Annotated in this window: 44 protein-coding genes and 1 other annotated feature (1 of these 45 running past the window's edge); of the genes, 14 read left to right on the top strand and 30 right to left on the bottom strand. The window is 41.9% G+C overall.

Annotated features, from left to right (window positions below; translation table 11 throughout):
- Window positions 1-219: 219 nt before the first annotated feature.
- The 5 genes from C9J12_RS19650 to rppH all read right to left on the bottom strand — a co-directional run bounded on the left by C9J12_RS19650 (window position 220) and on the right by rppH (window position 5,764).
- Window positions 220-1,071 carry a thymidylate synthase gene (locus C9J12_RS19650; protein WP_107244257.1) on the bottom strand — a complete coding sequence of 284 codons (852 nt, stop codon included), beginning with the start codon at window positions 1,069-1,071 and terminating at the stop codon, window positions 220-222.
- A gap of 159 nt (window positions 1,072-1,230) precedes the next feature.
- Window positions 1,231-2,031: a prolipoprotein diacylglyceryl transferase gene (lgt, locus tag C9J12_RS19655; RefSeq protein WP_011217354.1), complete on the bottom strand. Its 801-nt coding sequence runs from the start codon at window positions 2,029-2,031 to the stop codon at window positions 1,231-1,233.
- Between the two features lie 74 nt (window positions 2,032-2,105).
- Entirely contained in the window at window positions 2,106-2,909 is an 804-nt protein-coding gene (locus C9J12_RS19660; protein ID WP_107244258.1) for a sulfite exporter TauE/SafE family protein, read from the bottom strand.
- Window positions 2,910-2,940: 31 nt separating this feature from the next.
- Window positions 2,941-5,196 (bottom strand): phosphoenolpyruvate--protein phosphotransferase, encoded by a 2,256-nt coding sequence (gene ptsP / locus C9J12_RS19665; protein ID WP_107244259.1) that lies wholly within the window; start codon window positions 5,194-5,196, stop codon window positions 2,941-2,943.
- Between the two features lie 43 nt (window positions 5,197-5,239).
- Window positions 5,240-5,764, bottom strand: a complete 525-nt coding sequence (gene rppH, locus C9J12_RS19670) for an RNA pyrophosphohydrolase (protein ID WP_011217351.1) — start codon at window positions 5,762-5,764, stop codon at window positions 5,240-5,242.
- Window positions 5,765-6,777: 1,013 nt separating this feature from the next.
- Between rppH and mutH the strand changes: the two genes are divergently transcribed.
- Window positions 6,778-7,446 (top strand): DNA mismatch repair endonuclease MutH, encoded by a 669-nt coding sequence (gene mutH, locus C9J12_RS19675; protein WP_107244260.1) that lies wholly within the window; start codon window positions 6,778-6,780, stop codon window positions 7,444-7,446.
- Between the two features lie 56 nt (window positions 7,447-7,502).
- On the opposite strand, the gene C9J12_RS19680 is transcribed toward mutH, so the two are convergent.
- Entirely contained in the window at window positions 7,503-7,805 is a 303-nt protein-coding gene (locus tag C9J12_RS19680; protein WP_107244261.1) for a DUF6482 family protein, read from the bottom strand.
- Between the two features lie 174 nt (window positions 7,806-7,979).
- Between C9J12_RS19680 and C9J12_RS19685 the strand changes: the two genes are divergently transcribed.
- Complete coding sequence (locus tag C9J12_RS19685) at window positions 7,980-9,014, top strand: NADP(H)-dependent aldo-keto reductase (RefSeq protein ID WP_011217348.1); 1,035 nt, start codon at window positions 7,980-7,982, stop codon at window positions 9,012-9,014.
- A gap of 284 nt (window positions 9,015-9,298) precedes the next feature.
- On the opposite strand, the gene C9J12_RS19690 is transcribed toward C9J12_RS19685, so the two are convergent.
- The 8 genes from C9J12_RS19690 to xerD form a co-directional block, all read right to left on the bottom strand.
- Window positions 9,299-9,544: a hypothetical protein gene (locus C9J12_RS19690; RefSeq protein ID WP_107244262.1), complete on the bottom strand. Its 246-nt coding sequence runs from the start codon at window positions 9,542-9,544 to the stop codon at window positions 9,299-9,301.
- A gap of 496 nt (window positions 9,545-10,040) precedes the next feature.
- Window positions 10,041-11,393 carry a VpsR-related response regulator gene (locus tag C9J12_RS19695; protein ID WP_170111828.1) on the bottom strand — a complete coding sequence of 451 codons (1,353 nt, stop codon included), beginning with the start codon at window positions 11,391-11,393 and terminating at the stop codon, window positions 10,041-10,043.
- A 378-nt stretch (window positions 11,394-11,771) separates the two neighbouring features.
- Window positions 11,772-13,046, bottom strand: a complete 1,275-nt coding sequence (locus C9J12_RS19700) for a dicarboxylate/amino acid:cation symporter (RefSeq protein ID WP_107244263.1) — start codon at window positions 13,044-13,046, stop codon at window positions 11,772-11,774.
- A 535-nt stretch (window positions 13,047-13,581) separates the two neighbouring features.
- Window positions 13,582-15,090, bottom strand: coding sequence for a lysine--tRNA ligase (gene lysS, locus C9J12_RS19705; protein ID WP_107244264.1), 1,509 nt, complete (start codon window positions 15,088-15,090; stop codon window positions 13,582-13,584).
- Window positions 15,091-15,122: 32 nt separating this feature from the next.
- Window positions 15,123-16,221 (bottom strand): peptide chain release factor 2 gene (gene prfB, locus C9J12_RS19710; RefSeq protein WP_107244265.1). Its coding sequence is split into 2 segments (ribosomal slippage): window positions 15,123-16,145 and window positions 16,147-16,221, totalling 1,098 coding nucleotides; the frame shifts between segments, so codons are not numbered across the junction.
- Window positions 16,222-16,426: 205 nt separating this feature from the next.
- The gene (recJ, locus tag C9J12_RS19715; protein ID WP_107244313.1) at window positions 16,427-18,151 is read right to left on the bottom strand and encodes a single-stranded-DNA-specific exonuclease RecJ; all 1,725 of its coding nucleotides are present in this window, start codon (window positions 18,149-18,151) and stop codon (window positions 16,427-16,429) included.
- 169 nt (window positions 18,152-18,320) lie between these two features.
- Window positions 18,321-19,043 (bottom strand): bifunctional protein-disulfide isomerase/oxidoreductase DsbC, encoded by a 723-nt coding sequence (gene dsbC / locus C9J12_RS19720; RefSeq protein ID WP_107244266.1) that lies wholly within the window; start codon window positions 19,041-19,043, stop codon window positions 18,321-18,323.
- A 153-nt stretch (window positions 19,044-19,196) separates the two neighbouring features.
- A complete protein-coding gene (gene xerD, locus C9J12_RS19725; protein WP_170111829.1) occupies window positions 19,197-20,093 on the bottom strand; it encodes a site-specific tyrosine recombinase XerD in 897 nt (298 codons plus the stop codon).
- 213 nt (window positions 20,094-20,306) lie between these two features.
- Between xerD and fldB the strand changes: the two genes are divergently transcribed.
- Complete coding sequence (gene fldB / locus C9J12_RS19730) at window positions 20,307-20,828, top strand: flavodoxin FldB (protein ID WP_107244267.1); 522 nt, start codon at window positions 20,307-20,309, stop codon at window positions 20,826-20,828.
- A 113-nt stretch (window positions 20,829-20,941) separates the two neighbouring features.
- Here the strand turns inward: fldB and brnQ are convergent, their stop codons facing one another.
- Window positions 20,942-22,249, bottom strand: coding sequence for a branched-chain amino acid transport system II carrier protein (brnQ, locus tag C9J12_RS19735; RefSeq protein WP_107244268.1), 1,308 nt, complete (start codon window positions 22,247-22,249; stop codon window positions 20,942-20,944).
- Window positions 22,250-22,683: 434 nt separating this feature from the next.
- On the opposite strand from brnQ, the gene C9J12_RS19740 reads away from it, so the two are divergent.
- Both C9J12_RS19740 and srmB read left to right on the top strand, forming a co-directional pair.
- A complete protein-coding gene (locus C9J12_RS19740; protein WP_107244269.1) occupies window positions 22,684-23,406 on the top strand; it encodes a tRNA1(Val) (adenine(37)-N6)-methyltransferase in 723 nt (240 codons plus the stop codon).
- A 194-nt stretch (window positions 23,407-23,600) separates the two neighbouring features.
- A complete protein-coding gene (gene srmB / locus C9J12_RS19745) occupies window positions 23,601-24,860 on the top strand; it encodes an ATP-dependent RNA helicase SrmB (RefSeq protein ID WP_107244270.1) in 1,260 nt (419 codons plus the stop codon).
- A gap of 137 nt (window positions 24,861-24,997) precedes the next feature.
- Here srmB and yaaA read toward each other — a convergent pair whose 3' ends face one another.
- Complete coding sequence (gene yaaA / locus C9J12_RS19750; protein WP_107244271.1) at window positions 24,998-25,777, bottom strand: peroxide stress protein YaaA; 780 nt, start codon at window positions 25,775-25,777, stop codon at window positions 24,998-25,000.
- 112 nt (window positions 25,778-25,889) lie between these two features.
- On the bottom strand, window positions 25,890-27,323 hold the full coding sequence (locus tag C9J12_RS19755; protein WP_107244272.1) for an alanine/glycine:cation symporter family protein: 1,434 nt from the start codon (window positions 27,321-27,323) through the stop codon (window positions 25,890-25,892).
- Window positions 27,324-27,966: 643 nt separating this feature from the next.
- On the opposite strand from C9J12_RS19755, the gene C9J12_RS19760 reads away from it, so the two are divergent.
- A complete protein-coding gene (locus C9J12_RS19760) occupies window positions 27,967-28,149 on the top strand; it encodes a DUF3545 family protein (protein WP_041393877.1) in 183 nt (60 codons plus the stop codon).
- A gap of 101 nt (window positions 28,150-28,250) precedes the next feature.
- Here the strand turns inward: C9J12_RS19760 and C9J12_RS19765 are convergent, their stop codons facing one another.
- The 4 genes from C9J12_RS19765 to nfo all read right to left on the bottom strand — a co-directional run bounded on the left by C9J12_RS19765 (window position 28,251) and on the right by nfo (window position 30,867).
- On the bottom strand, window positions 28,251-28,784 hold the full coding sequence (locus C9J12_RS19765) for a hemerythrin domain-containing protein (RefSeq protein ID WP_107244273.1): 534 nt from the start codon (window positions 28,782-28,784) through the stop codon (window positions 28,251-28,253).
- Window positions 28,785-28,931: 147 nt separating this feature from the next.
- On the bottom strand, window positions 28,932-29,615 hold the full coding sequence (gene ung, locus C9J12_RS19770; protein WP_107244274.1) for a uracil-DNA glycosylase: 684 nt from the start codon (window positions 29,613-29,615) through the stop codon (window positions 28,932-28,934).
- Between the two features lie 95 nt (window positions 29,616-29,710).
- On the bottom strand, window positions 29,711-29,845 hold the full coding sequence (locus C9J12_RS31450) for a hypothetical protein (protein WP_265416158.1): 135 nt from the start codon (window positions 29,843-29,845) through the stop codon (window positions 29,711-29,713).
- Between the two features lie 173 nt (window positions 29,846-30,018).
- Complete coding sequence (nfo, locus tag C9J12_RS19775) at window positions 30,019-30,867, bottom strand: deoxyribonuclease IV (RefSeq protein ID WP_107244275.1); 849 nt, start codon at window positions 30,865-30,867, stop codon at window positions 30,019-30,021.
- A gap of 340 nt (window positions 30,868-31,207) precedes the next feature.
- On the opposite strand from nfo, the gene grcA reads away from it, so the two are divergent.
- Window positions 31,208-31,585: an autonomous glycyl radical cofactor GrcA gene (gene grcA / locus C9J12_RS19780; RefSeq protein ID WP_107244276.1), complete on the top strand. Its 378-nt coding sequence runs from the start codon at window positions 31,208-31,210 to the stop codon at window positions 31,583-31,585.
- Window positions 31,586-31,889: 304 nt separating this feature from the next.
- Window positions 31,890-33,071, top strand: coding sequence for a dicarboxylate/amino acid:cation symporter (locus tag C9J12_RS19785; RefSeq protein ID WP_107244277.1), 1,182 nt, complete (start codon window positions 31,890-31,892; stop codon window positions 33,069-33,071).
- 65 nt (window positions 33,072-33,136) lie between these two features.
- Here C9J12_RS19785 and thrC read toward each other — a convergent pair whose 3' ends face one another.
- From thrC to thrA, 3 genes are read right to left on the bottom strand one after another with little or no spacing between them, the layout of a single operon-like run.
- Window positions 33,137-34,423, bottom strand: coding sequence for a threonine synthase (gene thrC, locus C9J12_RS19790; protein ID WP_107244278.1), 1,287 nt, complete (start codon window positions 34,421-34,423; stop codon window positions 33,137-33,139).
- A 2-nt stretch (window positions 34,424-34,425) separates the two neighbouring features.
- Window positions 34,426-35,382 carry a homoserine kinase gene (gene thrB / locus C9J12_RS19795; RefSeq protein ID WP_107244279.1) on the bottom strand — a complete coding sequence of 319 codons (957 nt, stop codon included), beginning with the start codon at window positions 35,380-35,382 and terminating at the stop codon, window positions 34,426-34,428.
- Window positions 35,383-35,384: 2 nt separating this feature from the next.
- Window positions 35,385-37,844, bottom strand: a complete 2,460-nt coding sequence (thrA, locus tag C9J12_RS19800) for a bifunctional aspartate kinase/homoserine dehydrogenase I (RefSeq protein WP_107244280.1) — start codon at window positions 37,842-37,844, stop codon at window positions 35,385-35,387.
- Between the two features lie 86 nt (window positions 37,845-37,930).
- Window positions 37,931-38,050, bottom strand: a sequence feature (Thr leader region).
- Window positions 38,051-38,294: 244 nt separating this feature from the next.
- Between thrA and aceK the strand changes: the two genes are divergently transcribed.
- On the top strand, window positions 38,295-40,022 hold the full coding sequence (gene aceK, locus C9J12_RS19805; protein WP_107244281.1) for a bifunctional isocitrate dehydrogenase kinase/phosphatase: 1,728 nt from the start codon (window positions 38,295-38,297) through the stop codon (window positions 40,020-40,022).
- A 158-nt stretch (window positions 40,023-40,180) separates the two neighbouring features.
- Window positions 40,181-40,645 carry a hypothetical protein gene (locus C9J12_RS19810; RefSeq protein ID WP_107244282.1) on the top strand — a complete coding sequence of 155 codons (465 nt, stop codon included), beginning with the start codon at window positions 40,181-40,183 and terminating at the stop codon, window positions 40,643-40,645.
- A gap of 92 nt (window positions 40,646-40,737) precedes the next feature.
- Here C9J12_RS19810 and C9J12_RS19815 read toward each other — a convergent pair whose 3' ends face one another.
- Both C9J12_RS19815 and C9J12_RS19820 read right to left on the bottom strand, forming a co-directional pair.
- A complete protein-coding gene (locus C9J12_RS19815; RefSeq protein WP_107244283.1) occupies window positions 40,738-41,229 on the bottom strand; it encodes a putative 4-hydroxy-4-methyl-2-oxoglutarate aldolase in 492 nt (163 codons plus the stop codon).
- Window positions 41,230-41,303: 74 nt separating this feature from the next.
- A complete protein-coding gene (locus C9J12_RS19820; protein ID WP_011217323.1) occupies window positions 41,304-41,717 on the bottom strand; it encodes a DUF3293 domain-containing protein in 414 nt (137 codons plus the stop codon).
- 382 nt (window positions 41,718-42,099) lie between these two features.
- Here C9J12_RS19820 and arcA point away from each other — a divergent pair, with 382 nt between their 5' ends.
- Window positions 42,100-42,819: a two-component system response regulator ArcA gene (gene arcA / locus C9J12_RS19825; RefSeq protein WP_006230624.1), complete on the top strand. Its 720-nt coding sequence runs from the start codon at window positions 42,100-42,102 to the stop codon at window positions 42,817-42,819.
- Window positions 42,820-42,950: 131 nt separating this feature from the next.
- Here arcA and C9J12_RS19830 read toward each other — a convergent pair whose 3' ends face one another.
- From C9J12_RS19830 to C9J12_RS19845, 4 genes are all read right to left on the bottom strand, one after another.
- The gene (locus C9J12_RS19830) at window positions 42,951-43,529 is read right to left on the bottom strand and encodes a hypothetical protein (protein ID WP_107244284.1); all 579 of its coding nucleotides are present in this window, start codon (window positions 43,527-43,529) and stop codon (window positions 42,951-42,953) included.
- Entirely contained in the window at window positions 43,526-45,922 is a 2,397-nt protein-coding gene (gene arcB / locus C9J12_RS19835) for an aerobic respiration two-component sensor histidine kinase ArcB (protein WP_107244285.1), read from the bottom strand. The genes C9J12_RS19830 and arcB overlap by 4 nt, the downstream gene beginning before the upstream one ends.
- A gap of 149 nt (window positions 45,923-46,071) precedes the next feature.
- Window positions 46,072-47,898 carry a GGDEF domain-containing protein gene (locus C9J12_RS19840; RefSeq protein WP_107244286.1) on the bottom strand — a complete coding sequence of 609 codons (1,827 nt, stop codon included), beginning with the start codon at window positions 47,896-47,898 and terminating at the stop codon, window positions 46,072-46,074.
- A gap of 118 nt (window positions 47,899-48,016) precedes the next feature.
- Window positions 48,017-48,961 carry a TIGR01212 family radical SAM protein gene (locus C9J12_RS19845; protein WP_107244287.1) on the bottom strand — a complete coding sequence of 315 codons (945 nt, stop codon included), beginning with the start codon at window positions 48,959-48,961 and terminating at the stop codon, window positions 48,017-48,019.
- Window positions 48,962-49,608: 647 nt separating this feature from the next.
- Here C9J12_RS19845 and gltB (C9J12_RS19850) point away from each other — a divergent pair.
- From gltB (C9J12_RS19850) to gltB (C9J12_RS19860), 3 genes are all read left to right on the top strand, one after another.
- Entirely contained in the window at window positions 49,609-54,156 is a 4,548-nt protein-coding gene (gltB, locus tag C9J12_RS19850) for a glutamate synthase large subunit (RefSeq protein WP_107244288.1), read from the top strand.
- Window positions 54,149-55,621, top strand: a complete 1,473-nt coding sequence (locus tag C9J12_RS19855; RefSeq protein ID WP_107244289.1) for a glutamate synthase subunit beta — start codon at window positions 54,149-54,151, stop codon at window positions 55,619-55,621. The genes gltB (C9J12_RS19850) and C9J12_RS19855 overlap by 8 nt, the downstream gene beginning before the upstream one ends.
- 508 nt (window positions 55,622-56,129) lie before the next feature.
- Window positions 56,130-57,671, top strand: partial view of a glutamate synthase large subunit gene (gltB, locus tag C9J12_RS19860; RefSeq protein ID WP_107244290.1) — the start only. It continues 2,922 nt past the right edge of the window; the window shows 1,542 of its 4,464 coding nt (coding positions 1-1,542); the start codon lies at window positions 56,130-56,132; its stop codon lies off the right edge, out of view.

Genomic DNA, 57,671 nt, shown 5'->3' on the forward strand with positions numbered 1-57,671 from the left:
TTCAACGGCGGCTACAACCTGCAATTTAAAGCCCAAAGTATAATCGCGTTGAGTACGTTTAACGGAGGGGGTGATTGATGTAGTCATAATAAGTCCTAAATGTGTAAACACATTTCAGGACGGGACAACCAACATAAAAAAGCCCCGCATTGATTATCAATGCGGGGCTTTTTTATGATCTTTACATCACAATTTATCGTGAAGAATACGCCTACACTTTTACACCGAAAATGGGTATTTTATCGCTTCATGATGCTCGTAGCCAAGCACTTCAAAATCATCCATTGTTACCCAAGTTTCCAAGTCTTCAAGACTTTTAATTTTTGGGTTAATGATGAGTTTAGGTGAAGCAAAAGGGGTACGCGTTAATTGCACATCACGTAGCAAAGACAACTGATCTTCATAGATATGTGCATTGATAATCTTGTGATAAGCCAGTCCTGGCTTCTTACCTGTAATCTGAGCCATTAGTGCCAGCAGTGTATAAACCTGAACTTGGTTAAAATTGAGCCCTAGAGGCACGTCACATGAACGCTGGTAGCTTGTTAGATACAATGTATCACCAAGCAATGAAAACGTGTGTGTGTGCATACAAGGACGTAAACACCCCATATCAAACTCACCTGGATTATAAAAAGTCAGGATTTCACCACGGTCATCAATACCTTCAGACAGGTTATCGACAATTTTTCGCAACTGATCGATGGTACTACCATCTGATTTCTGCCAGCTACGGCCTTGAACGCCGTACACCCGCCCCATATCATCTTCACCTTTACGGTGCGGATTATTCAGCCAAGCCAAATTGTCATTCGCATTCATGTCCCACGTTTTTGTTCCCAAGGCACGAAAATCAGCGGCATTATCATAACCACGGATGTAACCAAGTAACTCAGCAATAGCAGATTTCCAGAAGCTTTTACGAGTGGTTATAAGCGGAAACTGATTATTAGCCACATCAAACGTTAAATCGGCATTAACAACGGTAAGGCACCGCTTATTGGTTCGTTTATTTTCAATCCAAACGCCGTCGTCAACAATACGCTGACAGAGTTCTAAATACTGTTTCATCGTTTTACTCGCTATTAGCCCGCTTCATTCACACGTGCTCTTGTGTTCGATGGTAAGAAGTTTACCAGTTACCCATAACTCGCGACAGGGAATGAAATCAAAAAAAAGACAGCACCGTAAGATGCTGCCTCTGTTTGTATGTTTTAAAACGGGCGTCGTTTATGCCGTTTTAGGCTGTGCCTTGTAAGCCCATAGCATCAGTAATGCACCAAAAATAATCATTGGAGAAGACAATATTTGCCCCATACTGATCCAATCACCAAACAAACCTAACTGAGCATCAGGTTCACGGAAGTATTCAATAATAAAACGGAAACTACCGTAACCAATCAGGAATAGGCCCGATACTGCCCCGGCTGGGCGTGGCTTACGAATAAAGATATTCAAGATAATAAGTAGCACAAACCCTTCAAGGAACGCTTCATAGAGTTGCGATGGGTGACGAGGAAAAGGACCACCAGTAGGGAATACCATTGCCCATGGCATGTCGGTTACTCGTCCCCACAATTCGCCATTCATAAAGTTACCCATGCGCCCCATACCTAAACCAAATGGTACAAGCGGTGCAATAAAGTCGGCAACAGAAAAGAAAGTACGTTTATTACGATGGCCATACCAAAGCATCGCAGTCATTACACCAAGTAAACCGCCATGGAACGACATGCCGCCAGTCCATACTTGGAATAAATACAATGGATTATCGAGGAATAGTCCAAAGTTATAGAACAACACGTAACCAATACGACCGCCTAGCACGACACCTAGAAAGCCCGCGAATAACAAGTCACTCACTTGATCGCGTGTCCATCCACTGTTTGGTTTGTCTGCTCGGCGGTTCGCTAACCACATAGCAAAAAGGAAACCCACTAAATACATCAAGCCATACCAGCGAATCGCCAGAGGACCAAGTTGAATTAAAACTGGATCAATTGTCGGAAAGGTTAAAAAGCCTTGGCTCATTAAAATAATCTCTTAAAAGGGTAACAATCTAAATAGGAAGACAGGTTAAAACGCGTGTTTCTCGTTCTTTCCATTTATCCCAAAAACATTTTACTGCCAATAAATAACAGAAAAACGGCAAATATTTTCTTTAATGTCATCGTTGGTAAACGACTGACTAATGCTGCACCGTAACGAGTGGTAATTACAGAGGTCGATACAATACCAATCAATGCTGGTAGATAGACATAACCAATACTCATCGGTGGTAAGGCTGTTTCATTTAAGCCTGAAAAAATAAAACCAACCATACCTGCAACCGCAATAATTGCACCAGATAATGATGCACAGCCAATTGCTCGCCGCATCTCAACACCATGCCAGCTTAAGTACGGTACCGTTAACGAACCACCACCAATACCTGCAAGGCTTGAAATTACCCCAATCACCCCACCACTACAAGCACAAGCAATAGAGCTAGGTATAGGGCGTTGACTTGTCATTCGCATCGATAACAACATTTGTAATGCTAACAATAAAACGATAGTGGCAAAAATTTTGGGTAATAACTCGGTCGGCACCATTTCAGCAATAACGCTTCCGCCTAACCCACCAAGCACAATCCCCGGAGCCATTGATTTTACGATTGAAAAATCAATATTACCCAGTTTAAGGTGATTACGTGCTGAAGCGCCAGACGTCAAAACAATACTGGCTAATGAGGTTGCCAGTGCCATGTGCATCACTAAACTGTTGTCTATACCCGCAAGCGGCAATAACCAAACTAATGCAGGCACAACTAACAATCCCCCACCAATACCTAATAAGCCCGCAAACAGCCCAACAACAGACCCCAACAACAAACACATGGCAAATAACCATAACGTGCCTTCTAACATCTAGTAACCTCTTTTATGCCTAGCACGCTTATTATTTACCCGCACGGATAAAGCCACCTAATCCACGATCTTCAACAAATTTTGTTGTCATCGTTCGTACATCAACAGATAACACTGAGCCTAAAGCAAACTGCGCTAACGACTCCATTTCTGGTACTGTTATATGACGTAATATGTACTTTATTTTCGCTACATTGCGGGTATTCATACTCAATGAACGGTATCCCATTCCTACCAGCAACAATGCCCCCACAGGGTCACCAGCCAGTTCTCCACATAAGCAAACAGGAATATCCATTTGCTTTCCCGCATCAATAATATGCTTTAACGCATTTAAAACTGCAGGGTGTAATGCATCATAGACATTCGCAACCCGTGCATTGTTCCGATCAACGGCTAATAAATATTGTGTTAGATCGTTACTGCCGACTGAAATAAAGTCGACTCGCCCTTTCAATATCGGTAATTGATACAAAATAGAAGGCACTTCAATCATGATACCAATGCGTGGTCGTTGTAGTTCAAACCCTTGCTCTTTCGCTTGCAGAGACACTTCATCAAATGCACGATCAATCAACACTTTCGCATCGTCTAGCTCGGCAATCCCAGAAATCATCGGCAACAATATATCCATGTTATTCAAACCAATACTGGCTTTTAACATGGCACGTACTTGAATAAGAAAGATTTCAGGATGATCCAATGTGAAGCGAATTCCTCGCCATCCCAAAAAAGGATTATCTTCTTCAATCGTCAGATAAGGCAACGGCTTATCACCACCAATATCCAGTGTACGCATGACGACAGATTTATCAGGATACGTGGCTAAAATAGAATGATATTGCGATGTTTGTTCTTCTTCTGATGGGAAGCTTCGTTGCAGTAGAAAAGGGACTTCCGTTCGGTATAAGCCAACACCATCCACTCCTCGATTGACGGCAATATTGGTATCGGCACTCAAGCCTGCATTCAAATGAATGTAAATTCGCTCATTATCTTTCGTGTATGACGCTTTGCCTAGCTCTCCCTCAACGGTCTTAGTGAGCTCATTTTCTTCATCAAGTAGACGTCGATATTCAGCCAATACATGTACGTTAGGGTTAATAAGAAGGTCGCCGCTATAGCCATCAACGATCACTTCACACTGATGTACCTTTTCTGGAATAAAGTCGACACCCATAATTGCAGGAATGCCCAAGGCGCGAGATAAAATAGCGGCATGTGAGTTTGATGCGCCTTCCTGTGCAACGACGCCAGCTAACATACCAGGCGGAATCGCTGCTAACATTGCCGCCGTTAATTCTCTCGTTAATAGAACGACGGGATTATCCCATTGATACTCGGTTGATTCTTTATTGTGGAGAAAAAATAATAATCGCTGACCTAACTCGCGAATATCTTGAGCTCGCTCTTTTAAGTATTCATCTTTCATGTTGGCAAAGCGCGATGAATACGCTTCAACTACCTGCCGGATTGCCCACTCGGCTTTATCGCCACTTGCTACCTTGGCAAACAGATCTTTACGTAGCATAGGGTCATTTAATAAGTGATTAAACAAATCAAAAATCGCTAAGGTTTCTTTTTGTAGTTCACTATCAAACCGTTTTCTTAAGCGGCGGAACTCTGTACTCGCCAAGTCAATGGCAATACTTAATCGCTCTTGTTCTTCATTACGATCTAAACACGATGCAGGGAGTACATGCTCCAGCAAGGGTTGGGTGTCATCCCACCATGCTGTCGCCACAGCCACACCAGGCGAAGCTGGCGCCCCCACTAAATGCATTCCATCATGTTGATCTGGCCACATACCTTGGGCTTTTGCATGTGCAAAAACAACCGCTAGCTGTGCAGCCAATGTGACCATAAAAGATTCTTCGCTTTCATCAAATTCACGTCGTTGACGCTGCTGAATAACCAACACGCCCAAAACCTTACGCTGATGAATAATCGGTGTACCGAAGAAAGAGCCAAATGACTCTTCTCCGATATCAGGAAGGTGCTTGAAATGTGGGTGGGTACTTGCATCGGCGACATTTATTGGCTCAGCTCTGCTGCCAACTAAACCCACTAATCCCTCGTTAAAGCCTAAGCCAACTTGATGATGAGGTTTCGTTAAACCCTGAGTCGCCATCAAGGTATATTCTTGCTTGTCGTCATCAGCAATATACACAGAGCAACACTCAGTATTCATTGCTTTACATGTATTAATAACAAGCTGATCAAGCGCTTCAATTAAGCTTTGAGCGCTTGCGACTTTCTCAACGATCTCTCTAAGCTGTATCAGCATAGTTAGTAGCCTTACCTGCTATACCATTAAGGATGGTTCCGATTTACCCTCGTTTGCTTTTGTAACGTTTTAATTTTCTTTCTTTCCGTTCTTTAAACGGCATCGCTATTGCGGCAAACTCTTTTAACGCTCGACGGTAAACATCGCGCTTAAAAGAAACAACTTGTCTCACCGGATACCAATAACTGACCCAACGCCAACCATCAAATTCCGGTGTACTACCGCGCTGCATATTAACCCTTGACTCATCGCATTCCAGACTGAGCAAAAACCACTTTTGTTTTTGCCCGATACAAACAGGTTTGGAATCCCACCTTACAAGACGCTTCGGTAACTTATACCGTAGCCAATGACGGCTAGAAGCTAAAATCCTGACATCTTTCTTGGTAAGTCCCACTTCCTCATACAATTCCCGGTACATCGCTTGTTCAGGCGTTTCTCCCTCATCGATGCCACCTTGTGGAAACTGCCAAGAATGTTGTCCATATCGTCGAGCCCAGAAAACTTGGCCATGGCTATTACAGATAACTATCCCTACATTAGGGCGGTATCCATCGCCATCTATCACTGGACGACCTCAAGTATAAATATCTATTAACAGTGATTTTTTCACAGATCGAGGGGAAGGGTAAACAAACATTCCCGTTTATGAACGTTTTTTACTACTCAGCCCCCACTTTATGGATAACTTTTCGACCGTGACCACTTTATAAACAGGCTAATGAGACCTACCCCACATTTATTCACTCTTTCTGTGGATAGATTTGTGTAGAAGCGTTAATAAACGCTTGTTTCATCACTTAACCAACGAATGCACATATAATGAAATGACAAAAAAACAAAAAATAAACACTTATTTATCATTAAGATAAATAGTTTATATTATTAATAAAAACTTTGAATCTGCGTTCGTTATAACGTAAAAAACAAGATCGGTTAAAGATCCACCGATCCCAACTTTATCCACACTATAAATGCATACAAGCTAAAAAAATAATTAAAAACCGTCCAAATAACCAACAAACACCTGTTTACTTATACAGTCTCAATAAAATGAAAATATTTGCTCCATTTGCCTGTGGATATCTTTCTGAAAGATCATTACATTTATCTTTCACTCGATAAAATGTAACTAAAACAAACCGCTGACAATAATGAAAAGCAAAATAAAAACAAACAAATTCAAATGGTTAATAGAAAGTAATCATTTGATAGCTTTACCGTTTCGTCACTAATTTCACAAGATCATGTAAATATCCTACATTTTCCTAAGAATAATCACTTATTCTCAATCAGCAGATGCTTTTCACTCACTATATGAGTGTATACCCATGTTACCTCAAGGTGCTTTGTCAGGCGCAAAGCAACTCGCACCAATCTGCGTTGTTATAAAATCTCTATGTAGAATAACTATACTTCAATTTTATGCCTAGCATCTTGGCACGATTTGCCTTGCTGACTTTGCATCTTGAAGTATCATGGGTATATTCTTACATCACTTTACCAATTCGTATATTTTGGTATTTGGCAACAACCTAGCTATTAATCCGATTTTTCATCAAAACTCATTATTAAAATGTTATGCAACCAACACCTAAATCAGAATCAGAACTGTTATTACGCGCCCAAGATCTAGCAGGATCGACATTAGGAGAACTTGCTGAACAGGCTGGAATAATCACACCACCCGATCTTAAGCGCGATAAAGGTTGGATTGGTCAATTACTTGAGTGGCATCTTGGTGCAATGGCGGGCAGCAAGCCGATTCCTGATTTTCCTGAATTAGGGATTGAGCTAAAAACCATCCCAATCGGATACAGCGGAAAGCCACTTGAAACCACATTTGTATGTGTTGCTCCGTTGATTGGCTTACATGGTTTACGTTGGGGAAATAGTCATATTCGCCATAAATTGGCTCGAGTATTATGGGTTCCTGTTGAAGGTGAACGCGACATCCCGCTAGCCGATCGCCATGTTGGCTCTCCCTTACTTTGGAGTCCATCGATCGAAGAAGAGCAACAGCTTCGCCAAGATTGGGAAGAGTTGATGGATATGATCGTATTAGGTCGAGTGGAACATATCACTGCTCGGCATGGCGAGGTACTCCAACTTCGCCCTAAAGCCGCTAACAGCCGAGCATTAACTGAAGCATATGGCGCAAATGGTCAACCAATCAAAACCTTACCTCGTGGATTTTATTTAAAAACCCACTTCACAGCTGCCATCTTAGCGCGTCATTTCATTCTCTAATTCATCAGCAGCAAACCAATATTCATTGTGCTATCAGATCTATATCGTCAACATAATCAAAGCGAGATAATCATATCTTCACGGCATGTTGATAACTGACCGTCGGGTGAAAACTCATCGTACGGATCAATAACACGCAATACGATCGATGTAATACCTAGCGGGCGTAATAAGCTTTTAACGTGTTCAATTGATTGAAAATTAAGCATTTCATCTTGATCATCTTTTAGTGGAACCAATTGATGCTTGTATTCTATTTCCATTAAATAACCAGATTGCCCAGCGTAACTGGTTAATACACATTTAGGTATTTGACCTTCGCTCGACTTTAACCAATGTTTCAGTTGAGATAGCTTCATCGCTATTCCTTAGCTTCGTTTTTAAAGCCTGAGTAATATTTCAGTCAATATAACTATGTGTCATGTTTTGGCTGTCGGCAAGTTAGGATCTGCCCAAAACAACAAATACTTACTTCTCAAGATCTTACTGCCTTGATATATTGAAGTAACAGCACATCAGTCCAAGGAAGGCTTATGGAATACCATAAAATCCCCCATTCATCATTAGAAGTCAGTAAAATTTGTTTAGGAACAATGACTTTTGGTGAACAAAACACAGAGTCAGAAGCTCATGACCAACTCGATTTTGCTTTTGAGCGTGGTGTGAATTTCATTGATACCGCAGAAATGTACCCTGTTCCCCCTAAGCAAGAAACGCAGGGGCTCACAGAAACCTACATTGGTAACTGGCTCAAGAAATCGGGGAAACGCGATAAAGTCATTTTAGCGACGAAAGTAGCAGGACCTCGCTCGCTCCCTTATATTCGTGATGATATGGCACTTGATCGTCGTCATATCCACGATGCGGTAGAAACCAGCTTAAACCGCTTACAAACAGATTATATCGATTTGTACCAATTGCACTGGCCACAGCGTGAAACAAACTGCTTTGGTCAATTGAATTACACGTACAGTGAAGATGCAACAGGCGTCACGATCACCGATACACTCGAAGCATTAGCGGAATTAGTCAATGCAGGGAAAATTCGTCACATCGGCTTATCGAATGAAACACCATGGGGAGTAATGTCATTTCTGAAATTAGCAGAAAAGCACAACCTTCCTCGTGTTATTTCAATCCAAAACCCGTACAACTTATTAAATCGTAGTTTTGAAGTTGGGCTATCAGAAATAAGCCATCATGAAGGGGTTGAGTTACTGGCTTATTCACCTTTAGCTTTTGGTGCATTAAGCGGAAAATATTTGAACGGAGCACGCCCTGATGGTGCGCGATGTACACTGTTCGAACGATTCTCTCGTTACTTCAATCCACAAGGTATCGCAGCCACACAAGCTTATATTGATATCGCAAATAAACATGGTCTTGACCCAGCACAAATGGCACTCGCTTTTATTAATCAGCGTCCGTTTGTCGCTTCCAATATTATTGGTGCCACCAACCTAGATCAGCTTGAATCCAATATTTCAAGTCTAGATGTAACACTGAGTAATGATGTACTTAAAGACCTTGAATTAGTTGGTGTGACTTATTCAAACCCTTGCCCTTAGACAAAAAAATGCCCCTGGTTTTTAAAACAGGGGCCAATAACATTAGCTCAACCAGCATGTATCTAGCTATAGTGATACGTAGATACATGGCTATATTGATACAGATAACTTTATCGAATTAACCTTTCGATCTCGAGACAGTTTTCGTAGCAAAGCTACGTAAACTGTTACAACTCATGTCATTCGATTAACACGCATTGCCCTTCCGATAAAGCCAAACAATGTATACATGCAGGCTGAGTTACGGCGCCCTATTCTTAGGAAAGTAGAATAAGGCGCTAACATTACGTTATAAGTCTAGATTTAAACCTTCGTCTAAGATTATAAACTTTACGTTCTGCTGGAGTAGTACTTAAGCCTACCTTCATACGACCATCTCTCTCGACACCAATATCTTTTAATACATGCTGAGATAGATGAGGTAAATTAGCTAAAATACGACAGCGCTCACGACGAAATACTTCGTGCTCACGATGAATATCTAGACGAATAAGTAGAACCGCAAGGTGTAAATAAACTGATTGGCGCATAAGAATGCTCTCCATTTAATGAGATTAAAGGAGGGATACAGATATGCTGACGAGAATTTGCTTACAACTGCTCACCGCGACAGATACCCGCGGCCCATAGACACAGCGGATGCTGTTAGTTTTTTGAAAATTGCTTAGTGGCATCAACAGCAAGACGCGTACAATTCATCATAGTGATAGTGTTCATGTGTACCTCCTGAAGTGACGTTATAGTGTTGAAATGAGTGTTAATTTTAACCACTTACAATTATTTAACAAGCATATATTTCAGCTAGAATGCATAACAATGTTATATGCTATAACTGTTTTTTGTACATTATAAATATATTGTAAAATATCTTAATTTCGATAAGCCAACAGCATGAGTGACCATTTTTCAATCACATTGAATTCATGACCGCCAGTATGTTATCAACTTATACTCGCGAGTATGACCACGTAATTAGCCTTCATAAAAAAACGCTACATAAGCGTTTTTTTGCATCGATAAATTCAATTACGGGTTATCACGAAAATTCCGTGGAGCAGGCACTAAATCATGTTTATTCAACAATCTATACATAGTTGCACGAGAAACCCCTAGTTCACGGGCTGCAGCTGAAATTTGACCTTTATTATTCTCTAATACCGTTAGCAGTGCCCCACGCTCCGATTCTTCTCTGATCGTTTTTAAGCTTTGCTTATCGTCATTTAGCCGCGGTATATCAAGATGATCCGCTTCAATACTTTTATCTTCAGCCAACAGTACAGCACGTTTTACTTGGCTAATTAATTCTCGTACATTCCCCGGCCAAGGGTATGTGATTAACATTTTTTGGGCTTCATCAGAAAAGTGCTTTGCAACGCTGTTATATTGTCTGGCAAATTTCAGCAATAAAAACTCTGCAAGTAAGCTGATATCGCAGCCTCGCTCCCGCAATGCAGGCACGACAAGCGTAACAACATTTAAACGATATAGAAGGTCTTGCCTTAATTTACCCTCAGCGACGAGCTGCTCTACAGGGTAGCTGGTTGAAACAATAACCCTAATATCTGATGTTACCTTTTCACCAGCAGCTGTCGTGAATGTGTCATCTTGAATAAACTGTAAGAGCTCTTGTTGTCTCTGATCTGACAACGCTGATATTTCATCGAGATATAAGATGCCTTTATCAGCTAAAGCAAAGCAACAAGGGGAAGAATTCATATCACAATGCTGTTCATCGTTACTATCACTGAACCAGTCTGCTGTAACCGTTTCACAGCTAACCCGAACAAATGCATTATTGGCACGGGTTGATGCTTGATGAACTGCCCGAGCAACCAACTCTTTTCCTGTGCCCATTTCACCTTCAATAAAGACAGACACATCATTTGCTGCAATACGTTGTACTTGATGGCGAAGCCTCTTCATGACTTCAGTGGTTCCTTGCAAACCTTGTTGGCCAAATCGCCCTAAATCAGGCCATACTTTGCGCTCTAACTGTAACATTCCCAGTTGATGACCAATGGTTTCTTGTAACTGAGCAGCAGGCGTCGGTGAAGTGAAGTAATCAATACAGAAGCTAGCAATAAATTGGCAAATGGCGTCTGAAGCAAGCTGCTCTTCTCGCACAACAGCTAACCAACGCACTTGTTTATTACGGTTAACCAGCGTCGCTATACCATTGATGCTGAAGTCATCTTTACTCAGGTCGACAACACCAATACAAGGACCTATATCCAATAATAAAGACTCAGCGGCTCTTAGGTCATAACAGCGATGGCATACCCAGCCTGCTTGCTCTAAAGAGGGCAACCATGATTGAGAACTACCACCAAAGACCACTAGCGCTCCTGGCATTACTCCCATATTAACCCCTATTTTCATCATTAAGCCTTTAGATAATAAACAATAACCATGTGATATAACGTCCTAAATATAGAGCACAACCGACAGTACCATGCAGGTATATCGATTAATGATATATGCCACAATTAACCCATTGCAACTTGTTTACTATAAATGTGGGGTATGCTCCTGTTTTTTCTAACAATAGATGTATCTACACCATGGATAATGCGGTTAATATGGCAAAAATAGCAAACAATTCAATAATGAAAGATTCTAATTAAGATGAATATAATCTGATCATTACCATCAATAAAATTAATAATATAAAGAATTGTAGTAGGTAAAAAATCATAAAACGAAAAAAAGCGCCGAAAGGCGCTTCTTATTAAGCTTTGTTTCTTTACCGCATATTGTTTAGCTAACGGTTACAGGTGTCGCTTCAACGTCATCAGCTGGTACGCCAATTTCATTTTCACTCTTTGCCACAATCGTGTTTACAGCCGTATCACCAACAACATTTGAGCTGGTACAGAACATATCGTTAATACGGTCAACCGCAGCAACAATTGCTAGACCTTCTGGCGGTAAACCCAATTGGTGAAGCAATACACCAACCATCACAATACCGCCACCCGGAACACCACCAGCGCCAATTGATAGCAACAAGATAGTTAAGCCCAGCGTAAATAAGTCGGCTGTATTAATTGGCTGACCAAATGCATTCGCCACGAAAATTGTTGCCAGTGCGATGTAAATAGAGACACCAGACATGTTCATTGTGGCACCCAATGGCACACCAAAACCAGCGACTGACTTAGAGACGCCAATCTTATCTGTCAGCGTACGCATGGTTACTGGAATGGTTGCATTTGAGCTTGCTGTTGATAGTGAGAATAAAATCTGCTCACGGGTATGACGAAGGAAAGTAGTCGGTTTAATGCCAGTTGTAATGCCAACCATCATTGGATAGAAGAAGAAAATCCAGAAAACCAACATCGCAACAACTAGGCCAACATAACCAGCCACAGACATTAAAGTATTACCATCTAATGTCGCACCTAGTTGAATCATCAGTGCAAACACACCGAATGGCGCTAAGCTCATAACCAAGCCCACTAGCTTCATCATGATTTCGTTTGCCATCTTGAATGTTTTGATTGCAGGACCGCCACGCTTATCAAGCGCTTGAATCGCAAGGCCCGTCAAAATAGCCATGAAGATGATTTGTAGCATATCGCCATTTGCAAAAGCTTGTACTGGGTTGCTTGGTACAATGTTAACAATTAGAGAGAAAATATCAGGGGTTTCTGTTGTCGTTAATTCAACGGATTTTTCTACAGTACCCGCTAAATTAGCACCGGCACCCGGTTGGAAAATCATACCAACAGTTAATGCTGCTGCAATCGCGATAATGGTATTAATAATGTATAGAGCAAAGGTTTTACCACCTAAGCGACCAAATGCAGTGATGTCTTTCAATTCAACGATACCGCAAACAATCGATACGTAGACAAGAGGTACTACAAGTAATTTAATCAGTGAAACGAACATACCGCCAGCGCCTTCCGCTAAGCCAAGTACGTAGGTATCCATCAACGTCACGCCATTAAATAAGTACTGTATTGCTGTACCTATAATCAGACCTATAAATAGGCCCGCAAATATCTTTCCTGATAACGATTTATTCATCGTCCATCTCCAGTTGGTTGTGCTTAGTAATGTTAGATTTACATTGCGTTCCCACTGTTCCTCGTGGGTTGAGCGACATTTTACATAGATGATAAAAGGATAAAAGGAAATATTTTACAATACAGTTACAAGTGAGCGACAAAAAAGAACATTAATAGATCAGACAAATCACAGTATAAAAAACTAAATAATATATAAAACGGTAACTTATAAGCAGTGTGAATAGCAGAATGTATGGAGGTAAAGCAAAGGAAGGCTTAAATATTAAATGACGAGTTATGTGAATTGAATCACATCGAGAGTTTCCTTATGAGGGTTATTTACACAAAAATCTATTATTGGAAACTTCCGTTGCTTTGCGATATTGGCTAGGTTCACCGAAAAATAGGCTGGGATTTAAAGATGCATAGCAAGGAAATTTACAGAAATTGAAGTAATAAAATACATAACGCACATAATAAAAAAGCCACTCATTGAGTGGCTTCTATTTCTTCATATTACGCTGAAAACGGCGCAACAAAAACTAAAGCAATGATTATGCTTTGTTTTGCGGACGTAGTGCAGGGAACAAGATTACGTCACGGATAGTATGTGTGTTAGTGAACAACATTACTAAACGGTCGATACCGATACCCTGACCAGCTGTTGGCGGTAAGCCGTGCTCTAGTGCAGTAATGTAGTCTGCATCGTAGTACATAGCTTCATCATCACCAGCATCTTTCGCGTTCACCTGCGCTTTAAAACGCTGATCTTGATCTTGTGCATCGTTAAGCTCAGAGAAGCCATTCGCAACTTCACGACCACCAATGAAGAATTCAAAACGGTCAGTAATGAAATCATTCGTATCGTTACGACGCGCCAATGGAGAGATATCTGCTGGATATTCAGTAATGAACGTTGGTTGCATTAACTGAGGTTCAGCTGTCTCACCAAAGATTTCTTCAAGAAGTTGACCACATGTCCAGAATTTTTCAACGTAGATATCAAGACCACGTGCGATGTTAGCCATCAGTTCGCGATCTGCAACTTGCTCGTAAGTAAGCGCTTGAATTTCAGCGTTGTCTGGGTTGTATTGCTTGATTGCATTTAACATGCTGATACGTGGGTATGGGCCACCAAAATCAACAATTGCATCGCCATATGGTAGTTTAGGCGAACCGTGTAGATCAGTTGCAATGCTGCTTAGCATTTCTTCCGTCAGATCCATCAGATCGTTGTAATCTGCGTACGCCATGTAGAATTCCATCATGGTGAATTCTGGATTATGACGAGGAGAAAGTCCTTCGTTACGGAAGTTACGGTTAATTTCGAATACACGCTCAAAACCACCAACCACTAGACGCTTCAAGTAAAGCTCCGGTGCAACACGTAGATACATATCGATATCTAACGCATTGTGGTGAGTAATAAATGGACGTGCCGTTGCGCCACCAGGGATAACGTGCATCATTGGTGTTTCAACTTCCATGAAGTCTTTCTTCATCATGAAGTTACGAATTGCACTCACAACTTTAGAACGCATGATCATCGTGTTACGAGAATCTTCGTTAACAATCAAATCAACGTAACGCTGACGGTAACGCGTTTCTTGATCTGTAAGACCGTGGAACTTCTCTGGTAACGGACGAAGTGCTTTTGTTAGCAACTCGTAGTTATCCATAGTCACGTAAAGATCGCCTTTACCTGATAAGTGAAGCTGACCTTTAACACCGATGATGTCACCGATATCAAGACCTGAGTACTTCTCTTTTAATTCTTTTTGTACTGTTTTATCAGCATAAGCCTGAATACGACCCGATACATCTTGAATCGCTAAAAATGGACCACGTTTAGCCATAACACGGCCAGCGATAGCAACGATGTGGCCTTCTTCTTCAAGCTCCGGTTTCGTTTTCTCACCGAAAGTAGCCTGTAGATCGGCAGCTAAGCTGTCGCGACGGAAATCATTTGGGTGACCGTTTGCTTTACAGTTTTCGCGGATCATTTCTAGCTTTGCACGGCGCTCAGCAATCAGCTTGTTTTCGTCTTGTACTTGATCAGTCATGGGGGGAACCTTTAATTATTAACCCAATTCGGTTAGAGACCTGATTTCAGGCTAGCTTCGATAAAACGGTCTAAATCGCCGTCAAGTACAGCTTGGGTGTTACGATTCTCCACCCCTGTACGTAAATCTTTAATGCGCGAGTCATCCAATACGTATGAACGAATTTGGCTGCCCCAACCAATATCAGACTTAGAGTCTTCATTGGCTTGCTTTTCAGCATTTTGCTTTTGCATCTCAAACTCGAACAGTTTGGCTTTCAACTGCTTCATTGCTTGATCTTTGTTCTTATGCTGAGAACGGTCATTCTGACATTGCACCACAATATTGGTTGGAACGTGCGTAATACGTACCGCAGATTCCGTGGTGTTTACGTGCTGACCACCCGCTCCTGATGCGCGGTATACATCGATACGCAAATCAGAAGGGTTAATATCAATAACAATGTTGTCATCAATTTCTGGGTAAACAAACGCAGAAGCAAATGAAGTATGGCGGCGACCACCTGAATCAAACGGTGATTTACGCACTAAACGGTGAACACCGGTTTCAGTACGTAGCCAGCCGTAGGCATACTCACCTACCAGGCGAATGGTTGCTGATTTAAGACCCGCAACATCACCCGCAGAGACTTCGATAATCTCTGTTTTAAAGCCTTTTGCATCAGCCCAACGTAAATACATACGTAACATCATTGATGTCCAGTCCTGAGCTTCTGTACCGCCCGAACCAGCTTGTAGGTCGATGTAACAATCTGATGAATCGTATTCACCCGAGAACATACGGCGGAATTCAAGCTTGGCTAGCTTCGCTTCCAACTCTGCCAGTTCTGGCTCAATTTCATCAAATGTTTCTTGATCGTCTTCTTCTACCGCTAATTCAAGTAAACCCGCAACGTCTTCTACGCCCAGGTCTAGTTGATCGATAGTTTCAACCACGGCTTCTAATGCTGCGCGTGATTTACCTAGAGCTTGAGCGCGTTCTGGCTCATTCCATACAGCTGGTTGCTCTAGTTCTGCATTGACCTCTTCTAGTTGCTCTTTCTTAGCATCATAGTCAAAGGTACCCCCTAAGGATGTCAGTACGTGCTGATACATCCTCAAGTCGGTTTTTTATTGGATTAATCTCGAACATTGCCACTCTTCATCACCGAAACGGACACAACCGCAAGATTCTATCGAATTGTCTCTAGAATATACAGCGCTGTAATGGGGTTTCTTACCCTAATTGTTGAGAGATAGCGATCATCTATGTCTCAACTTCAGCATTAAGCCGAAGATGATAAACCTTGAAGCCGTTTATCATCTTGTTAAGCATCAATTTTATTGCGGTATATTGATCATTTTGCGACCAAGTGTTCAATCATCAATTGCACACTTCGATTTCCACGAAATTCATTCACATCGAGTCGATAAACAAGATCAACGTGTTGTACTGAAGCATCAGGCCAAGATTTAAGATCAACGTTAAAAGCAATGGCATCGATAACGCTGCCCCCATTTATCGGCTCAACCATCATTTTTAAATGCTTACTGCCCACCAGCTTCTGATGCAATAAACGGAACGTGCCATCAAATGATGGTTCAGGGAATTGCTGCCCCCAAGGGCCACCATTGCGTAACACTTCTGCGGTCTCAATATTCAACTCGTTCGTAACGAGTTCACCGTCGGTCAAAAAGACACCTTTAAGTGCATCTTCATTTAACTGGCTACGCACAATGTCATCAAACGCTTTACTAAAACCGGTAAGTTGGTCTTCAGGAATGGTTAAACCAGCCGCCATCGCGTGACCACCAAACTTTAAAATCATCCCTGGATTTCGCGTATCGATAAGATCAAGCACATCTCGCATATGTAAACCGGGAATAGAACGGCAAGATCCTTTAATTTCACCATTTCCCGCATCAGCAAATGCAATGACAGGGCGGTGATATAAATCTTTAATACGTGATGCCAAAATACCAATCACACCTTGATGCCAATCGCGTTGAAATAACGCCAAACCATAAGGCATATCTTGCTGATTAAATGAGATGCGCTCACAAATAGCCAGCGCTTCTTCTTTCATGCCATGTTCTATTTCTTTTCGTGTTTGGTTTAGACCATCAAGCTCTGATGCCATACGGCGTGCTGCTTGAATGTGGTTACATAGCAATAACTCAACACCAAAAGACATGTCATCTAATCGCCCTGCCGCATTAATACGGGGACCAAGCGCAAAACCCAAATCGCTCGTCACTAAACGGGCCGGATCGCGATTTGCCACTTCAATTAATGCTTGTATACCAGGGCGGCATTTACCTGCTCGAATTCGCTGAAGGCCTTGATGCACGAGTATCCGATTATTCCCATCAAGTGCCACCACATCAGCCACTGTGCCCAATGCAACTAAATCCAGCAGCTCTGCTAAGTTCGGCACTGGAATACCTTGCTGTTCGAACCAATTGATATTTCGCAATTCAGCACGCAAGGCTAGCATTATATAAAAAGCTACCCCCACACCACATAGTGCTTTAGAAGGAAACGTACACACATCGAGGTTAGGGTTTACGATGGCATCAGCAATGGGTAACTCTTTACCTTGTAAGTGATGATCGGTCACCAATACTAGCATGCCTTTGGCTTTTGCAGCGGCCACACCGGCAATCGACGATACACCATTATCAACCGTCATGATCACTTCTGCACCACGTGCTTCAGCTTGATCCACTACTTCTGGGCTTAAGCCGTAGCCATCTTCAACGCGGTTAGGAATTAAATAATCGACATTGCTACAGCCAAGCATGCGCAATGCCAATACCGATAAGGCTGAACTAGTGGCACCATCGGCGTCGAAATCACCCACGATGATAATACGTCGATTTTCAGCCAATGCCGTAACCAATAACTGCACGGCAGGCTTGATACCATGCAGTTGATCGTAACTTAATAGCCCTTTTGCACCACGCTCAAGTTCCAGCTCTGATGCAATACCACGACTCGCATAAATACGCTGTAATAATGGTGGCGTCACAGATGAAAAGCCGGAAATATCGGCAGTCGGTCGACGTTTAACTTCAATCATAATAGGTAATTTCCGGCATGTGTAATGTGTGCTTAATGCATCACATTCTATCTCAATTTTTGATACAAACCATGAAAAAAGCCCGTAATCTGACTGAATCACATTACGGGCTTTCATGATGTATTATTTGGCACTTGTGACCAGTAAAAGTCTATAAGCAAACCATATATTAGCTACGGCTATCTAACATTTTACGCAGCATAGGCGCTGGCTGATAACCAGGCAGCATTGTGCCATCTTCCAAGATTAATGCAGGCGTACCACTCACACCCATAGCAACACCTAATTCATAATGCTTACGAACAAGGTCTTCACGTAACTTAATGCCACTGTCGTCAAATGTGCCGCCCTTCGCATCATTCATTGCTTTTGCTTTATCTTTCGCGCCCCAAATAGCACTCATTTGCTCGAAGTTACCAGAACGCTCGCCACCACGTGGGAAAGCAAGGTAACGAATGGTGATACCCGCATTATTATATGCTTGCATTTCACCATGTAACTTACGGCAATAACCACATGTCGTATCGGTAAAAACAGTCACGACATATTTTTCGTCTTTCGCAGGATAGATGATCATTTCATCTTCCATACCTTGCAGTTTGTCTTTGTTAATCTTCGCCATTTTTTGTTCGGTTAGATTCACTGGCTCGGCACCCGTATTCTGATACAAATGCCCTGCAATAAAGTAATTACCATCATCAGACACGTAAACAACGCCACGCTTAGTCACCGCTTCGTTCATGCCTGAAATAGGAGAAGGAGAAATCGAGCTTGGAGCTAAACCTAGCGCACCCAATTTCGTTTTAATTGCAGCCTCGTCGGGCTTTGCTGCTGCAGAAAAAGCAGTTAACGCAACCACAGTCGCAAGTAATGTTCGGCCAAAAAAGTGCATTCGACTAGATCCTTTAAAAAAGTAATATAAAGAGTAGACCAGTGAGAGTCCGAAAAACTTTCAAAGTTCATTATACGGGTAGTCACACAGCAGTTACTAGATGAACTCGATCATCTTTATTATTAAGTCGCTTATGTATTGGCACTTAAATCATTAAACACGAGGGTGATGCGTCGCATGAAGTTGTTTTAAGCGCTCTGTCGCTACATGAGTATAGATCTGAGTGGTGGATAAATCACTATGCCCAAGCAGCATCTGTACCACGCGTAAATCAGCACCATGATTCAATAAATGGGTTGCAAACGCATGCCTCATCACGTGGGGCGACAATGTATCGGTATCGATACCCGCAATCACCGCATAATACTTAATACGATGCCAAAACGTCTGCCTTGTCATTTGCCTTGCGCGCTTACTGGGAAACAATACATCAGAACTTTTCTCACCTAATAGCTGTGGGCGGCCGCTATCAATGAACTCTTCAATCCAATCAATTGCATTTTCTCCCATAGGCACTAACCGTTCTTTTCCCCCCTTACCTAACACCCTCACCACACCTTGACGTAAATTCGTATTTTCCATGGTTAAGCTCACCAGTTCGGTAACACGTAACCCTGTGGCATAAAGCAACTCTAACATCGCTTTATCACGTAATTCTATCGGGTTATTGGTATCTGGCGCGTCAAGCAAAGCACCAACTTGCTCTTCGGTTAAATCTTTCGGTAAACGTTTAGGCAAACGCGGGCTCACCATCATGCTGCTCGGATCATCTTCACGCACTTTTTCACGATATAGATACTGGAATAAACGGCGAATAGCCGACACCATGCGTGCACGTGATGTTTGTTTAAAATCAGCATCAAATAGCCATTGCTGGTATCGCTGTAAATCATCGACAGATAGCGTTACCAAGCGGTAACTTTTCTCTTCTGCCCACTTTCGTAATTTGGTTAAATCATTACGATAAGACATCAGCGTATTTTCTGATAACCCTCTCTCCATCCACATTGCATCAAGAAAGCGTTCAATCATATTTTCGTCGTTTTCCACAGCAACCTCTAACCCTATATGCAAATACACTAAATGAAACGCATGGATATAAACACAGTACTTTTGTCATGGTAGTCTATTTATACCTAAAAGTAACTTGTCATATCCCAGTTGATAACACTGAAACACGGTAAAGCCGCGAGATAAAACATAGAGGAATAGAAAGAAGCTAGGTAAACTCTCAGCCATTACATACACCAATGGATTATCAGCATGAAAATTGGCCTATTCTACGGTTCAACAACTTGTTACACAGAAATGGCGGCAGAAAAAATCCGCGAGTGTATTGGTGATGAACTCGTTGAACTGCACAACATCAAAGAAACACCAATCAGTGAAATGAACAACTTTGACATGCTGATCATGGGGATCTCAACATGGGATTTCGGTGAACTACAAGAAGATTGGGAAGCAGTATGGGAACAACTCGATGGAATAACCCTTGCTGGTAAAACCGTGGCTTTCTTCGGCATGGGCGATCAAGAAGGCTACACCGAGTGGTTTTTAGATGCGATGGGCATGCTGCACGACAAACTACTGCCAACAGGCATTAACGTCGTCGGTTATTGGCCCAATAATGATAGTTACCAATTTGAAGCATCGAAAGCACTAACAGAAGATGAAGAATTCTTTGTTGGCCTAGCCCTCGATGAAGACAGCCAGTTTGAAATGAGTGACGAGCGTATTACTCAATGGTGTGAACAGATATTGACTGAATATAGCGATTCACTCTAAGTCTCTTGTCTTGAATTAGCTTCAATCAACAAAATGCTTTAGAGCCAACAAAAAACGGGATGCCATAATGGCATCCCGTTTTGTTTTAAGGCAATTTTTTAATATAAAGAAAATTATGCAGTTTGACGCGTTTGCTGAGCGACTTTACCACCAATAACACAGGTGATAACGAGAGCAATCGTTGTTGGTAGTAACCATGCCATACCGTAGTCAAACAAAGGAATAATTCTGAATGCCGACACATCAAAGCCCGCTACTTTTGCAGCATCAATTAGGCTAAACGACAATGCCACAATCATTACTACACGGTAAGACAATACTGGGTTTGGTAACCAACGACGAATAAAAGTCAGCATTACCAGCGCCATTGCAATTGGATACAGTGCAAATAATGCAGGCAAAGAAATCGTAATCAACTGATTAAGACCAACATTTGCGACTACACAACAAATTACAGCCAGTAATGTAACCCACTTCTCGTAAGACCAATTAGTCAGTGAAGAGAAGTACTCAGAACACGCTGTTAATAGACCAACAACCGTCGTTAAACAGGCTAATAAAACAATTAGCGACAAAATAATTTGCCCAGCAGGGCCAAACAATGCTGCAACATAAATAGCAAGAATATCGCCACCATTAGCAGCACTGGCAGCAATTACGCCACTTGTTGCGCCTAAGTAAAACAGTGATATATAAACGAAAGCCAGACCCGCAGCAGCAATTAAACCGGCGCTGATTAAGTATTTACGTGTCGCAACTTCATCTGTAATGCCTTTGCTACGTACTGCATCAACAATCACCATACCAAATAGCAATGCTGCTACTGCGTCCAGTGTGTTGTAGCCTTCAACGAATCCTTTAAGGAAAGGCATGTCAACGTAATCACCTTTCGCCGCTTCAATCGCATCTTGTGGGTTAACCACAACAGCCACAGCTAATGCCACTAGTGCAAGGAATAGGATTGGCGTTAAAAACTTACCCACTAAATCGACTAAGTTGCCACGAGAGCGAGAAAGGAACAGAGCAATAGCAAAAAAGACAATAGAGAAGATTGTTAAGCTAAGCTGTCCGGCATCGGCAATAAAGGGTTTAACGCCCATTTCGTAAGCAACAAGGCCAGCACGAGGTGCAGCAAATGCTGGCCCAATAACAATAAAGATTAATACCGCAAGTAAAGTAGCCACTTTAGACGGTAAGTCACGAGTAAGCCCTTTCCAACCACCAGCAAGTGCAACGGCAATAATGGCAATCAGCGGTAAGCTAACCCCGGTAGAAAGGAAACCAAGCATCGCAGGTATAAGGTTCTCACCCGCTTGTTGACCCGCTTGAGGTGGGAAAATAATATTACCCGCCCCTAAAAAGAATGCGAAGGTCATAAAACCTAACGCCAAGATATCTGTTACTTTCAGTGTTTTCTTCAAACTACACCTTCCCACTCATATTTGTTTATTAGTTGTGTTTGTTTCTTATAATTTATGTCACGCAATACATGTTGCTAAATGTGACACTTATCGCAGCATAATGAAGAAAAAGTTAACAATTAGCAACGAGGTAACTAAAAACACCATAATCTTTGGCTTCGCGCACTAATAACTAGCACATAACACCAGTTTCAACTTAAAAATAAGAACTACGAGCCAGCAAAAGCTTTCTATCCAATTAATGCAAAACAATACTTACAACCACACAACAATACCGAAACAGAATTTAAATATTAATCACAGTATTTATCCGTCTCTATCTCATTGTTTGATAAGTTGATGTTTAAATCTTTCGCATGGCAATTTTGACCAACAAGGAGGATCAAATATTTGCCTAAATTGGTATTATACTGTTGATAAATAGAGGAGGCAGAATGGCAAAAGGTTTCACATTCAAACAGTTCCACGTCAACGATGGGGGATGCGGCATGGCAGTTAGTACTGATGGGGTATTACTCGGAGCATGGGCAACACTACCGAAACAAGGAAAACTCATTGATATTGGCACAGGCAGCGGACTGCTGGCTTTGATGATGGCACAGCGTATTGCACCAGCGCCATGTTCGATAACCGCGGTTGAATTAGATAATTCTGCCGCAGATGCTGCTGCGAAAAATTTTTCTAATTCACCATGGGCATCCTCTTTACACTGCGTAAAGCAAGATATCCAGCAGTGGACCCACACACAGCCGAAAAATAATATTGAAAACATTATATGTAATCCGCCCTATTTTAATTTTGGATTACAAGCAGACAACCAAACAAGAGCGACAGCGCGGCACACCGATACATTAACCCATGATGCGTTATTGCAATCCATCGCGTACTTACTTACCCCAAAAGGGATCGTAAGTTTAATATTGCCAGAATACGAAGGGCGAAAACTCATCCAAGCTGCTGAAAAATATGGTTTACAGTGTCAGCGGTTATGCGAAGTTAAAAGTACCGAAAGAAAGCCCGTTAGTCGATTATTGATCGAACTCACCCCCTGTACGGTGAAATTAGACACGCCAAAAGAAACATTATGTATCCATAATAGCGGGCAATATTCAGCACAGTTTGTGACTTTGACTCGTGATTTTTATCTTAAGCTTTGATGAATATCAAAGCCAAAAAAGCGTTGTAAGCGTAATCAATAAAGTTTTTATGCTTTAATCGGTGATACTTGCGGCAATAGCCTCTATAATGCCGCCCCTTATATTAAAACCACTAATGATCGATCCATTATCCTGCACCGGAAAGAAGGTGGCGATTGTTATTGGAGTTGGTCTTGTCCGAGGAGAAATAACTGGTGAAAGACTTTTCCGAGTTAGAGTTAGATAGCGCACTATTAAACGCGATTGAAGAAATCGGCTACACCCGCCCGACCGAAGTTCAGGCACAGGCTATCCCTCACGCCCTGGACGGTAGAGACGTATTGGCTTCCGCTCCTACAGGTACCGGAAAAACAGCTGCATTTCTTTTACCGATGATCCAGCACTTACTTGATTTCCCTCGTAAGAAGCCAGGGCCAGCGCGTGTATTAATTTTAACCCCAACGCGTGAACTTGCGATTCAAATTGCTGACCATGCGCGTGCATTAGCTAAAAATACTCACCTAAAGATCTTCACGATCACTGGCGGTATTTCATACGATGACCACGCTGAACTTCTAGGTAAAACACAAGATATCGTTGTGGCAACACCTGGGCGTTTAATGGAGTACGTTGAGAGTGAGCGTTTCGATTGCCGAGCAATTGAATGCTTAATCTTAGATGAAGCTGACCGTATGTTAGATATGGGCTTCACTAAAATTGTTGACCGTATTAACCACGAATGTCGCTGGCGTCGTCAAAGCCTTCTATTCTCTGCAACCTTAGAAGGTAAAGGCGTTCGTGAGTTTTCAGAAACAATTCTGAAAGAACCTGTAGAAGTAAACTCTGCACCTTCACGTCGCGAACGTAAGAAGATTCATCAGCTTTACTTACGTTGTGACGATATGGATCACAAATTAGCATTGCTTGAGCAAATCCTGAAACATCAGGCAGAGCGCAGCATTGTCTTTGTGAAAACCCGTGATCGTCTGGCTATGTTACGTGATCAACTTGCATCAATGAACGTGAAATGTAGCTGGATTCAAGGCGAAATGGCGCAATTATCTCGTAATAATGCGATTTCTCGTTTCCGTGATGGTGATGTCAACATTCTGATTGCAACCGACGTTGCGGCTCGTGGTATCGATTTACCCGACATCAGCCACGTAATCAACTTTGATATGCCACGTACCGCTGACGTGTATTTACACCGTATTGGTCGTACTGCACGTGCAGGCAAGAAAGGTATTGCGATTTCACTGGTTGAAGCACACGATCAAGCGATGATCGAACGTGTAAGCCGTTATATGGAAGAAGAAGTGCCAGAACGCTTCATCAATGGTTTACGCCCAGCAAGTAAAAAAGCCAAAACCATTAAAAAGAAAAAAGTAAAAATCGATAAGAAACTGAAAGTTGCTAAGCAAAAGAAAGCCGCTAAAAAGCATAAGAAAGCATCAGAAAACAAACCTGAAGCTTAATCACTTATCGGTTTATCTCTACAACAGAGAAACAAGAAAGGCAGAGATAAAATCTCTGCCTTTCTTTTATCTGTCATATTCAACCGCTAACACCAAAACAATCACCTCGGCAATGATCACGCGTCGCTCTAGCAATGTTACTTCATTTGCTCTTCACGTTTAAAGACCAACTCTTTGCTGGTGGATTCTGCTGGCACAAAATAGTAACCCGCTACATCAAATTGCTTCAGTTCATCAACCGACTTAATACGATTATCAATAATGTAACGTGCCATCATGCCTCGTGCTTTTTTAGCATAAAAGCTGATCACTTTATAATTTCCGTTCTTACAATCTTTAAAAACCGGCGTGATGAGCTGTGCATCTAATGATTTTGGCTTCACCGATTTGAAGTATTCATTTGACGCTAAGTTGATCAAGATATTATCGCCCTGCTCAGCAATCGCAGCATTGAGTTTTTCAGTGATCACGCTACCCCAGAACTGATACAAGTTAGCACCACGTGGGTTAGCAAGCTTTGTACCCATCTCTAAGCGATAAGGTTGCATTAAATCAAGCGGACGTAGCAAACCGTATAAGCCAGACAACATACGAAGGTGCTGCTGAGTATAGGCAAAATCCTCTTCCGTCATGGTTTCTGCTGCCAGCCCGGTATACACATCGCCTTTGAATGCCAAAATTGCCTGACGTGCATTCTCTGTCGTAAATTTTGGCTGCCACTCAGCAAAGCGGGCTGCATTTAAACCCGCAATTTTATCACTCACCTTCATCAGGCTAGCAATATCCATTGGTGTTAACTCGCGGCACACTTCCATCAACTCAGAAGAGTGATCCGTTAGCTCTGGTAACGTATAAGTTTGCGTTGCTAAGGGAGAGTCATAATCAAGTGTTTTTGCTGGTGAAACCACAATTAACATAAGGCTTTATCCATTAAGGCTGATAACGGAAGATTATCATTGTTAACAAAAAAAACCACGCGATTGTCGCGTGGCTTAATAGATTTATCTAATAGGTAATAGGTTATAGCTATCACTCTTTCGATTTAGGCTGATCCCAAATCCCTTCTTCTAGCTGAGCATGAAGCTCTGGATAATCTTTACTGTCAAATGTTGGCACTTTACCTTGCGAAAGCTGCTTATTGTAATCCTTCGCCAGTTTCACCGCCGTGCCAGATAGAAGAACAATCGCAATCAAGTTAATGATCGCCATCATCCCCATCGACACATCAGCCATCGCCCACACCGTTGGTAAATCTGCGATTGAACCAAACATCACCATACCGAGTACAACAAGACGGAATACGTTCAAGCCCGCTTTGTTGTTGTGCTCTAAAAAAATCAAATTCGTTTCTGCATAGGAGTAATTTGCCACGAGAGAAGTAAACGCAAAAAAGAAAATAGCCACAGCAATGAAGATTGAACCCCAGCTACCAACTTGAGCACTTAGCGCACGTTGCGTCAGCTCAATACCCGTCACCTCACCATGGGGGACATATTCACCTGACATCAAAATAATCGCCACAGTGGCCGAACAAATAACAATCGTATCCATAAAGACACCCAGCATTTGCACATAGCCCTGAGAAGCAGGATGAGGTGGATAAGGTGTCGCAGATGCCGCGGCATTCGGCGCAGAGCCCATACCGGCTTCATTGGAAAATAAACCACGTTTTAGACCGTTAATCATGCCTTGTGCAATGGTGTAACCTAAAGCGCCTGACGCCGCCTCTTCTAAACCAAATGCACTGCGGAAGATCAGTGAGATGATCCCCGGTAATTTTTCCATATTGGTAAACATGATAAATAACGCTAACAACAAGTAACACAGCGCCATTGCCGGTACTAAAATTTCGGCTGTACGTGCTATTGCCCGTAATCCACCAAAAATAATAATGCCCGTCATTACCACCAACACCATGCCGACGTAAGTTGGATTAAAACCAAATGCGACATTCATTGCTTGCGAAATAGAGTTCGCTTGCACGGCATTAAATACCAAGCCAAAGGCAATAATAAGGAAAATAGAAAACACCACGCCCATCCAGCGCATGCCTAACCCTTTCTCCATATAATACGCTGGGCCACCACGATAGTTACCGTCTGCATCACGGGTTTTATACAACTGAGCAAGTGCACTTTCGGCAAAAGCGGTTGCCATTCCTAACATGGCGATTAACCACATCCAGAAAATAGCGCCAGGACCACCTAAGGTCAGAGCAACGGCTACACCAGCCATATTGCCCGTACCTACACGCGCAGCCAAGCTGGTACAAAGTGCCTGAAAAGACGAAATTCCTGCTTTATCCGATTTTCGGCTATTTCGCATCACACTGAACATATGCCCAAAATGTTTAAATTGAATAAAGCCTAAACGGTAAGTAAAGAAGATACCGACACCGACCAATAGATAAATGAGCACAGAGCCCCATAACAGATCGTTTAAAAAATTAATCTGACTAGTCACGCCCGATACCTCATACACATTAAAAAAGAATAAATACCCACTCAAAAAAACATGAGTGAAACACGATAAAATAATAATAGTTGTTTACTAACAACCTTCGTTGTTCTTATTGAGTTACGGCAGAAATAGAGCGCCAAACAATTGCTATCACTCTTTTTACGTTTATCAAACTGAATTTATGAATCCAATAGACAATAAACCTAAAAGGCATTGATACTAAAGCATTATAGAAGATATATGATCATGCAAAGATATATAGCAAAAAGCAATACTTCACGCCTTACGTTTAACCTTGGAAGCATATTTTTGCTTCCATATTGTCGTGTGACTTAACGACGGAAAACAATCTTTATCGCATTAATGCGCCAAAATCATTCAAATTAAATACAAATATCCCTTAAATTAATCGAATCATGGTCAGAGAGAATCATCCGTTATAGCCCATTAATTCACATCACTTTTTCTCATCTCTGCATCAATGACCTCTTTAATATGCTCATTTTTCATTCAGCCAGCTTGTGATCATACGAACACTCACGTAAAAAATTCATAAAAAGTCAACATTTACGAAACACATTAATTTTATTTTAAAACTATATATGCTATTAAACTTATATAGTCATGTAAGAACTAGAGGTGCTTTATGGATAGCTTTGCATTCGATGACATTCTTGCAACACAACAGCCGGCTCGCGGTTCACGTAGTAAACCGGTAAAACGGAAATGGCGTGAAATTGAGGCAATAAAGGACAGGCAAAGACTGCGTAAAGAATTACAAGATCTTGATATACTCCAAGACCTTTCAGATGAACATATTGATTTCTAATCAATCTACAGACTAAACAATATAAACAGCGCCAATCAAATTGGCGCCTTCTTTTTAATTACCTGTAACGACAATTAAACACGATAGCCCAGCAATAATGATTACGTTGATATATGTTCAGATAACTTTTGATAACGTGCATCAACATGCTCACCAAAGAGTGGATCATCCTGATAAACGTGCAGTTCTTTCGATACTGCCACCCAATCTTCTGCAGTAAAATCACGACGTATTAGCGGGAATATATTTTTTTCTTCAAACTCTAGATGTGCTTTCTGACGTGTGACAAACACATTCAACTTTTCAGCAAAGATATCGAGAGGAATAACGGCATCCATTAGTACCATTTCAACCGTATCAGCAAACTCAGCAGTAAGTTGTGCCAACTGATGATGCTCTTGCTCGAGGCTTTGCATATCGCCATTTTTTGCATAATGCGATTGATAATAACGGTACAGAATATCTTCCTTGGGATGATGGCAGTGTTCAGCATACTGTTGAAGATATTCCACAATATCTTTAATCAAGCTGTAATTAACCGTACGACCATTTTCAATAGCATCTAGCTTCTGCTGCAGAATATTCAATAAGCGGTTTATATAACCATGCTCAGTATGAATACTATCTAACATCATAACCCTCTCCTTGATTGCTTATCTTAAATTCATTTGTTTAAGTGTAATTCATCAAAGAAAATACATATTGATCCTGATTACTAATTATTCACATTTTTACAGGTATTTATTAACACCTGTTATTATCAATCATTTAAAACCAGCCACTTACTCTTGAATCCTTTTAGGCTGCCAATCAATTGGTGATTGATTCATGCCACACAATAGCTGGTTCACTTGAGAGAAATGCTTACAACCAAAGAAACCACGATATGCCGACAGCGGTGATGGGTGAGCCGATTTTAAAACATGATGCTTATCGGTATTAATCGTTTTACCTTTCTTCTGCGCATGCGCCCCCCACAATACGAACACAATGCCAGCACTCTGTTGATCAAGCACATCGATGATTTTATCCGTAAATGTTTCCCAACCAATCTTGGCATGTGAATGCGCTTTACTTTGCTCGACGGTCAATACTGTATTTAATAGCAGAACGCCTTGATCTGCCCAACTTTGAAGGTAACCATGCTGGGGAATTTGAAACCCTGGGATATCGGTGGCTAATTCTTTGTACATATTAGCGAGTGATGGGGGTGTTTTAATGCCAGGCAAAACAGAAAAACTCAAACCATGTGCTTGATTAGCGCCGTGGTAGGGATCTTGACCTAATATTACGACCTTTACTTGATCTAATGGGGTTGAATTAAATGCATTAAAAACATCTTGTTCAAGAGGAAAAATAACTTTGCCATTAGAACGGGCAGTAGACACAAACTGTTCAATATCCTGAAAGTAAGGCTGTTTTTTTTCTTGATTGATAATGTCTTGCCAAGTATTTGTGTGGCTCATCATATTGATCCTGATTCGATGTAATACCGTTATTCTAACGATTTCAGCATTAAAATCAGAAGTGATTGTTCAGAGCCACCACAAAAATAACCACCTTAAGTCCTGCCAAGTTGATCTTTATGGTGTGGAGTAACGGGTGAACGCCAATGCCCACGGCCTTGAATTGGGCGGTTGGCTTGAGGTAACCGAGCGGCATAAATTGCTGTTTGAGTAATCATTGTCATGTTCATAGTCCTAACTCCAAGAAGAATAAAACCTGCTACGAATAAGAACATGAAAAAAGAATGCCAACTTTTAAATAATACAACTAAACAAAATAAATACAGTTAGTTATATTAACTTTAATTTGATCATTCAAAAATAAGAAGCACTACCTCAACGCATTTGCCCTACTACAGTGCTTTTATTTATTGTTCACAAATGAGCGTAACGTCATGATTTCTTGTTGCCAAATATCAGGGTTGATCGTTTCTAATACCAAAGGAATATTGTCGAACCCACTCGCTTGCATCAGATAACGAAAGCAATCCCAGCCAATCTCACCTTCCCCTAGGCTATGGTGTCGATCTAAATGGCTTCCTAACTTACCCTTTGAGTCATTTAAGTGCATGCCACGTAAAAAAGACATTCCCACCACCTGATCAAATTCAGTAAATGTTGCCTCTGTAGCGGCTTCAGAACGTAAATCATAACCCGCCGCGAATGTATGGCAGGTATCAATACACACACCCACTCGGCTTTTATCTTCAATCTGGTCGATAATTTCAGCTAGGTGTTCAAATCGCCAACCTACATTCGATCCCTGCCCTGCGGTATTCTCAATCACCGCCACAACCTCAGGTACTTCTTGATGCGCCATGTTTATCGATTCAGCAATCAATCTTAAACAGTCTGATTCACTGATCTTTTTTAAATGACTACCAGGATGGAAATTCAGTAAAGTAAGCCCGAGTTGATTACAACGCTGCATTTCATCAATAAATGCCGCACGAGATTTCTCAAGCTTTTCAGTCTCAGGGTTGCCCAAATTGATCAAGTAAGAATCATGCGGCAGAATCGCCTCGCTCTTAAATCCATACTGCTGACAACGCGCTTTAAAAGCGGTAATAACATCTTGCTCTAATGGCTTAGCCACCCACTGTCTTTGATTCTTCGTGAATAGCGCAAAGGCGTTAGCACCAATTTTGGCTGCATTTTCCGGTGCGTTAAACACCCCACCAGCTGCAGAAACATGCGCACCAATTAACTTCATTTTATATCCTGTTAGTTACGTTATTTTTCCACATGAATTACAACAAAATACGCCTCGTCATGGCCTACTTTCCGGTTAAAACAAGGGATGAACTTTTCATTTATGTTGTAATTTTACTACAAACGATCATTTAAACTATTTTTTAAACTTTAAACTCACTACCGAATTGTAGGTAAACTAAGGTTAACTTGACCTAGCTCAAAAAAACAGCCGTATTAAAAATAAGGTTTTTTGTTGTAATTTGATCTGCATCAATACCAATTTTCCATTACCGAGGTATATAATACGCAGCTCAATAAAAAACTTAAAAACTAACTACATTTCTTCGGAGAATAAAGTCATGATCACAGGCATTCAAATTACAAAATCAGCGAACGATGATCTACTAAATAGCATCTGGTTACTAGACAGTGAAACAAATGAAGCTCGCTGTGTTGTAGCAAAAGCTGGCTTTGAAGAAGATCAAGTTATCGCAGCAGCAGACCTAGGTGAATACGAATCTCGTGACGTTACTATTGAAGTTCCAGCTAAGGTTGAAGGTGGTCAGCACCTTAACGTTAACGTTCTTAAGAAAGAAACACTGGAAGATGCAGTGGCACACCCAGAAAAATACCCACAGCTAACAATCCGTGTATCGGGTTACGCTGTACGTTTTAACTCTCTAACAACAGAGCAGCAAAAAGACGTAATCGCTCGTACTTTCACTAGCAGCCTGTAATTTAGCTATTAGATAAAAGTATAAATAGAACGGTGCCTAAGGTGCCGTTTTTTTATGCCTGTCATTCATCAAACTATCCCTATTAAATCTTATCCTCTTCTTTAAGATCATCTTATTTATCAGTATGGCATTCATGTCACAAATATGAACATTGCTGACATTCACCTCTCAATATTGACCAAATAACAGACAATATCACTAATTTTAGCGTACCTTGCCAGCATTGTTGTTTGTATGGATAATTAGACAGATAACAATGTTCAGCATGAATTTCTTAAATCATTCCCTTTCAGGAGCCAGCTTTATGAAGTTAATACTAAAATTGATCTCTGGTATTTTGGTCGGCATCCTACTCGGCTTTTTTGCGCCGGATAGCATAATTCGAACACTACTCACAATAAAACAACTCGGCGGGCAATTAATCGGGTTTACCATTCCTCTGATTATTCTTTTTTACATTACGAGCGGTATTGCCAGCTTACCTAAAAATTCAGGTTCGTTATTAGGTAAAACCGTCGCACTCTCTTATGGTTCAACGATTATTGCAGGCAGTCTCGCCTTTCTTGTTGCCAGCGTTGTCATCGCTGGATTACCAGAATCAACGGTTACCGTCGCTAGCAGTTCTGATAAATTAACAAGCTTTCTAACATTAGAAATACCGCCATTATTTGGTGTAATGACAGCACTCGCGACAGCCTTTTTATTTGGATTAGGCATCAGTATTACTGATAGCCAAAATTTAAGAACAATTGCAGATGAAGGGCGCAATGTTATTGACCTTTTATTGGCAAAAGTCATTATTCCATTTTTACCGCTATATATTGCTGGCGTGTTTGCTGAAATGTCAGCAGAAGGAACGGTTTTTACCACATTAAAAACATTCGGTGTAGTCTTAACCCTAGCTATCATCATGCATTGGGTATGGATTACCATTCAGTACACAATAACGGGGTTGGTACTTCGTCAGTCACCAATAAAATTAATCAAAAACATGCTACCGGCCTACTTCACCGCCGTTGGTACCATGTCGTCGGCTGCAACCATTCCGGTTACCCTGCGCCAAACCAAAAAGAACGGTGTGGATGATTCGATTGCAAACTTTACTATTCCTTTATGTGCCACGATCCACCTTTCAGGTTCAACCATCACACTCGTCACTTGCTCGACTGCTGTTATGGCATTAAGCCAGCACATTGCCATCCCATCATTACTTGAGATGTTACCTTTCATTATGATGCTTGGTATTACAATGATTGCCGCACCCGGTGCTCCAGGTGGTGCAGTAATGGCAGCACTAGGGTTAATGGCTTCTATGCTTGGTTTTGGCGAGGCTGAACTCGCTCTCATGATCGCACTGTATATGGCGCAAGATAGCTTTGGTACAGCCTGCAATATTACCGGAGATGGTGCTATCGCATTGTGGGTTAATAAGTTTTCTAAAGAAGAAAAACAACAGCCTGCGATTGAGGCTCAGCAAGAAAGTTAACGCATAAAAAAACGGTAGCCATTACGGCTACCGTTTTCAATTTAAAAAATACATGTTAGATCATTTTAATCTTGAACACTTCGTAACACCGCTTTTAACTGCTCAAAATCGTTATCGCGCTCTAGTGATAACAGCTCCATCGCGCCATGCTTCGCAAGCGGGGCTGGCAGATCGATATCCAGCTCTAGGATCTCATCAACTACTTCTTTAAACTTCGCAGGATGCGCCGTGCATAAGAACAAGCCGGTTTCGCCATCTTGTAGCTGCTCATTAAGCACACGGTAAGCAATCGCCCCATGGGGTTCACATAAGTAACCATCTGCATTCATTTCACGCAACGTTTCAGCGGTTTGCTCGTCTGTTACTGCGCCGTAGCCAAGCTCGTTAAGCCCCCAGCCTTTCAACTGGCATAACTCTTCGATACGTGGCCAGTTATTCGGCTCACTCACATCCATTGCATTAGAAATGGTTGGAATTGTTGATGTTGGTGCCCACTCACCCGTTTGCAGGTAACGTGGTACGGTGTCATTCGCATTCGTTGCAACAATAAAACGCTTCACTGGCAAACCAAGTGATTTAGCTAACAAACCTGCTGTTAAGTTACCAAAATTACCACTTGGTACTGAAATCACTAAATTTTCACGTTGCGCTTTAGGTAGTTGAGCAACAGCTTCAAAGTAGTAGCAAATCTGCGCCATCAAACGACTGATGTTAATCGAGTTTGCTGAGTTTAGACCAACATCTTGACGTAATTGTTCATCATCAAACGAGGCTTTAACCAGTGCCTGACAATCATCAAATGTGCCTTCTACAGCAACAGTGGTAATATTGCGACCTAACGTACAGAATAATTTTTCCTGTAACGGGCTGATTTTGCCTTTCGGATATAAGATCACAACCTTAATATTATCCATGCCGTAAAAAGCATGGGCGACAGCAGCTCCCGTATCACCCGACGTTGCAGTCAAAATCGTTACTTTGCCATCTTTCTCGGACACAGCAGCTAAAGATTGCGCCATGAATCGGCCACCAAAATCTTTAAAAGCTAATGTAGGGCCGTGAAATAACTCTAGTGCGTAAACGCCGTCTTTTACTTTGGCTAAAGGGGCTGGGAATTGGAACGCGTTATCCACCATTTGGTTAACGGTTTCTGAAGTAAGCTCTTCACCAATAAAGGCTGAAAGAATTTTGCTGCTACGGCTAACAAAATCCATTTCTAATAATGCATCGACATCACCCAAATCAGGTAACTCTGATGGGAAAAACAGACCTTGATTACGTCCTAAACCTTGACGTACTGCCTGACCAAAGGAAACCTGTTCTTGATGTTCTTTTAAATTATACAGCTTCATAGTTATAGCTCACTTCCTGTTACTTTCGATCCCGTGCTGTCTAAACGACAGACATGGACAAATCCTTCATCATTCTGAACATAATTGTCTTCGAGCCAACGTGCAATACGTTTTGCCACTTCTAGGTCATTACAGACACTAAACATGGTTGGTCCTGAACCAGAGATCCCACTCGCCAATGCCCCTGCTTCCAGGGCATATTGTCGTGCATTTGAAAAACCAGGCAACAATCGTTCGCGATAGGGTTCAGCAACCACATCTTTAACCATTTTTGCCGCAAGCTCTGGTTGCTGAGAATGGCAGGCATGAATGAAGCCACCAAGGTAACGACCATGCGCAATGACATCTTGTCGACGGTACTGAGACGGCAAGATGGCACGCGCTTCTGCTGTAGGCACTTTAATGCCAGGATAGGCCATCACCCAATACCAATCGTCAAAGCAAGGCACCGACTGGCTAATAATACCCAGCTCTTGAACCATAAATTGCAGCCCGCCCAAATAACACGGTGCCACATTATCGTAATGTAAACTTCCGGAAATTTTTGCTTCCATTTCCCCCATCAAAGTCAATAATTCGACTTCATTCAACGGCAAGTTATGAAAACGGTTTAATGCATCTAATGCTGCAACAACTGAACATGCACTCGAGCCCAAACCCGAACCAATTGGCATATTCTTTTCAAGTGTCATCGCTACAGGTTTTAATTCGATGCTTTTCTTATCTAACTCACGAGCAAACACTAACCAACAATGGTAAACAATGTTCTCTTCTTTCTCTGCAGGCAACTTTGCAACAAAATCACCGACGCATTTTAAGGTAAAAGGTTGATCACCAGCGGCAACTTCAACGCGATCACCCAATAAAGACCCATCAATCGGTGATACAGCCGCACCCAGTACATCAAACCCAACACTTACATTGCCAATTGATGCTGGCGCATAAACAACAACACTCATCTTTATACTCCCAACTTCCAGCCTAATGTACGCATTAGATCAGCAAACACGCCTGCCGCTGTCACTTCTGTACCAGCACCGTAACCACGTAACACTAATGGAATCGGTTGATAATAACGGCTGTAGAATGCCAAGGCATTTTCGCCATCTTTAATTTTAAACATTGGATCATCAGGGTTTACTGCTGCAATCTTAACGAAGCATTTGCCTTGATCAATTTCACCAACGTAACGCAAGACTTTATCTTCTTTTGCCGCATCTGCTGATAACTGCTCAAAGTAAGCATTCGCTTCTGGCAAACGAGCCATGAAATCATCAATAGAGCCTTCTGCATTAAAACCTGGTGGCAATGCCTGCTCGACGACAACATCTTCCAGTTCTAGTGCTAAGCCCGTTTCACGCGCCAAAATAAGCAGTTTACGTGCGACATCCATACCCGATAAATCATCACGAGGATCAGGTTCTGTAAAGCCGTTTTCACGAGCAATCGTGGTGGCATCACTAAAACTCATACCTTCATCTAACTTACCGAAGATATAAGATAATGAACCCGATAAAATGCCAGAGAAGCGCGAAAGTTCATCACCTGCAGACAGCAAATTCTGTAAGTTTTCAATAACCGGTAAACCGGCACCAACCGTTGTGTCGTACATAAATTTACGACGAGTAGAACGTGCCGCCTGACGCAACTGATGGTAATACGCCATGCTCGCGGTATTGGCTTTCTTGTTTGGTGTAATAACGTGGAAACCTGCCGCTAGATAGTCAACATACTGCTCTGCAATACCTTGATCAGACGTACAGTCAATCACGACGGGGTTAATAATATGGTGACGCTGAACCAATTGGATCATACGTGCCAGAGTTAATGGCTCATTCGCCATCCCGACCTGATCACGCCAGTTTTCAAGTGGAATACCATTATTATTAAGTAACAAGCCTTTACTGTTCGCTAAACCACAGACACGAATAACAATGCCTTTGTCTGCAAGTTTTGCTTGTTGACGACGAATCTGTTCAACCAGTTCACCACCAACACCACCCACACCAATCACAAATACATCAAGAAAGTGTTTACTGTTAAACAGGTTTTCATGACACGCTTTCACCGCTTCAGCCACTTTAATCGCTGGGATTACCGCAGAAATTGCACGCTCAGAAGAGCCTTGAGCTATCGCAATAATATTCACATTTACTTCTGCTAAAGAGGTAAAGAAACGTGAAGCAACCCCTTGCGATGTACGCATGCCGTCACCCACTAATGTCACAATAGCGGAATCATCGACAAACTCGATAGGCTCTAAGAGGCCTTCTTTTAACTCTAATTCGAAGTTGTTTTGTAGCGCTTGTTGCGCTAAAACTTTATCGTCACTATCGATACAGAAACTAATACTGTATTCAGATGATGATTGTGTAATCAGTACAATCGATACACCAGAAATTGACATCGCGCCAAAGACACGCGCAGCCATGCCAACCATGCCTTTCATTCCAGGACCCGATACGTTGACCATGGTCAGGTTTTTCAGCGTGGTAATGCCTTTTATCGCCAAGTTATCTTCACCGGTATCAAGACCGATTAATGTACCAGCACCTTGTGGCTTAAAACTGTTTTTGATTAAGCAAGGAATATGGAACTGGGCAATAGGAGCGATTGTTTTCGGGTGTAGAACCGATGCACCGAAATAAGATAGTTCCATTGCTTCTTGGTAACTTAAGGATTTAAGTAAGCGAGCATCAGGTACAATGCGAGGATCGCAACTATATACACCATCAACATCTGTCCAGATTTCACAGCACTCAGCACGAAGACAAGCTGCTAATACTGCTGCAGAATAGTCAGAACCATTACGCCCTAGCGTTACTAATTCACCGTCACAGTTACCCGCCGTAAAGCCAGGCATAATATTAACGTGACCTTCCGGTAGCGGGTTTCGTTTGAAATTTTGCGTCGACAATTCAATATCAACGTGTGCTTCGAGATAATCGCCATGGGCAAACAAGTAGGCGACAGGATCAATTAAGCTCGCAGGCTGGCCTTTCGCTTCAAGCAGGGCTTTCATTGTAACAATCGATAAACGCTCACCTTTACTGATGATTTTTGCGTATACATTGTCTGGGCATAAGCCTAATAGCTTCATGCCATGCACATACTGTTTAAGCTGACCTAACGAACTCGCCAGCTTTGCATCAACCAAGGCCTTATCAAAGGTTGGCACTAACGTTTTAAGACCAGAAAACAATTCATTAAATACAGCTTCTAAATCAGCGACCTGAAGATCAGCTTCGCCAGTTTTCACAGTACTATCTATTACCGAAACTAACTTGTTTGTTACTTTTCCTGGTGCTGAAAGCACGACAGACACATCACCTTGCTGAGCATTATTGGCAATAATATCTGCCGCTCGTAAAAATCGTTCTGCATCTGATAAAGATGAACCACCAAACTTAAATACCCGCATTCCCTACTCCCGACTTCCTTAATTATCCATTAACTAACTGTTTAATTTCAGCAGTAATGTTCAAATCTATTTCATTTAAAAAAGGTTAAAAAAAAGCCCGCATCTAATAAGAAGTGCGGGCTTTTTTTAAGAATCTTATGCGTATCAGCCCGCACCAACACGAATAATCGTGCCAGTAATAATAATGGTTGTGGTTGTGCTGATAACGTTAAACATAATGTGTTTTGAATTACTCAATTCTCTCAATTACTTTAGATTTACCTTACCCCACATCGAGAGTCAACAATGTTTTAACTTTATACTTAAAATTCTTTATAAATACGGGCTTGAATACATATTGATGCGTTATACCGAAAAAGTATAAAAAACAAACAGATTTAATTGCAGTTCGTGTCTCCTCGTTGCATAGTTAATCTAATACAAAAACAATAATGATTCGGAGGGAACCGGATGACAGCAGCAATGGAACAGCTTGTAGCCCATACCATTTTGCAAGGCTTCGATGCTATGTATGGTCGATTTCTTGACGTAACCGCAGGTGCTCAAGAGCGATTTGAACAACAAGATTGGTCTTCTGTTCATTTAGCGTTAAAAAAACGAATCAGTTTTTATGACCATCATGTCGGGTTAGTGACGAGTCAAATTCAGATAATGCTCGGTGAACGCTACGCCAATCGCTCATTTTTAATGGCCGTTAAATCATCGTATGAAAATTTACTGTTAGATTATCCACGATATGAAATTGCAGAAAGTTTTTTCAACTCCGTTTATTGTCGTATTTTTGAACATCGTAATATCAACCGAGATAAACTCTTCGTTCATAGCTCGCAAGAAAACCGGATCCCAACTTATCCCACTCAGTTGACTCGCATCTACCATGCTCACTCAGGTTTAACGTCTTTGTTCGATCGTGTTTTAGACGACACGCCCTTTACCCAAGTATGGGAAGACAAACAACGTGATACCAAGCTCATCATCAACCACCTGAAGCAAGAGTTCGGGGCAGCATTTAATGATGACACCTCGTTAGAGCTTATTCGCGAGCCATTTTATAGAAATAAAGCGGCTTACTTGATCGGCAAAATAACACTAAACCATGATGGGCAATACCAAACCATTCCTTTGGTATTACCTGTACTCAATAACAGTAATAAACAGTTATACGTCGATGCCTGCATCTGCCATGTGAACGATGTGAGTATTATCTTTGGTTTTGCGCGCTCTTACTTCATGGTGTACGCACCTGCTCCTGGTGCGCTTGTTCGCTTTTTATCGAACCTTATTCCCAATAAAACGAATGCAGAGCTATATACTGCAATAGGGTGCCAAAAACACGGCAAGACAGAGCTATACCGTGAGTTTTTAACCCACCTAGATAATTCTGATGATCAATTTGTTACCGCCCCAGGTATCAAAGGGATGGTTATGTCAGTGTTCACTCTGCCATCTTACGATTTTGTTTTTAAAATAATTAAAGATAAATTTGCGCCACAAAAAGATATTAGTCATGCCACGGTTAAAGAAAAATATAAACTTGTAAAAGAGCATGATCGTGTTGGTCGTATGGCTGATACTCAGGAATACCGACATTTTACATTTGAACGCCATCGCTTTAGTGATGAGTTATTAGCAGAACTATTGGCTGCTGCTCCCTCGATAATCAAAGTAACGTCAGACCAAATCATTATTAGCCATCTATACATGGAACGTCGAATGATCCCATTCAATATTTATGTAGAACAAGCGAATGATGATGACCTTCGCGATGCCGTTGATGAATATGGTAAAGCAATTAAACAACTCGCCGCGGCTAATATTTTCCCTGGCGATATGCTATTCAAAAATTTTGGGGTAACGCGTCATAAACGTGTCGTGTTTTATGATTATGACGAAATCAACTATATGACGGAAATGAATTTCCGTAAAATTCCAGAGCCACGAACGCCTGAAGATGAGATGTCTGCTGAGCCTTGGTATAGCGTGGGTATTTACGACGTATTCCCTGAAGAATTTCGTACTTTTTTACTTATAAACCCCAAAGTAAAAGCCTTATTTAATGAATTACACAGTGATTTATTTGAAGCTAAATATTGGCAGTATTTGCAGCAAAATATAACGCACGGTCAATATGAAGATGTCTATCCCTATAGAAGTGTACATCGTCTACGTATGACATAAAAATTCATGCAAAATGGCATAAGCGACAATTGATAATTCGGGCGGGATCATGTTTTATGCACTCGAACGCATTTAAATGTAAATGAAATATCAAAACCGATAATTCTGTCCTAATATCAATAAACACAATCAAAACTAAGAACAGTGGCGGTGGCGCAATGAAAAAATTGTTGATCACATTAGCCCTGCTGGTAGTGGCATTACCAACAATTGCTGCAGAAAATAACGCATTTCTGGGGTTAATTGGTGATGAACATTCATCATCAGGCTGGTTTATGACATCTCAGTCAAATTCCATCGAACAATTTGACCTTTGGCAAATTGATAGCGGATATTCATATTCGTTAAATGGGAATTTACAGTTCTATTTAAGCACTCGCTTATCATCAGGTAATGATACAAAATCTGCGAGCCGAGGAGTGCTATCTGGAGTGGCTTATAACCTGAGCCCAAAGGTCAGCTTACAAAGTGCGGTTACCTCTGAAGTTGTCGAGCGTGATACTGTCTATGGCGTAGAGATTACGAGCCAATATGATGTCACTGACAAAGTAAATCTAAGAGCGACCGTTGATTACGAAGCGCTTGAGCAGATTTATCAACTGGGTATTGGGTTTCGTTTCTAACTCAATATCAAATAACCCTTTTCAGCAATGGCTCTTCGATAGACCCCAGTCAATAAAATACCTCTTCTGCAAACCCATCATAAATAAAACAATTAAAGCACAGATAAATCTAGGGGCTGTTTGCTCAGTAATATCCCGTTAAGATCTGCATACAGATAATCGCCTGGATAGATCATAGTATGCGCGACAGTCATGGTGACATTCATATCACCCGTTTGACGTTTCACGGTTTTGTATGGGCATGTACCTAAAGCTTTTACGCCGAGATCTAAGGTCGCGAGAGTGCCTACATCACGAGCAGTGCCATTAATAACAATTCCTTGCCAACCATTTTTCACTGCAAGCAATGCTAGCTGATCACCCAGTAATGCGCCGTTATAAGAAGCATGCCCATCAATAAACAGTACTTTCCCCGTACCATCTTGAGACACAATATCGCGAACTAAACTGTTATCTTCAAAACAACGTAAGGTTACCACCTCACCATAAAATATTTTTTTTCCGCCATAGTCATTTAACACAAGAGGTAACCATCGGACATCTTGTTCGTAGTGATCACACAAATCGGGTAATAGATCGTTCATATCAAACTCCTTTTATAACTAAATAGCCCTATTTTCTTATTCTATTTATGACACTTTAAGATCTCATTTCTCAATTAAGTGTAGAAAAAGGTAGACCATTTACCGAGATTTTGTGTTTCAATGCCCTCAAGTAAAACAGGAACCAGATAAAGTCTATTGTTTTCAACCCAATAGATTGCATTTTGTTCAAACATTGCCGCTAACTCAAATGCTTGTTTACAGGATAAATCAACAGCAAAGCTCGGCTCTGTCCAACACCTATCCAGAGAGCGACAACATATAGGCATCCATGCATCTGTTAACATGATGAGATTCTTTTCCAGCGCGATATTTCTCTTAACGTTATCAGAATGAGTAAGAACAATGCTTCTCGGATTAAAAGCTGTTAGAATTGCAAAGCAATGGTAAACAGGGTGTTGCCTTGCCTCGAAGGTAATGTTTTGATATTTTCGCCAAAGCGATTTTTTTTTACACTTATGTTGATTCATTCATTTTATGACATTGTAATTTGTAGCGAATGTTAAACACTCTAAACAAACGTAGTGCATCCTCATTCAATTTGATATAAATCAATAAACATCTAAAAATCGGCATCGAAACAAAGACCCTATATTGTTAGCGAGCTGTTAAGTGCTTACAATCATCGCCATCCAAGGGAGATTGTAGCCAGTACCCACAGAGAATCGGGTTTTTCAACACAGTTGCGACACAAAAACGTATTGAATTTATGGATGGCGTACCAAACAGGCCGCTTTTAAAGTGAAAAATTATGTATTTTGTCTAATACTTTGCCTGTATGTGAATTTTTTTTATAGAATTTAACTATTCTGTTTTTGACCAGATTCCGTTTTAGTAAATTAGGTACAGCCAATGCAAACCCCTCACATTCTAATTGTAGAAGACGAGCACGTAACACGTAATACCCTTAAGAGCATTTTTGAAGCTGAGGGTTACACTGTCTTTGAAGCCAATGACGGCGCTGAAATGCACCAGATGCTTTCTGAGCACCCCGTTCACCTTGTTATCATGGATATCAACCTACCAGGTAAAAATGGTTTATTACTAGCACGTGAACTTCGCGAGCAAGGTGATATGGCTCTTATGTTCCTGACAGGTCGTGACAACGAAGTGGATAAGATTTTAGGTCTTGAAATTGGTGCTGATGATTACATCACTAAACCATTCAACCCTCGTGAGTTAACTATTCGTGCGCGTAACTTACTGACACGTGCGATGAACCAAGGTCTACCAACTGAAGATAAGAAATTGGTAGAGCGTTATGAGTTCAATGGTTGGTCTTTAGAAATCAACAGCCGTTCTTTGGTTAGCCCAAGTGGTGACCAATTTAAGCTTCCTCGTTCTGAATTCCGTGCTTTACTTCACTTCTGTGAAAACCCAGGCAAAATTCAAACGCGTGGCGATCTTCTGAAGAAGATGACTGGTCGTGAACTTAAGCCTCACGACCGTACGGTTGACGTAACTATTCGTCGTATCCGCAAGCACTTTGAATCTGTTGCTGATACACCTGAAATCGTTGCAACGATTCATGGTGAAGGTTACCGTTTCTGCGGTGATCTAAACGAAGAATAATTCGACTATTGTGCCAATGACTCAAGGGTAAAAGCGCTTCGTTTTTACCGAGTCTTCAGCAAATAGTGAGAAAAAAGGCTCCTATAGGAGCCTTTTTCTTTTTTAGAATACTGTCGTTAGAATACTGCAAATTAAAATACTTGGTTAACCGTCACGTCACGTTGTGTAATGGTATATTCCTTACCACTCTTAACCAGTGTAACCGTCACATCAACTAAACTTGCTGGTGCCCAACTAGGCCCATCACGCAGCATAAACTCAACGCCACTCTGATAGCTCTCGCCATTTTGACCCATACTATTTTGCAAATAGCTTTGTTCCATAATATTGACGTCAAAATCATTATCGTCGTTAGCCGTTAATAGCCATTGTTGCTCTGCATTTTTTAAGACGATTTGCTTTACTTTAATCCCTTGATATAAAGCATCACTTTGAGGAGAGAGTAATTGAATAGATGCAAGTAAACGACCTTTAGCAGCAGAACTAGCGCCAATCCCTACGCTACCTTCATCTTCAATCATTGGCATGCTGTTTAGCCAAATCTCACTGTATAAAGCAATCGACACATCTTCTATCGTTAATGCATCATCAGCTTGCTCTATCGGTACGACCACAGCAGTCGCATTGTCTTGTTGGCTATTTTGATTAGCACAAGCCGCAAGTACAACGGTAGATGCAATAATACCACTCAGTTTCATCCATTTTTTCATTTAGCTTTCTCCTGTTCAGCTACCCACTCGCGTAATACATTCAGATCATGCGCATAACCATTTTTAATCTCATCAACCCAATCATTAATGTTTTCCCACCATGCTGGTAGTTCTGGTGATTGTGCCTTTTGAGCGACTTGCTGGATATGCTTTAAACCGATAGAACCCGCGGCACCTTTAATTTTATGAGCTTCAAACTTAATCCCATCTTTGTCTTTCGCTGTCATATTAGAGTCAAGAATTGCTATATAGTCTGGCATCATCTTTTCAAACATCGCGATACTTTCATGTACTGGTTTGGTGCCGACAATTTCAACATAAGACTCAAGCATCTCTAAATCGAGTAATTGATTAAACATTTCATTATTTGAATGTTCTACCACGACTGCTGGTTGAGCATCTGAAACAGGCTCAATTGTTTCTATCTCTTCGTCGCCATCAAAATCATCAAGCGGACAGGTCAGTACTAATCGCTGAATAACATCGGTAATCGCTTTGACACTCAGAGGCTTACTTAGCGCCTCATCCATACCTTTTTCAATGTACTCGTTTTTATCACTGATCACATTCGCGGTTAGCGCGACTAATGCGGGTAAATAATCGTACTTTTTACGCAGTGCTTGCGCTATATCAAACCCTGTCATATCCGGTAATTGAATATCAAGTAACACAAGATCGAAAGATTCAGGATCGAACATAGCCAATGCTTCATCACCACGCATCGCAACCGTTACTTCATGCCCTAAGCTTTCCAGTAACGCTTTAGCAACCGTAATGTTGAGTTCAATATCTTCAACCATAAGGATACTTAAGCTGGCTTGAGGTACCACTGGCATGATTTCTTCTTCAACGACAGCCTCAACTAATGGCACTCTAATGGTGACAGTAAAAGTACTGCCTTCACCGATATCAGAAGTAACCAAAATATCGCCGCCCATGAGCTGCACCAACTGACGAGAAACCGCAAGACCGATGCCCGTACCTACCGCGTGTAAATTGTCGCTACCTTGCTTAACTTGGTAATACATGGTAAATATTTTATCGACTTCAGACGCTGGAATCCCAATGCCACTATCTTCAACGTCAAAGGTGATTTCTGCCTCATGCTCAAAGATTTCACTGCTCACCGATAAGATTACACCCCCTTCTTTGGTGAATTTGGTCGCATTACCAATCAAGTTCCACAATACCTGACGTAAACGTGTGCTATCAACTTCGATGAAAGCGGGTAGTTTAGTTAATCGTTCCAAGTCAAAACGTAAGCCTTTTTGTTCAGCCATCAAACTTGAAATATTATCCATTTCAGTGACAAATTCATTGAAGTCTAGAGGCTTAGGCATCAATTCTAAACGACGGCGATCTGACTTATCCATGTCTATGATGTCATTAAATATATTACCTAGCGTTATCGCACTCACATGAACGGTACGCATATAACCACGCTGCTCATCATTTAGCGGCGTTTCAAGCAACATTCGACTTAAACCGACAATACCGTTTAGCGGCGTACGTAATTCATGGCTAATCGTCGAAATGAATGCGGTTTTATCACGACTCGCTTTTTCTTGTGCGTCTTGGTATTGCTTACGCTCTGTAATATCTCGACCGAATCCCATTAAGCCTAAACGTCGACCATCACGGCGATAAAACGGGACTTTTCGCAATTCAAAAACCGCTTTTCGACCATCGGGATATTCCAACCATTGTTCGTAAGTCAACGATACATTTTGCTGAAAAACTTGCTCATCCGTTTCAACAATTTTTATCGCTGCTTCTTCGCTATATACATCCCATGGGGTTAACCCGACTAATCCTTTTTCAGTTTTCCCCGTGAGCTCTGCCATTGCTCGGTTACAACCAGAAAACTCACCTTTCTCATTACGGTAGTAAATAAGATCCGGAGATGCATCTAAGAACGATTTGAGTAATGCGCTTTGCTCTGCAAGTTCTAACTGCGCATTTTCACGCTGATATACTTCATTTTCTAAATCATGCATGGCTATTTCACGGGCTTCTTCCGCTTTTTCTCGCTCTTCAATCTCTTGATTAAGTTGCGTGATATTCACTTGAAGCTGCGTATTTAACTGCATGTCACGAGAGCGCATTTCTTCTAATTTACTGACCAATTTAGATAAACGCTGGCGAGAATCTTCCAACTGATCAACGACCACCGATAAAAAGTAAACGGCCCAAGGTGTGATCAATAGACCAAAGAATACCGAACGCACAATATCGATGTTATGCACTTCACCTTGTAGTGCGAGAGTCACCCCTATTTGAACAACAACAGCCAAGGCCACAAGCGCCAATGCTAATAATAAGCTGAATCGCACTATGCCTAACTTGACTAACAAGTCGACATAGAACTGAGCCAGGACTTTGATTTGTTTCATGATTTAACCCACAACCTAGAAGTGCTTCATTTAATAATATCTTGTGCGGTGACAGAACCAAAGGATAAGTACCACAGTTATGCTCGAATGTTATATTTAACGCATAAAAAAACCTGCTCTCGCAGGCTCATTAGGGTTTACTGGCACGATTAAAAATCATCGTTGTCAGATATCGACATTGAACAATTTCGTCCTGCGGCTTTGGCTTTATACAGTGCCACATCCGCCATGCCGACTAAATCGCCATAATCTTGAGATGGTAAAGGGATAACCGACGCAATGCCTAAGCTTACTGTTAGTGTATTGGCGACGTTAGAATAGCCGTGCGTTAGGCCTTTGGTGGCTAATTCTTGATGAATATTCGCTGCGACGATCTCGCCCCCTTTTAAATCAGTATTCGGTAATAAAAAAGCAAACTCTTCACCACCATAACGTGCCACTTCATCGGTACCTCGCTGTACCACGTTACGAAGCACTTTCGCGACTTCTTGCAATGCGATATCACCTTGTTGATGCCCGTAGTTATCGTTAAAGGCTTTAAAATAATCGATATCACATAAGATGAGGGTGAGAGGCTGTTGCTCTCGAACATGACCATGCCACAGCTTACGTAATTGTTCATCAAAACTTCGTCGATTAGCGACTTTGGTTAAACTATCGATGAAGCTCAATTCTTGTAAGTCCATAATCGCATCAGCTAATTGCTGTTCAGTCGCTTTGCGTTCTGTTACATCACGCGCCATAACCAATACGCCAACGGAGTTATCAGTTGGATCTCGATAAGGCGATTTTGCCACTTCGTACCAAATAGGAGTGCCATCTTCAAGAATGACGTAATCTTCTGTTTTAATGGTAATACCCTTTGCCATAACTTCTTCATCTATGGGACGACAAAGCTCCCACTTATCAGAGTCAAGCACATCCGAAACGCCTTTTCCCAGTAAGGTTTCAGTGGTGTATCCCAACGAGTGGGCGAACGACTCATTACAGCCAACATAAACCCAATGCTGGTTAAACAATCCAATAGGGTCTTGGCTCGCGCTTAAAATCGTATCCAATAAATTATTACGTTGCGCTAATGTCTGCTCTGTCACTTCACGCTTTTCAATTTCAGTCTTAAGACTTTCTTGCATTTCATGCCAATCAGTTACGTCATGACTGATCCCAAGCGTGCCAATAACCTCACCATTATCACCAATCAATAACGTTTTATTGGTTTCTAATAATCGGCTGCAACCGTCTGGTGATGTCGTCCAGGTATGCGTTGAATTGTTACTAGAAAGCGAGGCTTCTTCGCTATCAATCAAGCCGTCATTGAGCCTACCTCGCCAAAAACGATCGAAGGCTTTATTGGTTCCAATCATTCGGTCGGCATTATCTTGAAAATACACTAATTCAGACAGGGAGTTTAAAACACTTTGGAATACGCGTTGTTCTTGCTCAATTTTACTTTGCACAACATTGTGCTGTTGCGGTTCATATAGATACAGTAACCATGCCATTTTTCTTTTAAAACGAATACGTTGACCTGATATTTTTAACTTCATACCTAAACGGTCTGACAATATCAGCTCTTTACCCCAATCTCTAAAACCTGTTTCATTACTATGAGGACGTAAAAAGTCATATAGCATTTGGGGCTCGATATTATCTGGATAGATATAATTACTACCGACTTTTCTAACCCCTATTAATTCACGGCACGCTTTATTGGCATAAAGTAATGAGCCATCATAGCCACTTACAATAACGGCCCCGACTGGCAAATAATTAAGATTAGCTTGGATTTTTTTAAATGAAGATAACCGAATATTATGAAAAATCAGCGCTAAAAAAGCACCGCCAATAGAAATAGCTAAGACCACTGTCGTAAACATCAGAATCGGACTATCGAAGTCAGCAGAAGAGATTAAAGCCCAACAAGCAGATGGGCTAAACAATAGAATAAGAAGAATAAACTTACGACGGTAATTCATCGAACATCCACATCAGAAAAATACGGCCAAACACATTCAGGGGAAAGTTAATGTTCAAACAGTAAAATCGAATATGCATGATTATTAATTACTTGAACTATCAATAATCTATCATAAGTTATGATTTTTTAGGCAATATAGGCTGATAAATAAATGAATTATCTAATGCAGAGCCTTGCGCACCATGTTGATCAAGGTACTTACCAATATCAATCATGGCTAACCAACGATTTTCACACCAAGTAGGAGCCAGTAACGTAGGACGACGGGCACTGGCTGATACGCGATGAAAAACCACTTCTGGTGGCGTAAGGCGGATCATTTCAGCGGCAATTTCAGTATATGTTTCTAAACTCAACGCTTCGAGGCGATCTGCCTTCCACGCTTTCGCCATAATACTGCCTTCGACAATATGGAGCGGGTGCAACTTGATCCCATCAGTACCCACAGCAATAGTACGTTTCAGTGTCTCTAAATTGTCTTCTTTGGTATCACCCGGCAAACCAACAATAAGATGGGTACACACTTTAATACCCATTGCACGGGCACGTTTGGTGATTTTCTCATAACACGCAAAATCATGGCCACGATTAATACGCTTTAATGTCTTATCGTTCGCGGTTTGTAACCCAAGTTCAAGCCAAATTTCATAGCCCTGCTCGCAATAACTCGCTAGTAACTCCAGCACTGCATCTGGCACACAATCTGGACGCGTACCCACGCACAAGCCGACGATATTGGCAGCTTGTAGCGCTTCTTCATACATGTTTTTCAACAACTGCACTTCAGCGTAAGTATTGGTGTACGCCTGAAAATACGCTAAATAACGGTTCGCACGATCTGTTTTGACTGCACGTTGCGCCAACTGCTGACGAATAGGTATATACTGTGCTTGCTCATCAGCAAAAGAAGCGACATTACAGAAGGTACACCCTCCTCGCCCAATCGTGCCATCACGATTTGGACAACTAAAACCACCATGCAAAGACAGTTTATGTACTTTCTCTCCATAACGTCGTTGTAAATCTTGCCCAAAGGTATTGACTAATTCGTGCAGCTGCATCATTTCACCTAGCGTTTATTATCGTTCCAATAAGAAAGATAAACCTGTTTACGGCGGCGCAGATTAACATTAAGCCTCAAAATGGAATTTGTGCCAAAACAAGAAAAAACGTATAACTCAAGGAAGCTAGCACGTCATTACCCCTTTGTTGATAAAAAACGACAAAAAGTGCGCCCCCCTCTCCGACTAAAGTCTAATGTTCTAAACACCGCGATCAATATCATTCAGTAAGATATTCACAATGATAAGCATTATCGAATAAACACGCACATTGGCGAATTATAAATGCACTAAATGAAATAATTTATGCTCTTTATGTGTTATTTATTGTTGGTAATTAAAGTATCAAAACTGTAGGATAGTTACACTTGTGTGCAATTTATGCACAACATATGTGATGTAATCAGCTATTCTAATAGTGATTTATGTTGCTAAATCGGAAAGACTGCAGTGTTTTCACATACCAGAATGAAAACACTCCAACATTTAGTTTGCTATTGAAAGTAAGAACTTCATCCCACAGCAAACACGCAACTCAACGACGCTGGACAAGACGTTCAATATAAAGCTCATTGAGAATGTGATTATAAAATTAGGGATAACCAAGCCTTTGGATAAGGGCTTGTTGAAACTGGAAGGATGTATCAATGTCAGATCAAGAGCTTAACGCGCAGGGACTTTATGTACCCGAATTAGAGCACGATGCCTGTGGTATCGGCTTTGTTGCCCACCTTAAAAACCGTAAGTCCCATGAGATCGTAACGCAAGCCCTCGACATGTTAGCTCGTATGGAGCACCGTGGCGGTCAAGGCTGTGATCCTTGTAGTGGTGATGGTGCCGGTATTCTTTTACAAAAGCCGCATGAATTTTTACTGGAAGAAACAGTAAAACAAGGCATTAAACTACCGTCATTTGATAAATACGGTGTAGGTGTTGTGCTGTTCCCGAAAGATGAGCACAAACGTTCGCAGTGTCGTGACATTTTAGAGCGAAATGCAAAGCGACTTGATCTAGAAGTCATTGGCTACCGTGTATTGCCAGTCGATAACTCCATGATTGGTGAAGATCCACTTAGCACTGAACCACAGTTTGAACACGTGTTTATTACTGGTGGTGCAAACCTAGACCCCGCGATTCTAGAGCGTAAACTGTATGTACTTCGTAACTATACAGTGCGTGTTTGCCTTGAAAGCATTTCAAATATTGGCGATGACTTCTATATTAACTCATTGTCTTATAAAACCTTGGTCTATAAAGGTCAGCTAACAACAGAGCAAGTACCTCAATACTTCTTAGACCTCCAGAACCCAAGTATGGTGACGGCACTCGCATTGGTGCACTCGCGTTTCTCGACCAATACTTTCCCTCGCTGGCGTCTTGCCCAACCCTTCCGTTATATTGCTCACAACGGTGAAATTAACACTGTACGTGGTAATTTGAACTGGATGAAGGCACGTGAAGCGATCCTTGAATCGGAGCTATTCAGCCAGCAAGAAATCGATATGTTGCTGCCAATCTGTCAGGAAGGCAGTTCAGATTCCTCCAACTTCGATATGGCGTTAGAACTATTAGTGCTTTCTGGCCGTAGCTTGCCACATGCTCTTATGATGCTGATTCCTGAAGCATGGCAAGAAAACAAGAACATGGATCCCAAGCGACGTGCGTTCTATCAATACCACGCTAACGTCATGGAACCATGGGATGGTCCGGCTTCTGTTTGTTTCACTGATGGTGTTCAAGTAGGTGCAACGCTTGACCGTAATGGTCTTCGTCCTTCTCGTTATACTGTGACCAAAGATGATTTCTTGGTTATGGCATCGGAATCTGGCGTTGTAAAAATTGACCCTGAAAATGTTCAATTCCGTGGTCGTCTACAGCCGGGTCGTATCTTTGTTGCAGATTTAGAGCAAGGTCGCATCATCTCTGATGAAGAAGTCAAAGACAGCATCGCCACAGCGCAACCCTATGAGCAATGGATTAAAGACAACCTATTGACCTTAAAGGCCCTGCCTGAAGCCGACAACATGCACCACCAGCCAACACCAGAACGTTTGCTGCATCATCAACAAGCGTTTGGTATGAGCTCTGAAGAAGTGAACGAAATTATCGTTCCTTTAGCGAAAACCGGTTATGAACCACTCAGCGCAATGGGTGCTGACTGGCCACTCGCGATTCTATCGCATCAGTCTCAGCATCTATCTAACTACTTTAAGCAGCTTTTTGCTCAGGTAACTAACCCACCGATCGATCCGATCCGTGAGCGTATGGTTATGTCGCTGAATACTTACCTTGGTAAAGATCAGAACCTACTGACTGAAACACCTGAACACTGCCAAAAAGTAGAATTGGAATCTCCTGTTCTTTCAAATGCTGAACTTGAAAAGCTGCGGGCTATCGATAAAGAGCACTTACAAGCTAAAACGCTCGACATCGTATTCCGTGCTAACGGTGAGCAAGGCAAACTAGAACGCGCCCTTACGCGTATTTGCCAATATTCAGAAGATGCGGTTAACGATGGTTATTCCATTATCATTCTGACTGACCGTGCCGTTAACTCTAACCATGCTGCGATTCCAGCCATGCTGGCAGTGGGTGCCGTTCACCACCACCTAATCCGTAAAGGGTTACGTGCGAAATGTGACATCATTATCGAAACCGGTGATGCACGTGAAACCCACCACTTTGCAACACTAGTCGGTTATGGTGCCAATGCCATTAACCCTTACCTAGTGACAGAGACACTGGTTGATCTGCAGAAAAAACGTAAGTTAGACCCTGAATTATCAACAGATGCACTATTCAATAATTACCGTAAAGGTGTGAATGGCGGTCTACTTAAAATCTTCTCGAAGATGGGCATTTCTACCTTACAGTCATACCATGGCGCACAAATATTTGAAGCGCTGGGTATCAGTAAATCTGTTGTCGATAAATACTTCACAGGTACTGTTTCTCGTATTCAAGGTTTAACCATCGATGACATCGCACAAGAAGTGCTAATTCGTCACCGTGTTGGTTACCCCATTCGCGAAATCCCAATTCAAATGTTGGATGTGGGTGGCGTATATCAGTGGAAACAACGTGGTGAAAAACACCTGTTTAACCCTGAAACCATTTCGCTGCTTCAGCAATCAACACGCGGCAAAGATTACAAACAATTCCAAGAGTATTGCCATGCTGTTGATGCACAAGGCGACAATGCCGCAACATTGCGTAGTCAACTAGAATTCATTAAGAGCCCAACAGGTACAATACCATTAGCTGACGTTGAGCCAATTGAAAGCATCTTGAAGCGATTTGCTACCGGTGCGATGAGCTTTGGCTCTATCTCTCACGAAGCCCACTCTACCCTTGCTGTTGCAATGAACCGCATCGGTGCTAAATCTAACTCAGGCGAAGGCGGTGAAGACCCTGTTCGTTTTGATAAAAAAGATAACGGTGATTGGGAGCGTTCAGCGATCAAGCAAGTTGCATCAGGGCGTTTCGGCGTCACCTCATACTACTTGAGTAATGCTGATGAACTTCAAATCAAAATGGCACAAGGTGCGAAGCCTGGTGAAGGCGGTCAGCTGCCGGGTGACAAAGTCGACGACTGGATTGGTGCAACACGTCACTCAACACCAGGGGTCGGTCTAATTTCCCCCCCACCACACCACGATATCTACTCTATCGAAGATTTAGCTCAGCTGATCTACGATTTGAAAAATGCTAACCGCGCAGGCCGTGTTAACGTCAAACTCGTATCGGAAGCAGGCGTAGGTACAATCGCATCAGGTGTTGCGAAAGCAAAAGCCGATGTCGTGCTGATTGCAGGCTTTGATGGCGGTACTGGTGCATCACCAATGTCATCGATTCGCCACACAGGTTTACCGTGGGAACTCGGTCTAGCAGAAACACACCAAACGCTACTGAAAAACGGCTTACGTAACCGTATCGTTGTTCAGTCTGACGGCCAGATGAAAACCCCTCGAGACCTTGCAGTCGCAACACTACTGGGGGCTGAGGAATGGGGTGTCGCAACAGCTGCACTGGTTGTTGAAGGTTGTATCATGATGCGTAAGTGTCATAAGAATACCTGCCCTGTGGGTATCGCAACGCAAAATAAAACACTGCGTGAGCGTTTTGATGGTCGTGTTGAAGATGTGGTTACTTTCTTCCAGTACATGGCTGAAGGTTTACGTGAAGTGATGGCAGAGCTTGGTTTCCGCACCATTGAAGAAATGGTGGGTCAATCTCACAAGCTGAAAATCCGTAGCAATATTGGTCATTGGAAATACAAGAACCTTGATTTAAGCCCTGTGCTATTTATTGAGCCACCTCGTAAAGACGATGGTATCTATAATCAGCGCCAACAAGAACACAATCTTGAACATGTGCTTGACCGTAAATTAATCGATATTGCCGCCCCCGCATTATATCAAGGCAAGCAAGTCGACGCTAAATTTGACATCATCAATACCGACCGTAGTACGGGTACTATGCTGTCAAACGAGATTTCAAAAATCTATAAAGACCAAGGTTTACCACAGCCAATGAACGTCAAGTTTAATGGTTCTGCAGGTCAAAGCTTTGGTGCATTCCTTGCGAAAGGTGTGAACTTTGAAGTCGAAGGCGATGCCAATGACTACTGGGGCAAAGGCTTATCTGGCGGTACGATAGTGCTTTATCCTGACAGAAAATCTGACATTGTTCCTGAAGATAACATCATTGTGGGTAACGTTTGTTTCTACGGTGCAACGTCAGGTGAATCTTACATTCGCGGGCTAGCGGGTGAGCGTTTCTGTGTACGTAACTCAGGTGCAAGAGTGGTTGTTGAAGGAATCGGTGACCACGGTTGTGAATATATGACTGGTGGTATTGCCGTTATTCTTGGTCAAACGGGTCGTAACTTCGCAGCAGGCATGAGCGGTGGTATCGCATATGTTTGGGACCAATTCGAGGACTTCGAAACCAAGCTAAATGCAGAACTTGTTGACCTTGATCCTCTAGAGCAAGAAGACAAAGATTTGCTATTAGACATGCTAACCAAGCATGCTGAACTGACAGGCAGTACAGTCGCAGAAACGTTCCTATCTAACTTTGAAGCAAACCTTCAGAAGATGGTGAAAGTAATGCCAAGGGATTACAAAACTGTACTACTAAAGCGTAAAGCTGAAGCAGAAAACAAGGAAGAGTTGGAGGCCGTAAATGGGTAAGCCTACAGGATTTTTAGAATTTGGTCGTGAACTACCACAGAAGGTAGATCCAAGCGTTCGTATTCAAGATAACAAAGAATTTGTTCTGAATGACGAGTTTGGCGATAAGATCAATACTCAAGCATCACGTTGCATGGATTGCGGCGTACCTTTCTGTCACAACGCGTGCCCGATTGGTAACATCATCCCAGAGTTCAACGATGCCGTTTTCCGTGATAGTTGGGAAGAAGCGTGGAACATTTTAAGTTCAACCAATAACTTCCCTGAATTTACTGGTCGTGTATGTCCAGCTCCTTGTGAAAGTGGCTGTGTATTAGGTATCAACCAAGACCCAATCACGATCTGTAATATCGAGAAAACCATTGTCGAAACAGCCTACCGTGAAGGGTATGCTAAACCGAAAACGCCACGCACACGTACAGGCAAAACCATAGCTATCATCGGTTCTGGTCCTGCGGGTCTATCCGCTGCCGAGCAGTTAAACAGTGCGGGTCATTGTGTGACGGTTTTTGAGCGTGATGAAAAGGTCGGGGGGCTATTACGTTTTGGGATCCCTGACTTCAAATTAGGCATGGATATCATTGATCGTAAAATCGACTTAATGAGCGATGCAGGCGTTAAATTTGAGGTTAATGCTCACATTGGTGTCACGGTAAATGCCCAGCAATTACGTCAAGAGTTTGATGTGGTATTACTAACAGGCGGTTCTACCGTGCCGCGTAATTTACCGATTCCAGGTCGTGAACTAACTGGTGTACATTTTGCGATGGAGTTCCTTGCGCAAAATAATCGCCGTGCTAACGACATGGATTTAAAAACCGAAGAAATTCACGCCAAAGGCAAGCATATTGTTGTGGTTGGTGGTGGTGATACCGGTTCTGACTGTGTGGGTACATCTAACCGTCATGGTGCAGCAAGCATTACTCAAGTGGAAATCATGCCAATTCCACCAGGGCAGCGCCCAACGAATCAGCCTTGGCCGTCTTACCCAATGATCATGAAAACATCGACTTCACATGAAGAAGGTTGTGATCGTCATTGGAATATTTTGACTAAAGAGTTCATCGGTGATGAGGCGGGTAATGTAAAAGCATTGCGTATCGCCGATATTCAGTGGCAAGAAGCCAAGCCTGGTGAACGTCCTGGTTTTGATGAAGTCGCAGGTTCTGAGCGTATCATTCCATGTGATATGGCTTTCTTAGCGATGGGCTTCTTACATCCAGAACCAACCGGTGTTATTGCTCAACTGGATATTAAGTTAGATGAGCGCGGTAATATTGCAACCACGGGTTTTGCCACTAGCCAGAAAGGTGTTTTTGCCGCAGGCGATATGCGTACAGGCCAATCTTTGGTGGTACGTTGTATCAACGAAGGTCGTGAATGTGCACGTGAAATTGATGACTTCTTAATGGGTAACTCCAACCTAGAAGCAAAAGCTGATTCACTGATGCTCTCTCAAGCCTAGTTATAAAACATAAGATATACACTAAAAAGCCAGCTCTGTTGTGAGCTGGTTTTTTTATGCCAATAAGATTGTATTCATCCATTATCAATATGAATTTTTCGCTTAAACCTTTCCTCTCTCCCTCTAAACAGTCAGTTTACTTTTTATTACTTATTAGAATTCTTGAAGTAAATCGGAAATACCCGCTCTTTTTCTTGCTAAGATCTGACCGTATTTCCTATCAACCGCTATCCTTAAATTCGACTCCCTGTGGTGTTCTGAATAGTCAGATAATTAATGGACTTGGTATAAATACATTCTTTGATTTTCAAATGAAAAAATTAAAAACAAATCACTGATAAGAAATATATATTGTGCAGCACGCAAATGTGATCTGTAACGATAATTTGACCTTTTTGTAATTTGTCGTTAACTTGAAATGTCGCTATAAGCAGAAAAGACGATCAGGAAGATTGTCATACTTATGCAGTCACACTGTTTAAATGAGCAGAAGCAAGGGAGAGTTGCAATGACACTGTATGACCCAGCGCTGGAAAAAGATAACTGTGGTTTTGGTTTAATCGCCCATATTGAAGGTGATACTAGTCACAAGCTAGTGCGTACCGCCATATCGGCATTGGATCGTATGACCCATCGAGGTGGAATCGCTGCCGACGGAAAAACCGGTGATGGTTGTGGGCTATTAATGAAAAAGCCCGAGAGCTTTTATCGTATTATCGCCAACGAAAAAGACTGGAAACTCGCCCGAGAGTTTGCCATTGGCATGCTATTTCTTAGTCAAGATCCAGTTAAAGCCGAGCAAGCCCGCGCAATTATCAATGATGAGCTATCAAAAGAAACATTGTCTATTGCTGGTTGGCGTACTGTTCCTATCAATGATCAGGTTCTCGGCCCTATTGCGAAAGAATCATTACCCAATATTGAGCAGGTATTTATCAATGCGCCAGCCGGTTGGAAACCTCGCGACATAGATCGTCGTCTTTATATTGCTCGCCGCCGCATTGAAAAACGCATTACTGACGATCCTGATTTTTATATCTGTAGCCTCTCTAGCCAAGTCACGGTTTACAAAGGCTTGTGTATGCCAGCAGATTTACCACGATTTTACACAGATCTTGGTGATCTCCGTTTAGAGTCTTCTATTTGCTTATTCCACCAACGTTTCTCGACCAATACCCAACCACGCTGGCCATTGGCACAACCCTTCCGGTATTTGGCCCACAACGGTGAAATTAATACCATTGCGGGTAACCGCCAATGGGCGCGCGCGCGCGCTTATAAATTTGCTTCACCATTATTACCAGATCTTCAAACTGCCGCCCCTTTTATCAATGAAACAGGCTCAGATTCATCTAGCTTAGATAACATGCTAGAACTGTTTTTGGCTGGCGGCCTCGATCTATTCCGTGCAATGCGCATGTTAGTGCCACCAGCGTGGCAAAATCATCCTGATATGAATCCTGAACTTCGCGCTTTCTATGATTTTAACACAATGCACATGGAACCCTGGGATGGGCCCGCAGGTATCGTGATGTCTGATGGGCGCTATGCCGCCTGTAACCTTGATCGAAATGGTCTACGACCGGCACGTTATGTGATCACAAAAGACAAATTGATAACCCTTGCATCAGAGGTCGGTATTTGGGATTACGCTCCCGATGAAGTATCTGAAAAAGGCCGTGTTGGCCCTGGTGAACTGCTCGTTATCGACACCAAGTTCGGTAAAATCTGGCATTCTAGCGACATAGACAACGAACTTATGGGGCGACACCCTTATAAAGAGTGGATGGACAGCCACGTTAAACGGTTAATCCCTTTTACTGAGCTGGGTGACGATCAAGTCGGCAGCCGCTCATTGGATGACAACGAACTCAAGACTTATCAGAAACTATTTGGCGTCAGTCACGAAGAGTTAGATCAGGTATTACGTGTTGTCGGCGAAAACGGTCAAGAAGCGACAGGCTCAATGGGTGATGATGCCCCTATGGCGGTATTGTCATCAAAAGAGCGCGCCATTACCGACTACTTCCGCCAAATGTTTGCTCAGGTG

The sequence above is a fragment of the Photobacterium frigidiphilum genome, assembly GCF_003025615.1.
GTDB classification, from domain to species: Bacteria; Pseudomonadota; Gammaproteobacteria; order Enterobacterales; family Vibrionaceae; genus Photobacterium; species Photobacterium frigidiphilum.

Coding starts and splice junctions, on each gene's coding strand:
- C9J12_RS19650 (WP_107244257.1), bottom strand. CDS start 1,071: ATGAAACAGTATTTAGAACTCTGTCAGCGTATTGTTGACGACGGCGTT.
- lgt (WP_011217354.1), bottom strand. CDS start 2,031: ATGAGCCAAGGCTTTTTAACCTTTCCGACAATTGATCCAGTTTTAATT.
- C9J12_RS19660 (WP_107244258.1), bottom strand. CDS start 2,909: ATGTTAGAAGGCACGTTATGGTTATTTGCCATGTGTTTGTTGTTGGGG.
- ptsP (WP_107244259.1), bottom strand. CDS start 5,196: ATGCTGATACAGCTTAGAGAGATCGTTGAGAAAGTCGCAAGCGCTCAA.
- mutH (WP_107244260.1), top strand. CDS start 6,778: ATGCAACCAACACCTAAATCAGAATCAGAACTGTTATTACGCGCCCAA.
- C9J12_RS19680 (WP_107244261.1), bottom strand. CDS start 7,805: ATGAAGCTATCTCAACTGAAACATTGGTTAAAGTCGAGCGAAGGTCAA.
- C9J12_RS19685 (WP_011217348.1), top strand. CDS start 7,980: ATGGAATACCATAAAATCCCCCATTCATCATTAGAAGTCAGTAAAATT.
- C9J12_RS19690 (WP_107244262.1), bottom strand. CDS start 9,544: ATGCGCCAATCAGTTTATTTACACCTTGCGGTTCTACTTATTCGTCTA.
- C9J12_RS19695 (WP_170111828.1), bottom strand. CDS start 11,393: ATGAAAATAGGGGTTAATATGGGAGTAATGCCAGGAGCGCTAGTGGTC.
- C9J12_RS19700 (WP_107244263.1), bottom strand. CDS start 13,046: ATGAATAAATCGTTATCAGGAAAGATATTTGCGGGCCTATTTATAGGT.
- lysS (WP_107244264.1), bottom strand. CDS start 15,090: ATGACTGATCAAGTACAAGACGAAAACAAGCTGATTGCTGAGCGCCGT.
- recJ (WP_107244313.1), bottom strand. CDS start 18,151: ATGATTGAAGTTAAACGTCGACCGACTGCCGATATTTCCGGCTTTTCA.
- dsbC (WP_107244266.1), bottom strand. CDS start 19,043: ATGCACTTTTTTGGCCGAACATTACTTGCGACTGTGGTTGCGTTAACT.
- fldB (WP_107244267.1), top strand. CDS start 20,307: ATGAAAATTGGCCTATTCTACGGTTCAACAACTTGTTACACAGAAATG.
- C9J12_RS19740 (WP_107244269.1), top strand. CDS start 22,684: ATGGCAAAAGGTTTCACATTCAAACAGTTCCACGTCAACGATGGGGGA.
- yaaA (WP_107244271.1), bottom strand. CDS start 25,777: ATGTTAATTGTGGTTTCACCAGCAAAAACACTTGATTATGACTCTCCC.
- C9J12_RS19760 (WP_041393877.1), top strand. CDS start 27,967: ATGGATAGCTTTGCATTCGATGACATTCTTGCAACACAACAGCCGGCT.
- C9J12_RS19765 (WP_107244273.1), bottom strand. CDS start 28,784: ATGATGTTAGATAGTATTCATACTGAGCATGGTTATATAAACCGCTTA.
- ung (WP_107244274.1), bottom strand. CDS start 29,615: ATGAGCCACACAAATACTTGGCAAGACATTATCAATCAAGAAAAAAAA.
- C9J12_RS31450 (WP_265416158.1), bottom strand. CDS start 29,845: ATGAACATGACAATGATTACTCAAACAGCAATTTATGCCGCTCGGTTA.
- nfo (WP_107244275.1), bottom strand. CDS start 30,867: ATGAAGTTAATTGGTGCGCATGTTTCTGCAGCTGGTGGGGTGTTTAAC.
- grcA (WP_107244276.1), top strand. CDS start 31,208: ATGATCACAGGCATTCAAATTACAAAATCAGCGAACGATGATCTACTA.
- C9J12_RS19785 (WP_107244277.1), top strand. CDS start 31,890: ATGAAGTTAATACTAAAATTGATCTCTGGTATTTTGGTCGGCATCCTA.
- thrC (WP_107244278.1), bottom strand. CDS start 34,423: ATGAAGCTGTATAATTTAAAAGAACATCAAGAACAGGTTTCCTTTGGT.
- thrB (WP_107244279.1), bottom strand. CDS start 35,382: ATGAGTGTTGTTGTTTATGCGCCAGCATCAATTGGCAATGTAAGTGTT.
- thrA (WP_107244280.1), bottom strand. CDS start 37,844: ATGCGGGTATTTAAGTTTGGTGGTTCATCTTTATCAGATGCAGAACGA.
- aceK (WP_107244281.1), top strand. CDS start 38,295: ATGACAGCAGCAATGGAACAGCTTGTAGCCCATACCATTTTGCAAGGC.
- C9J12_RS19810 (WP_107244282.1), top strand. CDS start 40,181: ATGAAAAAATTGTTGATCACATTAGCCCTGCTGGTAGTGGCATTACCA.
- C9J12_RS19815 (WP_107244283.1), bottom strand. CDS start 41,229: ATGAACGATCTATTACCCGATTTGTGTGATCACTACGAACAAGATGTC.
- C9J12_RS19820 (WP_011217323.1), bottom strand. CDS start 41,717: ATGAATCAACATAAGTGTAAAAAAAAATCGCTTTGGCGAAAATATCAA.
- arcA (WP_006230624.1), top strand. CDS start 42,100: ATGCAAACCCCTCACATTCTAATTGTAGAAGACGAGCACGTAACACGT.
- C9J12_RS19830 (WP_107244284.1), bottom strand. CDS start 43,529: ATGAAAAAATGGATGAAACTGAGTGGTATTATTGCATCTACCGTTGTA.
- arcB (WP_107244285.1), bottom strand. CDS start 45,922: ATGAAACAAATCAAAGTCCTGGCTCAGTTCTATGTCGACTTGTTAGTC.
- C9J12_RS19840 (WP_107244286.1), bottom strand. CDS start 47,898: ATGAATTACCGTCGTAAGTTTATTCTTCTTATTCTATTGTTTAGCCCA.
- C9J12_RS19845 (WP_107244287.1), bottom strand. CDS start 48,961: ATGCAGCTGCACGAATTAGTCAATACCTTTGGGCAAGATTTACAACGA.
- gltB (WP_107244288.1), top strand. CDS start 49,609: ATGTCAGATCAAGAGCTTAACGCGCAGGGACTTTATGTACCCGAATTA.
- C9J12_RS19855 (WP_107244289.1), top strand. CDS start 54,149: ATGGGTAAGCCTACAGGATTTTTAGAATTTGGTCGTGAACTACCACAG.